Origin of the sequence: Gracilimonas amylolytica, assembly GCF_002911695.1 — a bacterium.
Taxonomy (GTDB): domain Bacteria; phylum Bacteroidota; class Rhodothermia; order Balneolales; family Balneolaceae; genus Gracilimonas; species Gracilimonas amylolytica.
In genome coordinates this window covers 1-57,671 of record NZ_PQBS01000020.1, presented here as the reverse complement: position 1 = coordinate 57,671, position 57,671 = coordinate 1, and the positions used below count along the sequence as shown (strand labels likewise).

At 44.3% G+C, this 57,671-nt stretch carries 47 protein-coding genes and 1 pseudogene (1 of these 48 running past the window's edge); 21 read left to right on the top strand and 27 right to left on the bottom strand.

Going from position 1 to position 57,671, the window contains the following annotated elements; translation table 11 throughout:
* Positions 1-365, bottom strand: partial view of an IS1595 family transposase gene (locus tag C3B73_RS05835; RefSeq protein ID WP_103663931.1) — the 5' portion only. Its footprint begins 289 nt before the window's first position; the window shows 365 of its 654 coding nt (coding positions 1-365); the start codon lies at positions 363-365; its stop codon lies beyond the left edge, outside the window.
* Between the two features lie 22 nt (positions 366-387).
* Positions 388-762 carry a hypothetical protein gene (locus tag C3B73_RS05830; protein WP_198597290.1) on the bottom strand — a complete coding sequence of 125 codons (375 nt, stop codon included), beginning with the start codon at positions 760-762 and terminating at the stop codon, positions 388-390.
* Between the two features lie 224 nt (positions 763-986).
* Here C3B73_RS05830 and C3B73_RS05825 point away from each other — a divergent pair, with 224 nt between their 5' ends.
* Positions 987-2,168, top strand: coding sequence for an aspartate aminotransferase family protein (locus tag C3B73_RS05825; RefSeq protein WP_103664676.1), 1,182 nt, complete (start codon positions 987-989; stop codon positions 2,166-2,168).
* 16 nt (positions 2,169-2,184) lie between these two features.
* Here C3B73_RS05825 and C3B73_RS05820 read toward each other — a convergent pair whose 3' ends face one another.
* Positions 2,185-3,351 (bottom strand): anhydro-N-acetylmuramic acid kinase, encoded by a 1,167-nt coding sequence (locus C3B73_RS05820; protein ID WP_103664675.1) that lies wholly within the window; start codon positions 3,349-3,351, stop codon positions 2,185-2,187.
* Positions 3,352-3,389: 38 nt separating this feature from the next.
* On the opposite strand from C3B73_RS05820, the gene C3B73_RS05815 reads away from it, so the two are divergent.
* The 3 genes and pseudogenes from C3B73_RS05815 to C3B73_RS14220 form a co-directional block, all read left to right on the top strand.
* Positions 3,390-3,635: a hypothetical protein gene (locus tag C3B73_RS05815; RefSeq protein WP_103664674.1), complete on the top strand. Its 246-nt coding sequence runs from the start codon at positions 3,390-3,392 to the stop codon at positions 3,633-3,635.
* 113 nt (positions 3,636-3,748) lie between these two features.
* Positions 3,749-5,428 carry a pyridoxal-phosphate dependent enzyme gene (locus C3B73_RS05810; RefSeq protein ID WP_232803032.1) on the top strand — a complete coding sequence of 560 codons (1,680 nt, stop codon included), beginning with the start codon at positions 3,749-3,751 and terminating at the stop codon, positions 5,426-5,428.
* 170 nt (positions 5,429-5,598) lie between these two features.
* Positions 5,599-5,880 (top strand): annotated as a pseudogene (locus tag C3B73_RS14220) (four helix bundle protein); the annotation flags it as partial.
* Between the two features lie 101 nt (positions 5,881-5,981).
* On the opposite strand, the gene C3B73_RS05800 reads toward C3B73_RS14220, so the two are convergent.
* The 4 genes from C3B73_RS05800 to lysC are packed head-to-tail and all read right to left on the bottom strand — an operon-like array spanning position 5,982 to position 9,663.
* Positions 5,982-6,728 (bottom strand): 2,3,4,5-tetrahydropyridine-2,6-dicarboxylate N-succinyltransferase, encoded by a 747-nt coding sequence (locus C3B73_RS05800; RefSeq protein WP_103664672.1) that lies wholly within the window; start codon positions 6,726-6,728, stop codon positions 5,982-5,984.
* Positions 6,729-6,762: 34 nt separating this feature from the next.
* The gene (gene dapA, locus C3B73_RS05795) at positions 6,763-7,647 is read right to left on the bottom strand and encodes a 4-hydroxy-tetrahydrodipicolinate synthase (protein WP_103664671.1); all 885 of its coding nucleotides are present in this window, start codon (positions 7,645-7,647) and stop codon (positions 6,763-6,765) included.
* A 2-nt stretch (positions 7,648-7,649) separates the two neighbouring features.
* Positions 7,650-8,324: a dihydrodipicolinate reductase C-terminal domain-containing protein gene (locus C3B73_RS05790; RefSeq protein WP_103664670.1), complete on the bottom strand. Its 675-nt coding sequence runs from the start codon at positions 8,322-8,324 to the stop codon at positions 7,650-7,652.
* A gap of 10 nt (positions 8,325-8,334) precedes the next feature.
* Positions 8,335-9,663, bottom strand: a complete 1,329-nt coding sequence (lysC, locus tag C3B73_RS05785; protein ID WP_103664681.1) for a lysine-sensitive aspartokinase 3 — start codon at positions 9,661-9,663, stop codon at positions 8,335-8,337.
* Positions 9,664-9,851: 188 nt separating this feature from the next.
* Here lysC and C3B73_RS05780 point away from each other — a divergent pair, with 188 nt between their 5' ends.
* The 7 genes from C3B73_RS05780 to C3B73_RS05750 all read left to right on the top strand — a co-directional run bounded on the left by C3B73_RS05780 (position 9,852) and on the right by C3B73_RS05750 (position 21,739).
* A complete protein-coding gene (locus C3B73_RS05780; protein WP_103664669.1) occupies positions 9,852-11,102 on the top strand; it encodes a DUF819 family protein in 1,251 nt (416 codons plus the stop codon).
* A 123-nt stretch (positions 11,103-11,225) separates the two neighbouring features.
* Entirely contained in the window at positions 11,226-12,395 is a 1,170-nt protein-coding gene (locus C3B73_RS05775; RefSeq protein WP_103664668.1) for a serine hydrolase, read from the top strand.
* The gene (locus C3B73_RS05770) at positions 12,388-12,870 is read left to right on the top strand and encodes a hypothetical protein (protein WP_103664667.1); all 483 of its coding nucleotides are present in this window, start codon (positions 12,388-12,390) and stop codon (positions 12,868-12,870) included. Before C3B73_RS05775 ends, C3B73_RS05770 begins: the two co-directional genes overlap by 8 nt.
* Complete coding sequence (locus tag C3B73_RS05765; RefSeq protein ID WP_103664666.1) at positions 12,870-13,580, top strand: SAM-dependent methyltransferase; 711 nt, start codon at positions 12,870-12,872, stop codon at positions 13,578-13,580. The genes C3B73_RS05770 and C3B73_RS05765 overlap by 1 nt, the downstream gene beginning before the upstream one ends.
* Before the next feature lie 330 nt (positions 13,581-13,910).
* Positions 13,911-16,940, top strand: a complete 3,030-nt coding sequence (locus C3B73_RS05760; protein WP_232803030.1) for a SusC/RagA family TonB-linked outer membrane protein — start codon at positions 13,911-13,913, stop codon at positions 16,938-16,940.
* Positions 16,941-16,958: 18 nt separating this feature from the next.
* The gene (locus tag C3B73_RS05755) at positions 16,959-18,356 is read left to right on the top strand and encodes a RagB/SusD family nutrient uptake outer membrane protein (RefSeq protein WP_103664664.1); all 1,398 of its coding nucleotides are present in this window, start codon (positions 16,959-16,961) and stop codon (positions 18,354-18,356) included.
* A 173-nt stretch (positions 18,357-18,529) separates the two neighbouring features.
* On the top strand, positions 18,530-21,739 hold the full coding sequence (locus C3B73_RS05750) for a WD40/YVTN/BNR-like repeat-containing protein (RefSeq protein WP_103664663.1): 3,210 nt from the start codon (positions 18,530-18,532) through the stop codon (positions 21,737-21,739).
* Positions 21,740-21,821: 82 nt separating this feature from the next.
* Here C3B73_RS05750 and C3B73_RS05745 read toward each other — a convergent pair whose 3' ends face one another.
* The 8 genes from C3B73_RS05745 to C3B73_RS05710 form a co-directional block, all read right to left on the bottom strand.
* Positions 21,822-22,202 carry an ankyrin repeat domain-containing protein gene (locus C3B73_RS05745; protein ID WP_103664662.1) on the bottom strand — a complete coding sequence of 127 codons (381 nt, stop codon included), beginning with the start codon at positions 22,200-22,202 and terminating at the stop codon, positions 21,822-21,824.
* Between the two features lie 276 nt (positions 22,203-22,478).
* Positions 22,479-23,537 (bottom strand): PA0069 family radical SAM protein, encoded by a 1,059-nt coding sequence (locus C3B73_RS05740; protein WP_103664661.1) that lies wholly within the window; start codon positions 23,535-23,537, stop codon positions 22,479-22,481.
* Between the two features lie 108 nt (positions 23,538-23,645).
* Positions 23,646-24,440, bottom strand: coding sequence for a hypothetical protein (locus C3B73_RS05735; protein WP_232803028.1), 795 nt, complete (start codon positions 24,438-24,440; stop codon positions 23,646-23,648).
* Positions 24,441-24,505: 65 nt separating this feature from the next.
* The gene (locus C3B73_RS05730; protein ID WP_103664660.1) at positions 24,506-26,158 is read right to left on the bottom strand and encodes an amidohydrolase; all 1,653 of its coding nucleotides are present in this window, start codon (positions 26,156-26,158) and stop codon (positions 24,506-24,508) included.
* Positions 26,159-26,298: 140 nt separating this feature from the next.
* A complete protein-coding gene (locus C3B73_RS05725) occupies positions 26,299-26,742 on the bottom strand; it encodes an NUDIX domain-containing protein (RefSeq protein WP_103664659.1) in 444 nt (147 codons plus the stop codon).
* A 9-nt stretch (positions 26,743-26,751) separates the two neighbouring features.
* Positions 26,752-28,401: a CTP synthase gene (locus C3B73_RS05720; protein WP_103664658.1), complete on the bottom strand. Its 1,650-nt coding sequence runs from the start codon at positions 28,399-28,401 to the stop codon at positions 26,752-26,754.
* Between the two features lie 72 nt (positions 28,402-28,473).
* Positions 28,474-29,271: a glycerophosphodiester phosphodiesterase gene (locus C3B73_RS05715; protein ID WP_103664679.1), complete on the bottom strand. Its 798-nt coding sequence runs from the start codon at positions 29,269-29,271 to the stop codon at positions 28,474-28,476.
* 122 nt (positions 29,272-29,393) lie between these two features.
* Positions 29,394-29,741: a hypothetical protein gene (locus C3B73_RS05710; protein WP_103664657.1), complete on the bottom strand. Its 348-nt coding sequence runs from the start codon at positions 29,739-29,741 to the stop codon at positions 29,394-29,396.
* Between the two features lie 91 nt (positions 29,742-29,832).
* Between C3B73_RS05710 and rlmB the strand changes: the two genes are divergently transcribed.
* Positions 29,833-30,576 carry a 23S rRNA (guanosine(2251)-2'-O)-methyltransferase RlmB gene (rlmB, locus tag C3B73_RS05705; RefSeq protein ID WP_103664656.1) on the top strand — a complete coding sequence of 248 codons (744 nt, stop codon included), beginning with the start codon at positions 29,833-29,835 and terminating at the stop codon, positions 30,574-30,576.
* A gap of 9 nt (positions 30,577-30,585) precedes the next feature.
* Here rlmB and C3B73_RS05700 read toward each other — a convergent pair whose 3' ends face one another.
* Positions 30,586-31,704 (bottom strand): exo-beta-N-acetylmuramidase NamZ family protein, encoded by a 1,119-nt coding sequence (locus C3B73_RS05700; RefSeq protein WP_232803026.1) that lies wholly within the window; start codon positions 31,702-31,704, stop codon positions 30,586-30,588.
* 180 nt (positions 31,705-31,884) lie between these two features.
* Positions 31,885-32,316: a nucleoside-diphosphate kinase gene (gene ndk / locus C3B73_RS05695; protein ID WP_103664654.1), complete on the bottom strand. Its 432-nt coding sequence runs from the start codon at positions 32,314-32,316 to the stop codon at positions 31,885-31,887.
* Positions 32,317-32,452: 136 nt separating this feature from the next.
* Here ndk and C3B73_RS05690 point away from each other — a divergent pair, with 136 nt between their 5' ends.
* The 3 genes from C3B73_RS05690 (at position 32,453) to C3B73_RS05680 (ending at position 36,918) form a co-directional block, all read left to right on the top strand.
* Positions 32,453-34,297 (top strand): adenylate/guanylate cyclase domain-containing protein, encoded by a 1,845-nt coding sequence (locus tag C3B73_RS05690; protein ID WP_103664653.1) that lies wholly within the window; start codon positions 32,453-32,455, stop codon positions 34,295-34,297.
* Between the two features lie 151 nt (positions 34,298-34,448).
* Positions 34,449-34,892: a methylglyoxal synthase gene (locus C3B73_RS05685; RefSeq protein WP_198597292.1), complete on the top strand. Its 444-nt coding sequence runs from the start codon at positions 34,449-34,451 to the stop codon at positions 34,890-34,892.
* Positions 34,882-36,918 (top strand): thioredoxin domain-containing protein, encoded by a 2,037-nt coding sequence (locus C3B73_RS05680; protein WP_103664651.1) that lies wholly within the window; start codon positions 34,882-34,884, stop codon positions 36,916-36,918. Before C3B73_RS05685 ends, C3B73_RS05680 begins: the two co-directional genes overlap by 11 nt.
* A 62-nt stretch (positions 36,919-36,980) precedes the next feature.
* Here C3B73_RS05680 and C3B73_RS05675 read toward each other — a convergent pair whose 3' ends face one another.
* Both C3B73_RS05675 and mnmA read right to left on the bottom strand, forming a co-directional pair.
* Positions 36,981-37,739 carry a hypothetical protein gene (locus tag C3B73_RS05675; RefSeq protein ID WP_103664650.1) on the bottom strand — a complete coding sequence of 253 codons (759 nt, stop codon included), beginning with the start codon at positions 37,737-37,739 and terminating at the stop codon, positions 36,981-36,983.
* Positions 37,740-37,799: 60 nt separating this feature from the next.
* Complete coding sequence (gene mnmA / locus C3B73_RS05670) at positions 37,800-38,930, bottom strand: tRNA 2-thiouridine(34) synthase MnmA (protein WP_103664649.1); 1,131 nt, start codon at positions 38,928-38,930, stop codon at positions 37,800-37,802.
* Positions 38,931-39,086: 156 nt separating this feature from the next.
* Here mnmA and C3B73_RS05665 point away from each other — a divergent pair, with 156 nt between their 5' ends.
* Positions 39,087-39,629 (top strand): DsrE family protein, encoded by a 543-nt coding sequence (locus C3B73_RS05665; RefSeq protein ID WP_103664648.1) that lies wholly within the window; start codon positions 39,087-39,089, stop codon positions 39,627-39,629.
* Between the two features lie 11 nt (positions 39,630-39,640).
* Here the strand turns inward: C3B73_RS05665 and C3B73_RS05660 are convergent, their stop codons facing one another.
* Together C3B73_RS05660 and C3B73_RS05655 are read right to left on the bottom strand one after the other, a co-directional pair.
* The gene (locus tag C3B73_RS05660) at positions 39,641-40,141 is read right to left on the bottom strand and encodes an HNH endonuclease (RefSeq protein WP_103664647.1); all 501 of its coding nucleotides are present in this window, start codon (positions 40,139-40,141) and stop codon (positions 39,641-39,643) included.
* Between the two features lie 144 nt (positions 40,142-40,285).
* On the bottom strand, positions 40,286-41,413 hold the full coding sequence (locus C3B73_RS05655; protein ID WP_198597289.1) for a hypothetical protein: 1,128 nt from the start codon (positions 41,411-41,413) through the stop codon (positions 40,286-40,288).
* 268 nt (positions 41,414-41,681) lie between these two features.
* On the opposite strand from C3B73_RS05655, the gene C3B73_RS05650 reads away from it, so the two are divergent.
* Together C3B73_RS05650 and C3B73_RS05645 are read left to right on the top strand one after the other, a co-directional pair.
* Entirely contained in the window at positions 41,682-42,986 is a 1,305-nt protein-coding gene (locus C3B73_RS05650) for a Glu/Leu/Phe/Val family dehydrogenase (protein ID WP_198597288.1), read from the top strand.
* Positions 42,987-42,989: 3 nt separating this feature from the next.
* Positions 42,990-43,394 carry an ATP-binding protein gene (locus C3B73_RS05645; protein WP_103664646.1) on the top strand — a complete coding sequence of 135 codons (405 nt, stop codon included), beginning with the start codon at positions 42,990-42,992 and terminating at the stop codon, positions 43,392-43,394.
* Between the two features lie 23 nt (positions 43,395-43,417).
* Here the strand turns inward: C3B73_RS05645 and C3B73_RS05640 are convergent, their stop codons facing one another.
* From C3B73_RS05640 to dnaE, 5 genes are all read right to left on the bottom strand, one after another.
* Entirely contained in the window at positions 43,418-44,740 is a 1,323-nt protein-coding gene (locus C3B73_RS05640; RefSeq protein ID WP_232803023.1) for a TolC family protein, read from the bottom strand.
* 26 nt (positions 44,741-44,766) lie between these two features.
* Positions 44,767-47,871, bottom strand: coding sequence for an efflux RND transporter permease subunit (locus C3B73_RS05635; RefSeq protein ID WP_103664644.1), 3,105 nt, complete (start codon positions 47,869-47,871; stop codon positions 44,767-44,769).
* A complete protein-coding gene (locus C3B73_RS05630) occupies positions 47,868-48,947 on the bottom strand; it encodes an efflux RND transporter periplasmic adaptor subunit (RefSeq protein WP_103664643.1) in 1,080 nt (359 codons plus the stop codon). The genes C3B73_RS05635 and C3B73_RS05630 overlap by 4 nt, the downstream gene beginning before the upstream one ends.
* 159 nt (positions 48,948-49,106) lie before the next feature.
* Positions 49,107-49,433, bottom strand: coding sequence for a thioredoxin (trxA, locus tag C3B73_RS05625; protein ID WP_103664642.1), 327 nt, complete (start codon positions 49,431-49,433; stop codon positions 49,107-49,109).
* A 165-nt stretch (positions 49,434-49,598) separates the two neighbouring features.
* The gene (dnaE, locus tag C3B73_RS05620) at positions 49,599-53,816 is read right to left on the bottom strand and encodes a DNA polymerase III subunit alpha (protein ID WP_103664641.1); all 4,218 of its coding nucleotides are present in this window, start codon (positions 53,814-53,816) and stop codon (positions 49,599-49,601) included.
* A 189-nt stretch (positions 53,817-54,005) separates the two neighbouring features.
* On the opposite strand from dnaE, the gene C3B73_RS05615 reads away from it, so the two are divergent.
* Positions 54,006-54,725: a hypothetical protein gene (locus C3B73_RS05615; RefSeq protein WP_232803021.1), complete on the top strand. Its 720-nt coding sequence runs from the start codon at positions 54,006-54,008 to the stop codon at positions 54,723-54,725.
* A 15-nt stretch (positions 54,726-54,740) separates the two neighbouring features.
* On the opposite strand, the gene C3B73_RS05610 is transcribed toward C3B73_RS05615, so the two are convergent.
* Entirely contained in the window at positions 54,741-55,010 is a 270-nt protein-coding gene (locus C3B73_RS05610; RefSeq protein WP_103664639.1) for an acylphosphatase, read from the bottom strand.
* A gap of 93 nt (positions 55,011-55,103) precedes the next feature.
* Here C3B73_RS05610 and C3B73_RS05605 point away from each other — a divergent pair, with 93 nt between their 5' ends.
* Together C3B73_RS05605 and C3B73_RS05600 are read left to right on the top strand one after the other, a co-directional pair.
* The gene (locus tag C3B73_RS05605; protein ID WP_103664638.1) at positions 55,104-56,036 is read left to right on the top strand and encodes a hydrogen peroxide-inducible genes activator; all 933 of its coding nucleotides are present in this window, start codon (positions 55,104-55,106) and stop codon (positions 56,034-56,036) included.
* Positions 56,037-56,606: 570 nt separating this feature from the next.
* Positions 56,607-57,638: an IS110 family RNA-guided transposase gene (locus tag C3B73_RS05600; protein WP_103664590.1), complete on the top strand. Its 1,032-nt coding sequence runs from the start codon at positions 56,607-56,609 to the stop codon at positions 57,636-57,638.
* Positions 57,639-57,671: the final 33 nt, after the last annotated feature.

The window sequence follows — 57,671 nt, the reverse complement described above, 5'->3', positions numbered from 1 at the left end:
GGCTGCACATTCTGTTGAATAATTGGTAGCAAGGTTTCTGTTTTAGCATTCGGAATAATAGCCGTGTACACTTTACCTCCACGCTTAAGTAATCCAAATACAGCTACTTTGCCGGTAGATCCACGGCCACGCTTACCTTTACGCTTGCCTCCAAAATAGCTTTCATCGGCTTCCACTTCCCCAGATAATTCATAACTGGGTAGTTTACTTGCAATGAGTTGACGTAGTCTCATAAAAAACCGTATAGCGGTGTTAGCTTGAACACCAATCAATTCCGAGGCTGCACGGGCCGTAGTACCTGCTACAAAATGTTCTATCAGCCGGCTTTGTTGGTGTGGGGTTAATCGACTTTTGCGTTCATACATAGTAACTAATTTAGCACCTTATTCAAGTCTTAGCTACTTCAGCCCCTTTAATTTTGTGCCTCAGCTTTCTGAATGCGATCTGACTTAATAATTTGTTATTACCATTTCTATTCATCATATCAACCATTCTCCGAGCCATAAATGATTTTGTGAGTCTCAATTTCTTGGCTAAGTCTTCTCCCTTTACAATGGCATGAAAATGATTAGTCATGATTACATATCCATAAACTATTACCTTACGCTCCGCTTGCAGAAAGGTCAAACTTTCAAAAACGATATGAGCTAATTCAGGCTTCGAAAGCAAAGGCAATCCATCTTTTATTGTACTTGTGATGAAGTATGGATAATGTTCTTCGTATATTTTGTACCGGCTTCGTCCCATAATTCTCTCTTTCATTTTTTTTATAGTTAGAGCAATTTGAGGACCATTCCTTACAGAATTAATTTATGAACCGTAATTACCCTCTTCGAACCAGTGGTTCGGACAGGCATTCCCAACCGGCGGTTGGGAACGAGAATCCTCATGCGATGATTCTGAAGTACTCGTTCCGAACGGCCCGTTCGGAATGCATGACGGAACCTCCGGTTCCATTTCTTTAACCACCCATATATATACTAACAATGAACAAAGCGCAGCAACTCGAAAAGCAATATCACTTTCAGGTCTATAACCGACTTCCGGTCACTCTATCACATGGTAAGGGGGCCCTCGTCTGGGATACCGATGGAAACGAATACCTGGATGCGTTTGGCGGACTGGCCGTGAATAACCTGGGACATTGCCACCCCAGGATCGTAGCGGCTATTAAGGAGCAGTCAGAGAAGCTACTGCATGCCTCCAATTTCTTTTATAACGAGCCGCAAAGCCTCCTGGCTGAAAAACTGGCTAAGGTATCAGGCTTGGATCGGGTATTTTTCTGCAATAGCGGTGTGGAAGCCATGGAAGCAGCAATAAAACTGGCTCGCAAGTGGGGTAAGAAACATGGCAAATCCGGAAACCTAATCACGCTGAGTGAAGGTTTCCACGGTCGTTCCCTGGCAACCATTACTATGGGCATGCCGGGATATACCGAAGGTTATGATCCCCTTCCTGAAGGATTTGAGCAAGTGCCCTTCAACGATTTTGAAGCCCTGAAAGCCACAGCAAATGAAGATACCATTGCTATTGCCTTTGAGACCATTCAGGGGTCCGGAGGGGTGAATGTGATCGATGCGGAATTCATGCGTAAAACACGAGCTTTGTGTGACGATCTCAATATTCTGATGATCATTGATGAGGTTCAGAGCGGTGTTGGTCGCACCGGTAAATTTTATGGCTATCAGCACTTTGATGTAACTCCGGATGTGGTCGCAACGGCCAAAGCCCTGGCCGGAGGGGTCCCCATAGGTGCCATTTTAGCAAAGGAGGAAGTGGCTTCAGCATTCGGTTTTGGTGATCACGGTACCACTTTCGGAGGGAACCCTTTTGCAACGCACGTGGCATGCGCTGCCCTTGATGCCATCGAGGAGGAAAACATTCTGGAACAAGCAGCAGAAAAGGGCTTATTCATGATGGAACTGCTTGAGGAAAGACTGAAGGAGTTTGCCGAAGTCAAGGATATACGCGGCAAAGGACTGATGATCGGGGTGGAACTGGATCGCCCGGCCCGCCCCGTGGTTGATAAGATGTTTGAATATCAGGTGTTAGGCAATGCCGCTCATGGCACTGTGGTGCGGTTTTTACCACCATTGGTGATCACCAAGCAGCAGATCGAGAGGGTCGTGGAAGTCCTTGTAATGGCTTTAGAGCAAACCTCAAAGTAAGACTCCTAAGGCAGCACTACCAAGGTAAACTGATCTTACCAAAATGAATGTTTTGTTCCGTAACTCCGGGAATGACAGATCCTTTTCCGGCTATAAGATCATTGGCAAAATAGGCCATCATAGCAGCTTCCTTGGCATCAGGGGGAATTCCTAATTCGTCGAAGTTTTTGAATTCGCCTTTTGTTAATCGCTCCCTCAATTCTTTCAATAGGGTTCTATTGTGAACACCGCCTCCGCTAACATAACATTCAAACGGTTCATCCTTTATGATCTCATCCACCACTCTTGAGATACTTTGGGCTGTCAATGAGGTCAGTGTGGTAACCAGATCTTTTCCTGAGCATTCAATTCCATACCCCTGCATCAGTTCCTCAATATACTTAAGCCGATACTCTTCCTGCCCGGTCGACTTAGGCAACGGCTTCCTGAAATACGGTTCCAGCAAAATATAGCGAACCAGTTCCGAATGCACCTTCCCGGAAGCAGCCACTTTTCCGTCTTCGTCAAAAGGCTGGTCAAAGTACTTTTCCATGGCTTCATTTATGAGCGTATTTGCCGGACCGGTATCCCCTGATACAACTTCTTTTCCACTTTCCCTGGAAGGCAACCAGGTGATGTTGGCAATCCCTCCAAGGTTTATAAATAGTCGATGTCGGGTTTTGTGCCTGAAGACAGCTTCATCAAAAATACCCGCCAACGGAGCTCCCTCTCCTCCGGCTGCGATATGTTTTTGCCTGAAATCCGAGATCGTGATAATGCCCGTTTTCTGAGCTATATGATCCCCATCAACGATCTGCATGGTAGCGTTTAAATCGGTCTTGGTTTGAGCCGGGGCATGATAGACCGTTTGCCCGTGGCTCGCGATCAGGTCAACTTCTTCCAATGGAACCGTCCAGTCCATTAACGCTTTTCTAACGGCTTCTGCATAATAAATCGCTAGCTCTGTATGTAGAAGGGTTAGCTCTCGGGTATTTGTAACCTCACGCGACTGTATGCCTGATAAACGCTCCCTTAACACCCCTGAATATGGAATAGAACGGAACTGCTTCACCTTTATATCATTCGCATCACATACACAAAGTGCGATATCGAGTCCATCCAGTGACGTACCCGACATCAGGCCTACGATCATTCGCTTCGGTTTTGATGAAATTTCACTCAGTTTTGTGATGTATTTATTCATAGTTTCAGGTCTAACTTTTAAGTAAGAACCTACTAAAAATGAGCGAACCTACCGAAGACGAAATCAAAGCATTTGTAGAAGATGTCGAGTTTTTGATCAACACCCTGAAGGAAAGTTTTGAGTCTACCGATGCGCAGTTTTTCATAGACGAGCAAAATGAGATCCTGTATGTGAAACTGGAAGGACTGAATGATTATTCAGAAGAAGAGATCGAAGAAATTGCTTCTCCCATTCTTTCTGAACTTGACCTCGATTTTGAGGAGATCATACTGCTTCCATTGTGATCTGAATCCTTAAAAAAGCGCTTTTTTCCTATTTTTTTGATACATTTGACCCCTAATAACAGAGCAAATCCACAACCCACTTGTTAATGAAAGCGACCAATTCCGGATATACTATGAGCTGCATTATGTGCGGCAAGATCAACGATGAGAAAAAAACGAGTACCTACTGTACGGAATGTGGAGGCGTTCTTGAGATCGAGTACAAAGAAGCGCGGAAAGAAATTCAGTACCCGCTTGAAGATATCAAACCGGATCCGCTCAAGAACCATTTTACCGCTTTAAAAAAGCTTGAGCGTCTTTCAGAGAAGTATGATGCTGAGTTGTACGGAAAACTTGAGTTTGAACACCCGACCGGATGCTTTAAAGATCGTGGCAGTTATATAGAGGTTCAGAAAGCTCTCGAATTAGGAGCTGATGCTATTTGCCTTGCTTCCACAGGAAATATGGCTGCCTCGGTTGCTGCCTATGCCTGCTATTTTAAGATACCCTGCTTTGTGTTTGTTCCGGAAAAAACTCCTGAGGTCAAACTGGCACAAGCTACCATTTATGATGCCACTATCATCAAGATAAAAGGTGATTTCATGGTGTGTGAAAAGCTTTGCCGTGAGTTTGCCAAATCAGGAAACTATTACCTGGCCGGTGATTATGTATTTCGTCAGGAAGGACAAAAATCATTCTCCTACGAATTATATGAGCAGGGAATGACCGACTTCGATTACGTTTTTGTACCGATTGGCGCCGGGACGAATTTTGCTGCGATCTATAAGGGATACAAAGAACTTAAAGCTTCCGGTCTAATTGAAAAGATCCCCCACTTTGTAGCGGTTCAACCCGAACAGAGCTCACCGGTAGTGGAAGGTATCTTCAAAAAGGATAAGATCGTCAAAGATCACGTCAACACAATGGCGGATGCGGTAGCTGTCGCAGACCCCCTTGACTTCCACAAAGTATTTCGTGGGATCGAAGAAACGGATGGGCTGGCTTTTACTGCTACCGAAAATGAACTGCTTGAATCTATGAAGGAAATGACGGTCGAAGAAGGTTACTTCACCGAACCCGCTTGTGCTATTCCGTTGGCTACCTTCAAGAATAATCTGGATACCTTTAAAGGCAAAAAATGCCTGTTTGTATTGACCGGAACCGGTTTGAAGAGTGCCCATATTGTGGCGAAATACTCCCTTTCCTCACCGGTCCTACCTCCGAATCTGAACAGGATCCAGCAGTACATCGAATCCGGCTTCACGGATATGCAGAAGAACAGTTGGGGGCAGACCCGAAACAACGGTTTTGAGAACGTGAACATGGATGAAGGACATACCAAGCTGTATGATGAATACGTCCATAACATCAATCGCAAAGGTAAAACACTGAAGGAAGAAGAGATAAAGGTATTAAGATCTCTTGTTTACAATGAGGACACCAACCTTACGCACCCTGTGGAAGTTCTCGATTACAAATTGACCATGCGTAAACATGGATTGGTCAGTGCTGCCGTCAAACTTAAAATTCAGGATAAAGACGAGGTTATCTCCTTGGATCAGGGTGTAGGTCCCATTGATGCTATACTAACCGCTATCAAAGCTGAAACTGATGCCTTCCTGCCACTTGATGTGATCAATCATGAAGTGGAGATCCTGAGCCCGGATACAGATTCCCTGGTGGTTGTGACTCTGACTCTCGAAAAAGAAGGCCACAAGTTTACCTCCAAGGGCGCCTCTCCAGATACCCTGGAAGCCGTTATTCAAGCATTTGTGAAAGGACTTGCCGTAGCAAATAAAGCCTTGGCTGTATAGGGAATATGGAGATAAGTGGTTAGGCCATACTCTTGTTTTAAGTATCTAAAACTACACGCTTAACTATTATGGATGATATATTTATTTCAGTGAATGAATCTGGTCAGGGATATTCAGCTGATAAAGACTTTACCACTTTAACGGCTTGATTAAAGTGTAGAGAAGTTAAATTATTCTTCTATAAGGATGTTCTTCCAAATTTACCTTCTGAAGAAAAATTCAATTTGGACATACAAATTCGAAAAGCATCTGTAAGTACAACTGCAAACATAGCAGAAGGTTATGGCCGATTCCATTTTCAGGAAGGAATTCAATATTACAGAATATCTCGAGGATCCCTTTATGAACTAAAGGATCATCTAATATCATGCTATGATTTTAACTACGTGGGTAGAGAAGTTTTGGATAAGGGTTTGCCGCTAATTGAAGAAGCAAAAAAACTGGTGAACTGATTTATCAATTACCAAAAGAGACAAAAGAAAAACTATAAAAAGTAATTCAATTGCTCCCCCAATTTCTATTTAATTCACCATATCCCTTATTCCTTATCCACTCACCTCAAAGCATTCTCTAATTCGAGCGAGGCATTACTGCCTTCATCTCTGTACTTCACGATGATGGGACATGCCATACTCAAGCCATTTTCTTTGGCCCATTCATTGTTAACAGGACGGGTTCCGGGAATCACCACAGCATTTTCAGGGATATCCGCACCTCTTTCCAGCATTTTCTCATTAACAATATCATAAACCGGTACGGCTTTAGATAAGGTCACACCCGGTGCGATCACTGCTCCTTTTTTGACCAGAATTCCTTCCACAACCACCGATCCGGCTCCAATAAAACAGTCGTCTTCTATGATCACCGGATTCATGCCTACCGGTTCAAGAACACCACCGATCTGAACACCGGCTGAAAGGTGTACATTCTTACCGATCTGCGCACAAGAACCTACAAGTGCATGACTATCCACCATAGAGCCTTCATCCACATAAGCCCCAACATTAATGTACGCAGGCGGCATGATGATCACACTTGGAGCAACATAAGCCCCTCTTCGAACAGAAGAACCACCGGGAACTAGTCTTACACCATCCTCAGGGGCAAAATAGCGCGGCGGCAGGTTGTGCTTATCCACAAAGCCTTCGTAAATACCTTCATAAGAGGTGTTTTCACCATTTTTAAAGGACTCAAGAATTGCCTCTTTAACCTCAACATTCGCTTCCCAGCCGTTTTCTGTGTTATTCGCGGCTCTGAGCGTACCTTCTTCCAGTTTATCTAAAACTTCTTCGTAATTCATAGATCTGTCTTATTCTGTATTCAATTAATAGTCGTTATTGTTTGGCAAGCCAGTTTGCGATCTTCTGATCGGCTTTAAGGAGCTCCTGCTCTACGGATTCAGAGATATCACCGAGTGAAAGTGGTAACCTGACCGTGTCATTTTCGATCCATCCCTTTCGGTTGAGCAATACTTTAGCCGGCACCGGATTTGGGGCTTTGAATAATACATCGGTGGCATTTTTCCATAGTGGGAAAAGATCATCGGTTTTACCCTGAAGGCATCGTTCCGTGTATTTGTGAGTGGCTTCAGGCCAAACATTGGATGCCACTGAAACAAGACCCACACCCCCTTCTTTAGAAAAAGCCGGGGTCAGTCCGTCATCTCCGCTGTAAAACTCAACCTTAGGGGCTTGACGTCTAAATTCCTTAAACTCCTCAACGCTTCCGCTTGCCTCCTTCACTCCCATCAGGTGATCGAATTCCTCACTCAAACGTGCCGGCACACTTGGATGCATTTTGACCCCGGTCCGAGATGGAACGTTGTACAACATGCAGGGAATCTCAGTCTCGCCCATCAGTTCACTGAACCATTCAAATTGTCCTTCTGCTCCGGGTTTCGCATAAAGTGGTGTTACCAGCAGCAAAGCATCCGGTTCGATCTCGTTGCAAAAATGAATGAAATCGGCCTGAGCCGGAAGATCGAATCCTCCTACCCCAACCATCATAGGTACATTCAGATCCAGACCTTTGGTGAACGTAACGACTTCACGTTTTTCTTCCTCGTTCAGGTTTAAGCCTTCACCGGTACTACCCAGTACCAGCACACCATTTCCGGCCAATTCCTGTTTTTTCAGCAGGGTTTCAAAACTGTCAAAATCAATACTCCCGTCTGTATTCATCGGGGTGACCATTGCGGTCCATAGTGGAAATGTTTTCATAGTTACTGTTCCTCCATTACTTGATCAACTAACTGACCAAAGGTACAAATTCCTGTTTCGATACTCGAATTATTGATCAACTGCTTTGCGGCCCAGATCGCCCCTTCAGCAAACAAAGACCGATCGAGTGCTTTGTGTTTTAGTGTGATCTCCTCTGTTGCCGTCTTCAGCGTTAATTCATGGATTCCCTTCACATCACCTTCACGGGCTGACGTCACCTCGGCTTCACGGTTCAACCAATCTTTCCAGGATAATGCAGTTCCACTGGGTGCATCCTTTTTATGAATATGATGCACTTCATGAATATGAAACTCCGGGTCTTTAAGAATTTCTGAACCGGCAGATATAACTTCAATACTTTTTCGGATCAGGTTCATGCCTAAACTGAAATTTGAGGCGATCACCCACTTGGAATGATGAGCTTTTACCTTGCTATTCAGGTCTTCGGGCCAATCGTATCCGGTACTTCCCCATGCAGCCGGCACTCCGGATTCGATCACTGTGTCAATGACTTCAGGCACTGAATCGCCGGGCACAAAGATGATGACCGCATCCGATTTCTTTAGTTTTTCAACGGTTGGGGGATTTCCCTCATCAAAGGCCTCTCCAAGGTCATTTCCAAGAAGTTCAACCACTCGCCCGCCTGTTTTTCCGGTTCCTATTACTGAGATCTTCATGGTTACTGTTTTATTCGGTTATAAATTTCTCGTGCAGCATTTTTACGATCTGTTCGGATTCATCATGATCTACCAGAAAACACAAATTATTTGAACTTGCTCCATGACAGATCAAACGAATATTATAAGATTCCAGTGCAGTAAACAATGGTCCACCCAGGCCGGAAGTTTTCTGCATCTCATTTCCAATTAGCGCAATGAGAGCCAGCTCTTTTTCAACTGAGACCTCTGCAAACTCCCGTAACTCATCCAGAACCTGATCAGTCAATTCCACCTTATTGGCCGCATTGACCGCGGTATCTAACGTGAGAGCCACACTTACCTCTGATGTACTAACCAGATCAACGGATATCTTATGCTCGGCCAGTACTTTAAATAATTGGGCCAGAAAACCATGCTGATGAAGCATCTGCAAACTATTTACCGTAAGTAACGTTTGGTCTTTTCTCAAAGAGATTGCCCGAATCACCGGTTTATTCTTAGTCTCTTTAACAATCAGGGTTCCGGGCTCATCCGGCTCACTGCTTGAGGCCACCCTTACGTTAACCCCTCCCCTGATGGCGGGCTTCAGGGTTGCAGGATGAAGCACCTTTCCTCCAAATACAGAAAGCTCGGCTGCCTCATTAAATGATATTTCATGAATAGGGAAAGCACCGGGCACGATCCGTGGATCTGTAGTGTACACTCCGGCTACATCTGTCCATATCTCAAGGGTATCAGCTTTTACGGCTTCAGCAAAAAGGGAAGCTGAAAAATCGCTCCCACCACGCCCTAAGGTGGTCGTATTTCCGAATATATCGGATCCAATAAAACCCTGTGTAAGATAGATCTTTTTTGGATCGATCCATTTTTTAGCCTTTTTGGCGATCACCTCACGATCCGGTTCCGCATTCCCAAAGGTCGAGTCCGTTTTGATCACTTCACGGGCATCCAGCCATTCAGCCTGCACCCCATTTTCTTTTAAAACTTCCACAAACAACTTAGTGGACATCAACTCGCCAAATGCGTACAACCGATCCTTCCAGCGTTTATCACGCCCAACAAAATCGAGGTGTTCCCTAAGTTCAGAGAGTTGACCGTAGAATTCCTTTTCAAGTTTCTCTTTTTCAGAGCATTCCTTGATGATATTGAGATGCCTTTCTTCAATTCTCTTCAGGATCTCTTCCCTGGATGTAGAATCAAGAGTGGATTCAGAAAGATCCACAAGGTCGTTGGTGGTGCCAGAGGTTGCACTGATCACGATCAGCCGCCGGTCGCTATCAGACGCCACAATTCTCGCGCTGCGTTGCATGGCCTGGTAGGTGCCAACGCTTGTACCTCCAAATTTAGATACGATCATCTGTGAATAGTTTATCATATTTGAGTTAAGTGAGGGGATGAAAATAAGCACACTTAAGACCAATCCCTTATAGAAAAGCTCTATTTAAATGTTTTTAATGACTTTTTTTCAATCAAAACGACTGTGATGGATTCCTCAGTTTTTTGTATCCTCTTTCGTTAATAAAACGTGAATCTTACAAAAGCAGCATGGAATCAACACCACTTATTACCAGTGATGCCGTAACCTTTGGACTCCTGATGGCTATTTTAGCCGGGATCTTCATTACCTCTCACAGTGACAGCCCTAAATGGAAAAAGTTTTACCGGTTTATTCCTTCGCTGCTACTGTGTTATTTCATCCCTTCACTGCTAACCACCTTTGGTATCGTATCAGAGGCCGATTCCAATCTCTACTATGTTGCCTCACGCTATTTACTCCCTGCAAGTTTGGTGTTGCTGACTCTTAGTATCGACCTGAAAGGAATTCTCAACCTGGGACCAAAAGCCGTGATCATGTTCCTTGCCGGAACGTTCAGCATTATGCTCGGAGGACCGATCGCAATTTTGATCGTAGGAACCATTAATCCTGAGATCATTGGGGGAACAGGTCCTGAAGAAGTCTGGAGAGGTCTCGCAACCATTGCCGGTAGCTGGATCGGGGGGGGTGCCAATCAGACCGCCATGCTCGAGATATATGAACCCAGCACCGATCTGTTTGGTGCCATGGTGACTGTTGATATCATTGTGGCTAATATCTGGATGGCATTCCTGCTCTATGGTGCAGGCATCTCGGATCGGGTGGATACCTGGTTCAAAGCCGATTCCTCTGCCATCGACGAATTAAAACACAAGATCGCCGATTATCAGGCAAGTATTGCCCGTGTTCCCACTTTGGTTGATTTTACCAAGATCATTGCCGTCGCTTTCTCCCTGGTTGCCTTAGGTCACCTGGCAGGCGACACCATTGCACCCTGGATCACAGAAAATGCTCCCACTCTCTCCCAATTAAGTCTAAACTCCTCATTCTTCTGGATCATTGTAGTTGCCACAACCGGTGGGTTGATCCTTTCCTTTACGAAGGTGCGAAATCTTGAAGGAGCGGGTGCTTCAAAAATGGGCAGCCTGTTTCTCTACATTCTTGTGATGACCATCGGGATGAAGATGAACATCGCCTCCATGCTCGATGCCCCCGGTTATTTTGTGATCGGTGCGGTTTGGATCATCATTCACGTGATCATTTTACTGCTGGTTGGAAAGCTCATCAAAGCCCCGTTCTTCTTCGTGGCCGTTGGAAGTCAGGCCAACGTGGGCGGTGCGGCTTCAGCTCCTATAGTTGCCTCTGCCTTCCATTCCGCCCTGGCCCCCGTGGGCGTTCTGCTGGCGGTACTGGGTTACGCACTCGGAACCTATGGAGCCTGGTTAAGTGCTGAAATGATGAGGATCGTATCTGGTTTTTGATCCGAGAACCGAGTGGGTTCAACAATAGAGCTCATAGGATTTTACCATTAACAAATCGGGATAAGCTCTTTTCTTATTTGTATATTTGGGCTGATTTTAATCTCAGTTCCAAATTTATACTTTTTGAAGAGAGCACTTAAGTTTCTATTCGTCTTTTTAGCGGCAGCTGCCTTTGTCTTTGCGATGGTCATCGGGTTAAACTATTCCGGTTTCAAAACACTGTTTCAGAATGAAGAAGGCATGGCTGAAGGCAGTGAATACATTGAAAGCACTTATTCCCTTAAAGGACTAGCTGAGTTTGTTGGTGAACACCCTGAATGGGTTTCGATCACTTCTTACAATGTCAATAACCCTGATTCCGGCATTTTTTATCAAACAGATATACCCAGGACCCTTGGGGCAACAGCCAACCTCTTTTTACTGATAGAATACGAACGGCAGGTGGTTGAAGGTTTACTTGATCCGGCCGAGGAGATCACCCTGAAGGAGATCAAAAAGTTTGCATTACCGGAAATCAGTGAGAACAATCACAATCAGCTCATCGAAGAATTTGAAGAAGGTACCGCGCCGCTTGATGACGTGGTCAAAGCCATGCTTGAAAACAGTGACCTGGTATCAGCCGATTATATCTGGTTCAAACTTGGGGAAGACAACATTCGGGCATTAATGGATTCCTTGAACGTAAATGATTCCCTTTTGCCTTTACCATACAGTGGCATGTACACAAGGATCAATCCATCGCTTAATGATACCTCGGAATTAAAAACTATGTCATTTGACCGGTTTGCAGAAGAAGTGATAGGGATCGCAGAGCAATTAAATTCTGATCCGAATTTCAATCAAACGGTCAAAGATCAATTTGACGATGATAGGCTGTCTCTTAGCTTTATGCAGGAACGTGACGCCCTGGCTTATTTCCCTCAGGCTACAACACGTGAGCTGACCGACCTGATGCTGCGCCTCTGGAATGAAGAGGTGCTCACCGAAGAAATTTCACAAAGAGTTAAGGACAAACTCAGATGGCCCATGGGGTCTGAGCCCATTGCACGCAGTTTTGAAGACTACGGGGCTATTTATGATAACCGGATGGGGCTTTTGGTGGGAATCGATTTCGGAACTTCCACCTACGACGGACACACTTCGGTTCAAGCCGTTTTCTTTGATCGACTGCCGGTTGGCTTTTGGGTTCACATGTCGGCCAATTATATGCAGGAAGATTATCAGCAGCGTTTGATCTGGGATCCTGCCCTTTATGAAACCACACAAAAAGCTATCGCACCCGACCATGAGTAACTACCGATTTTTATACGCCTACTGGCTCATTCCCGCTTACCTGCTTTTCCTTGTATTTCAGCAGGGTATGGTTTACAAGGGCTCCATCGATACCTATGAACATGGAGAATCCTACCTCGCAGAGATCACAGATTTTGAGATCAAACAAATTGCAGCTCAGAGTAACGGATATGTGGATATCAGGTTTGAAGTGGATGGAGAAGTCATCGAGAGAAAGTTATCCCTCTCAGTCCAAATGGCTCAGGAACTGATGGAGTCTTCCTCGGTTCCGATACGTTATCAAAAAGGAGCCTTTCAGGAGATCGTCCTATTCCCCACATATGAGATCCAAAAAAGCACCTCCTTATTTAACATGAGTGTAGCCGGTTTTGGATTGATCGTGACTATAATTGCAGGTTTTATGCTGAACCGATTTGTAAAACGTCGATCAGCAGACGCCCATGCTGATGAATTTGAAATTGAACGGGTAGATTAATGTCAGGAACTATATATCTCATTCCAACCACACTTGGTAAAACGCCTGAAAATAATACACTTCCTGAGCACACTTTGAACATCATCCGAAAGCTGGATGTTTTGATGGTGGAAAATATCCGTTCAGCCTCCGCCTTTCTGCAATGGGTGGGAGATACGGTTCCTGAGTATGAGATCGATTTCTATCCACTCAACAAAAATACCCCCAATCAGGAAATACACTCATTTTTGCGCCCCATACTTGACGGCCGGGATGCAGGGGTTTTATCAGAAGCCGGGGCACCGGGGGTGGCAGATCCTGGAGCCAGACTTGTAAAACTGGCTCATCAGTATCAGATCAAGGTTATTCCACTTGTAGGGCCTTCTTCCATACTTCTCGCACTCATGGCCTCTGGATTCAATGGTCAGGAGTTTGCTTTTCACGGATACCTCCCTATGGACCAAAAGAAACGCCGTTTCATGATCAAGCAGCTGGATGGAGAGTCAAGGCGACATGATCGCACACAGATATTCATGGAGGCTCCCTATCGAAATAACGAAATGTTGAAAGACATTTTACAAATTGCTTCCCCTACCACAAGTCTTTGTACAGCAACTGATATCACCTTACCTACTGAAGATATAAGAACCGGATATATCAGTGAATGGAACTCACGGCCGTTACCCAATCTGCATAAACGTCCCACTATTTTTCTGCTGTACGGGAAATAGCAGGTTTACGCACTCAGGCAAATATTAATTTATTGTGAAGGAACCACGCTCTTTTACAAAATTTTACTATTGGCCGCAGATTTAATATATCTATTAAATAATTATTAATAGTGACTTAACAGTCTATTTACATACAATGTAAATAAATTGAATCCGATTGAACTTATCCTTCTGATTAATTAGCCTAAGAGCGATTATTAAATCATCTTAATGTTTGCAAAGTATTTGCTCGCATTAATGTAACAAGTCAAAGCTCTTACTCTCCTATTCAATACCATTAAAATAGAATGGGCTTTGACCTAAAATCACTAACCATAAGGAAGGACTAATATGACCTATAGATACAAATTAGGTGCAGGGTTAAATGCACCCACTTCAAAGAACACAGTCCGAAAGATGAGGAGCAGAGGCCGGCAATTGCTATGCCTGTTACTCCTTATGTTTGGGATAAGTACCCTGGGTTATGCTCAGGTGACTGTAAACGGAACCGTAACCTCAGCACAGGATGGTAACCCGCTTCCGGGTGTAAACGTTCTGGAAAAAGGAACATTAAACGGAACCAGTACTGATGCAGATGGTAATTATGAAATTACGGTGCCAAACACCGATGCCGTTCTGGTTTTCAGCTACATCAGCTTTATGAAACAGGAAGTGGTAGTTGGTGACAGAACCACTATTGATATCCAACTTTCAGAGGATGTTCAGCTTTTAGAGGACGTAGTTGTTGTGGGTTATGGTGAACAAGACCGTAAAACATTAACAAGTGCGGTTTCTTCTATCAGCGCTGAAGAACTACAAAACACTCCCTCAGCCAGTACTGACCAACTTATGCAGGGTCGTGCAGCCGGAGTTCAGATCAGTACAAACTCTGGGACTCCCGGTGGCGGTATCTTTGTTAAGATCCGTGGTACCTCATCTATTTCAGGTGGAAGTGACCCACTTTATGTGGTAGATGGTATTCCAATTCAGACAGGAAACTATGGACTTGGACTAGGCGGTGAAACGACCAGTGCCCTGGCCGATATCGATCCTTCTGACATTGAATCCATCGAGATCCTTAAAGATGCCTCGGCTACTGCCATTTATGGAGCCCGTGCAGCTAATGGTGTGGTTTTGATCACAACCAAGCGTGGTAGTTTTTCTGAGCCAAGAGTAAATGTAAATATTTATCGCGGTTACGAAGAACCAGTAAACATGCCTGATCTGGTTTCAGGTCCGGAATATGAAATGCTTATGAATGAGGCCGCTGTTAACAATGGTGAAGCAGCGCCTTATGCTAACCCTCAAAGTGCAATTGACACTGACTGGGCAGATCAGGTTTTCAGAACCGGAATTGTTCAGAACTATGATGTAACCGTAAGCGGTGGAAATGAAAACGTTAAATACTCCGTTTCTGGCTCCAACTATGATCAGGATGGTGTGGTTAAGCCTGCTACCTTCACAAGAAGCAGTGCCCGACTGAACCTCGATATACTGGCTTCTGAAAAGTTAACTTTCGGAACCAGCTCAACCTATTCATTCTCAAATCGTAACAGAGCTCGTAATAACGATAATATTACCGGTGTTTTGGGTGGCGTTTATTTCTTACCAACTAACCTGCCTGTTTACGATACGAATGGAAACTACACCAAATTCAGTATTTTTGAGAATCCGGTTGCTGCTGCCAATGAGGTAGATTTTGACATGGATACCAACCGTATTATTGGTAATGTATTTGCCGATTACGAGTTTTTTCCGGGTCTGACTTTCAGAACCAGCTGGAGTCTTGACTACAACGAGATCAAGGAAGACCGTTACGACAACACACTTCTTAACAACGGTGCGGCTGTAAACGGTAGTGCCCTTTCAACAGTAGCAACCATCCGTAACTGGACAGCTGAAAACACTTTAAGCTATCTTTTCAATGTTGGAAACCATGACGTGAGTGCCTTACTTGGTACATCTGTTCAGGAATCTGAGTTTGAAAGAACCACAGCAGAAGGTGAGCAATTTCCAAGTGATGACTTCCGTCGCATTCAGGATGCTGCGGTACAATCCGCTTCTTCAACCGGAAGCAGCTGGGGTATTGCCTCATTCTTTGGACGTGTTAAGTATGAGTACGACAGCAAGTATCTGGCTACGGTAACTGTTCGTCATGACGGTTCGTCCCGTTTCGGTGCTAACAACAGATGGGGTACTTTCCCTTCTGTAGCTTTAGGCTGGGTTGTGTCTGAAGAGAATTTCTTTGACTTCGAAGACATTTCTGAACTGAAACTTAGAGCAAGTTATGGTATCACCGGTAACCAAAGTGGTATTAACGACTTCCAGTCACGCGGACTTTGGGGTGGTGAAAGCTACACTGACAGTCCCGGAACCAGCCCAAATCAGCTTGGTAACCCAAATCTAAAATGGGAAACGACCAAACAGCTTGATATCGGTGTTGATCTTGGATTATTCGATGATCGTTTGAACTTCGTATATGACTACTATTACAAGAAAACAGAAGATCTTCTTCTGGCCGTACCAGTACCATTCTCAACAGGATTTGAAGAGTTAGTTCAAAACTTCGGTGAAGTCGAGAACAAAGGGATGGAGTTCGGTATTATTGCTGATGTGATCCAAAAAGAAGATCTGAATTGGAATCTGAGTTTCAATATATCAGGAAACAGAAATAAGATCCTTAAGCTTGCCGCTCCTTTCAATGTTTATAACCGTGATATTTACCGGTATCAGGAAGGTTACCCTATGTATTCCTTCTATTTCCATGAGCAGACCGGTGTAGACCCTCAAACGGGAGCGCCTATCTTTACGGATGTTGATGGTGACGGAACCTTTAACCCTAACGTTGACCGTAAAATTGTAGGGGATGCAAACCCTGACTTCTTCGGTGGTTTCACAAACAAAGTGAACTACAAAAACTTTGATTTTTCCGTCTTCTTCCAATACAGTTATGGAAACGATCAGTTGAACTGGAACCGATTCTTCCAGGAGCACGGTGGAACCAGAAACACCGGTTACCTGAGCTCTCAGCTCGACCGCTGGCAACAGCCCGGTGACGTTACCATGGTACCTCGTATGACCAGTGCCAACTACGCCGGAAATCTCCGCCCTTCACGTTTTGTTGAAGATGGATCCTACATGAGACTCAAAAATGCCACCATCGGATATACTATTCCGGTAGAAATTCTCAACAAAGTTGGTGTGGGAATTTCGAGAGCACGCATTTATCTGAGCGGACAAAACCTCCTCACTTTCACAAATTACACTGGACTTGATCCTGAGGTTACAGCTACCGCTTCTACAGCACTTACACGTGGTATAGAATTCTACACCATGCCGCAAGCCCGCTCTATTCTCGGTGGAATTGACATCTCATTTTAATTGAAAAATTTTATACCTATGAAAAACCTTAGAAACATATTACTCTTAACACTGCTGGTAGCGGTCGGGTGCGATGTTCTCGATCAGGAACCGCAGACAGCTATTTCGGATGAAACGGCTATCCGGGATCTGAAAAGTGCTGAAGCAGCACTGAACGGACTGTATAGTCAACTGCAATCGACGTCATATTATGGAAGTAATTTTCAGATCATTGCAGATGTAACCTCTGATGTATCACAAAGTATTGGTACATGGGATTTCTACCGGGAAATGGATACTTACGTAACCTCTGCCGGTAACCTTGAAAACCGAAACCTATGGGCTCAGGCCTACGCAACGGTAAATCACGCTAACAACCTGATCGCTGATGTTCCAACCATCGACGAGATACCTCAGGCAGCGAAGGATCGTATTTTAGGTGAAGCTTATTTCATAAGAGCACTTGCCTTCTTTGATCTGACCAGAACTTTTGGTGGGGTTGATGGTGTTTACGGTGAGTTGGGGGTTCCCCTCGTTACGACACCATCACGAGAGATCAATGAAAACAGCTTCCCAAGCAGAGCTTCTATTGCTGATTCCTATCAGCAGGTTCAGGACGACTTAACTGCAGCAGAAGGCCTATTATCCGGCTTCAACTCTCCAAACAGAGTCTCTGAAGCGGCCGTTAAAGCTCTTCAGTCACGATTAGGTCTGTATATCGAAGATTTCGCCATGGCTGAATCCTATGCCACGGAAGTGATCGATAATTACAACTTCGACTTGGTTGAGGAATTCCAAAGCATCTTCAGAGATGAAAATACGGAAGAAGCGATCTTCGAGCTTGCCTATAATACAACCGATGGTAACGACATCCGATTCTGGTATTTTCCATCCAGTGCCGGTGGCCGTGGAGACATAGCTCTTCATGATGAAATGGTAGCTTTAGCAACTTCTCGTGCTGACGATGAACGCGGTGACCTAATCGGATTTGATGGTAATGTGGGGGCTTACTACCCTACCAAATATGCCAAAGCTGGTGGTGATGACAATATTCAGGTGCTTCGCCTCGCTGAAATGTATCTGAATCGAGCCGAAGCCCGTGTTCGCAAGACCCCTTCCGATATTCCGGGAGCTCTTACTGACCTCAATGAGATCAGAAACCGTGCCGGTTTAGCCGACACTACAGGAACCGGAGTTGATACAGAAGCTGAAGTTCTTGATGCTATCGAACTGGAACGAGGTATCGAGTTCATAATGGAAGGTCACCGATGGTTCAACCTGACAAGAACCGATGAAGCTTTGAACACTTTATCCGGAATTGACCGTTTGAACGGTGACCCTGTGTCTTTAACCGATGCCGGACGACAAGTATTTCCAATTCCATCACGGGATATGGATTCCAATGAAAACATGGTGCAGAATTCAGCCTATAACTAAGCTTTAGGCAATTCTAACTTAAAAGCCCCGGTCTGATATCGGGGCTTTTTTTAAACCTAATATTTTGATGTAAAACCTATTCAGGTTCACATCTTTTTACGCTGCTCCCATTTTATTTTTTATACATTGGGCTACATGCGTTTAGCATAAATCTTCAATAAAATTAGTTATCTATGATACCGAATAATTTACAAATCAAACTCAGTGCCTGCATACTTGCTTGTGTAGCCGCTCTGTTCGTCTGGGGCATTACGCCTGCTCAGGCGCAGATCTTTGGCCATGGTCAGGATATTGAAAATCCCGACTATGAACACACACTGATGCAGGAATTAGAATACAGAAATATTGGACCATTCCGTGGTGGTCGTTCCGTAGCCGTTGCCGGCCATGCCGACCAGCCTCATACTTATTACGGTGGCTTTACCGGTGGTGGTGTTTATAAAACCACCGATGGCGGTAACAACTGGTATAACGTATCCGACGGATATTTTAAGACCGGATCAGTTGGTGCTATTCAGGTTGCCCCATCCAACTATAACGTTATCTATGCCGGTATGGGAGAAACCTGTATCAGGGGTAACATTTCTGCGGGTGACGGTATGTATCGTTCCACAGATGGTGGAAAGACCTGGGAGCACATTGGTTTAGGTGATTCTCATTTTATTGGAGAGATCGTGGTACATCCTGATAACGAAGACGTTGTCTGGGTTGCTGTTTTAGGTCATGCTTTCGGTATGGAAGGAAACACTGAACGCGGTGTATTCAAAACCACTGATGGCGGTAAGACCTGGGATAAAGTACTTTACCACAACGAAAAAACCGGTGCGGTTGATATTGAGATCGATCCAAATAACCCACGCATCCTTTATGCTTCAATGTGGGAAGCTTACCGTAACGCATGGGAAATGTCGAGTGGCGGTGAAGGCAGCGGCCTTTACAAAAGTGTTGATAGTGGTGAAACCTGGGAAAACATCTCCCAAAGACCGGGACTACCTAAAGGCATAAAAGGTAAGATCGGAGTAGCTATCTCTCCTCTTAACTCAGACCGAGTCTGGTCTATCATCGAATCAGACAATGGTGGTTTATTCCGTTCTGATGACGGGGGCAAAACATGGAGCAGAACCACCGCTGACCGTAACCTGCGCCAGCGTGCCTGGTACTACACTCATGTTGTAGCCGGTACCAATAGTGAAGATGAAGTTTATGTACTAAACGTAGGTTTCCACAAGTCAATTGACGGTGGTAAATCGTTTGAGCGACTAAGCACTCCACACGGAGATCACCACGACCTATGGATCTCACCAAATGACGGTGACCGTATGGTTGTGGCCGATGACGGTGGTGCTCAGGTCAGTTATAATGGTGGGCAAAGCTGGTCTTCTTATCACAAATATGCCACTGCTCAGTTTTATCAGGTTATTACCGATAACCAATTCCCTTACAGAATATATGGTGCCCAGCAGGATAACAGTACCGTTGGTATTTTGAGCCGTTCATCCGGATCCGGTATCACAGAAAGAGAATGGGCTCCGGTTGCCGGTGGTGAGAGTGGCTACATAGCTCCTGACCCCGAAGATCCAAACGTAACTTACGGTGGTAGCTACGGTGGTTACTTTAACAAATTCAATGACTTTACCGATCAAAGTGATCGTATTGATGTATGGCCGGATAACCCAATGGGTGCCGGTGCTGAAGATCTGAAGTACAGATTCCAATGGACCTTCCCGATCTACATCTCCCCTCACGACCCAGACGTATTGTATGCGACATCGCAGCACGTACACCGTTCAACAGACGAAGGCATGAGCTGGGAAACGATCAGTGATGACCTTACCAGAAATGACAAATCCAAACAGGGTGAATCAGGTGGTCCGATCACTAAAGATGACACCAGTGTCGAATACTATAATACCATCTTTACGTTTGCAGAATCAAAAGTACAGCCAGGTGTTTTATGGTCAGGTGCTGATGATGGCTTGATACACGTTAGCCGTGATAATGGTGAAAGCTGGACTGAGGTTACTCCTGATGGAATGCCTGAAGCCATGGCCAGTATCATCGATCCATCTCCACATGATGCAGGTACAGCCTATTTAGCGGCAACCCGGTATAAGTTTGATGACTTCTCACCAATGCTGTACAAAACCACTAACTATGGTAGAAGCTGGACAAAGATCACGAATGGAATTCCTGAAGGAGATTTCACACGTGTCATCCGTGAAGATCCAAACAAAAAAGGACTTCTCTATGCCGGAACAGAAACCGGTGTGTATGTATCCTTCAACGATGGAGCCAAATGGCAACCACTGCAGCTTAACCTGCCTGCTGTACCAATCACCGATCTGACGGTTCACGAAAGAGATAAAGACCTCGTTATTGCAACTCAGGGTCGTTCTTTCTGGATCCTTGATGATCTGACTGTACTACATCAGTTAAGCGACGAAGTGAAAAACTCAGATTACTATCTGTATAAACCTGAAACCACCTATCTGTTCGGTCGCCACACTGAACCGGATCCGGGTGAAACCTTAGGTGAAAATCCTAAAACCGGTGTCGTTGTGTATTATAATTTAAATAGCACGCCTGAATCAGAAGTTCAGCTTCAGTTCCTTGAAGATAATGGAACCGTGATCAGAACTTTCTCCAATAAAGAAAGACTCAACGGAACCCCTGTCAAGAAATCTGAGAATTTCTACGAAGAAGAGCACAATGTTCCTGGTGATGTATTGACCACTAAGATGGGCAATAACAGTTTTGAATGGGACCTGAGATACCCTGGTGCTACTAACCTGAATGGGACTCAGATCCTGTGGTCAGGTAACACATCAGGACCAAGAGCGATCCCTGGCAACTACGAAGTTCGCCTTATCGTTGATGGTGAAACGGTGGGTACTCAGAACTTTGAGCTCACTAAAGATCCACGTATCGAAACTACCCAGGAAGATTTCCAGGCTCAGTTCGATCTGCATCAAACCATTATTGCCAAATTGGATACCACTCACAAAACGATCAACCGGATCAGAGATGTACGGTCACAGATCAATGATGTGAAATCCGATTACTCCGGTAATACTGAAATTCAGGAACGAGCCGATGCCATGCTGAAAGTGCTTGAAGAAGTAGAAAATGAACTTATGCAAACAAAAGCTGAGTCCTATCAGGATGTACTTAACTTCCCTATCAAGCTTAACAACAAGCTTGCATCACTTGCCAGCACCGTTGCCACCGGCGACGGCCGACCTACACAACAGCAATATGAGGTGTATGTTGATCTTGCTGAAAAAGTAGATGTTCAACTGGAGAAAGTAGCCCCGATATTTGACGGTGAACTGCCAAACCTCATTCAGGAAATTGAGCAAAGAACCATTCCTATCGAAAACTGATAGCGAAAGTACTATTTAAAAGAAAAGCCGTGATAGATATCTATCACGGCTTTTTTTATGTGTTTAAGTTTCTTTGGTGATCTTAGTGAGCACCCGCAGAATTTAATAATTCAACTACATTATCATGATGATGGGTTATCGCCTGATCTTTGGCTGACCAGCCTCTGTCATCATGTACATCCACATCACTGCTGTGTTCTATCAAATATTGTACAATTTCCGAATGACCATTCGTCGAAGCCCAATACAAAGCCGACGTTCCCCGGTTGTCTCTGTGATCAACCTCTGCCCCACTTTCAACTAATAATTTTACTATATCCATATGACCATGTTTTGCAGCTTTCAACAGGGCCGTGCGTTCATGGTTATCTTTGGTGTCAACATTTACTCCCTCACTTAAAAGATTGGAGATTTTTTCGATGTCGCCGGCTTCTGCGGCTTCAAGAAATGCTTCATTATTCATGACGTATCCTCCTCAACTGAGTATTTAGATTGGCACCTGAATTGTACTTTTCAGGTGTTCAAATGTCAAATTAGAAATACGACCTCAAAATGAAGATTGAATGAATCAGAAATAATATGACCACAAAAAAACCCGATATCAGCAGGTTTTGAGGACCAAGAATAAAAAAGCTACTTTCTAAATTCTTGTAATGCGATATCGGGCTCATCTAACGCTTATTAGACGTTTATTTTTATCAATTAGTTTCACTTTAAACGAAATCTAATATTCGGTTTGCTAAAATAACTGAAGCTGCTCTCCCGTGTCTCGCATAAAATGATCGGTCGATAGATCTAAATTTCTCTTATTCAAACCCAGCCTTTTAACCTGAACGTAAAATAAATCACGAATTTGTGAGGCATAAGAACCTTTTCCTTTCATACGCTCTCCCCATTTACTGTTATTTAATTTACCTCCTCTGATATCCAGGATCTTATTCAAAACTTTATCTTTTCTTTCAGGATAATGCTGTTCCAGCCACTCGGCAAACAATGTCTTCACATTGTGTGGCAAACGAACGATACTATAACCGGCAAATTCAGCACCGGCTTCCTTTGCCATTTCCAATATGTCTGCTACCTCATGATCCGTCATTCCCGGAATGATGGGGGCAACATTCACACCTACCGGTATCCCTGCTTCTGATAATTTCCGGATGGCCTCGAATCTGCGGGTTGCCCGTGAAGTTCTTGGCTCCATCACTCCGGTCAGTTCGTTATCCAGGCTGGTAATTGAAATAGTGACAGACACACAATCATACTTACTAAGTTTTTTAAGAATGTCGATATCCCTTGTAACCAAATGATTTTTGGTGATCAGTCCTACAGGGTTTCGAAATTCAGCCATAACTTTCAGACACTCTCTGGTAATTTTCAGTTTTCTCTCTATCGGTTGATAGATGTCTGTTACCCCACTCATAGCTATCACCTGTGGCTCCCAATTCTCGGCTCTTAATTCCTTTCTAAGAATGGAGGCTGCATCATATTTGACCATGATCTTACTTTCAAAATCCAGTCCGGACGAGAATCCAAGATACTCATGATAAGGTCTCGCATAACAATAGATACATCCGTGCTCACAACCCCTGTAAGGATTGATGCTGGCGTTGAAGCCAATATCAGGACTTTTATTAAAGGTGATCAGCGTCTTAGAACCGTCTCGAATCATTTGAGTTTTTGGAGCCGGTTTCTCCCCGGTTTCCTCATCGAGGTCATAATCCACATAATTACCTTCAAAACGGTTTACCGGATTATCTGAAGTACCTCGACCTCTTATAGGGTTTTTAGAAATATCCATAATCAATTGCACATGTTTTACACATATGATATCGGATATTCATGTAAAATAAAAGCCCCATCAGGTTTGATGAGGCTATGCATTGAAATGGTATTTATAGCGTCCTTTTCAGGAAGTACACATTATATTATTTAAGTTCTCATCCCAGCATGATTTAGCACCTTCGTTATAATTCGGTGAGATGATGAAACCGGTATTTGTTTCCGTATTAAAGCTGATGATGGACGTGTTATTTTCTGAGGCATCAAAAAATGTGACTGATTTTATGGTACCATCAAAATCGTAGGTGATGTAATCTCCAAGATTATCATTTTTATCACTCTCTACATCGAGCCGTATTGAAACTTCATTCTCCGTTCTTTCCCACTCGATCGTTGAAACTTCACTCTGTGTACTCAGGTCAAAATAGGTCCAGGTACCTGAGTTGCCTTCCCTATCTGAGGTCCCGGTAAAAAATAGAACGTCTTCAATACCCAAGGATGAATTGGTTACATAAAAATTCCAATTCACCTTATCAGAATTATCAATAGAGGCCGTTAGCATGACTCCAAAGTTTTGCCCATTGGCGGCTGTCACATAGTTCCATTCCCATTCGGCATCACCGGTTGATTCTACAGTCGCATTTTGTGCAGCAGATACCAATGCCTTCGGAATTGCAAGATTGGCCTCCAGTATAATCTTGGCAACACCTACAGCTATTAAAGCTGTGTTAAAATTTGATTCAGCCATTTTTGCCGGAGCCTTGTTAGACACTGATTCCATTTCAGACATATCAACCGTCATGGTTTCAGTAGATGGCAGCTCCGGTGGTATATCATTACCACTGTTTGATGTATTACAGGAGTAAAGAAATAATGTCACCGACAGTAACAGACATGATAAATAAGAATTTCTGTGCTTCATGATCTTAAATATAATTTTGAGTTCAGTTAATTAAAGAACTCAAAGAAGCATTTGTTCCAAATTTATCAATCAGAATTACCGTACACTTTATCTCCGGCTACCCATGTTTCAAGAACTTTTGTTTGCCAGATTTCAATGGCCGGAACCTCGAAAAAGTCTCTGTCTATGATGATGAAATCAGCCCACTTTCCGGGTTCCAGGCTTCCTAAAACATCTTCCTGATGGGCTGCAAAAGCAGCATCAAGGGTAAAGGACCTTAGAGTTTCTTCGCGACTCAACCGTTCTTCCGGATACCAGCCGTTTGGCGGATTGCCTTCGTGATCCTGACGCGTTACCGATGAGTAAAGGCCAAAGAATGGATTCACATGCTCAACCGGGAAATCAGATCCATTGGCAATTACGGTACCCTGATCCAAAAATTTCTGCCAGGCATAACCACCTTTAATTCGTTCAGATCCTACCCTGTCTTCAGCCATATTCATATCACTTGTGGCATGAGTAGCTTGCATAGATGCTATGAGATCAAGTTCCTTAAAACGTGGTATATCTTCAAGTGAAACGATCTGTGCATGTTCAATTCTGTGACGTAATCCCTGATCACCAAATTCATCAATAGCTTGCTCAAAGGCATTCAAGACCACATCATTGGCTCGGTCACCGATCGCGTGAATATTGGTTTGATATCCATTGGAGACCGATTTATCCACCATTTCATTGAGCTCATCCTGCTCATAAAATAACAACCCCCTGTTACCCGGGTCATCAGAATAAGGCTCCTTCATGGCAGCACCACGGCTACCCAGGGCTCCATCTGCAGATATCTTCACACTTCTGAGAGCTAAACGGTCATTTGCATACGATTTGATCGGTCCATTCTTTGAAAGCTCATCGAAATCATTTCCGGTTCCGCCGATCATCGCATAGATCCTTGTGATCATATTTCCTTCATCAGCGAATTTTTTATACAGCTCCCAGGTTTGAGCGGGAATCCCTGCATCATGAACCGATGTGATCCCTTCGCTCGCCATTTTTTCCAATGCTTTTTCAAGAGCTAATCTTCTTTCTTCTGCTGTTGGAGCTGGTATATGCTGGGTAACATAGCTTTCGGCGGCATCAATAAACACTCCGGTTGCCTTTCCGGTTCTGTCACGGATAACTTTACCACCTTGAGGGTCCGGCGTGTCCTGACTGATGTTAGCCATTTCCATAGCTTTGGTATTTCCCCAGCCTGCATGCCCATCAACCCGGGTCAACCATACCGGACGGTCAGGTACGACCTTATCAAGATCAGCTGCTGTAGGAAATTCATTTTCAGGCCATAGAGTTTGATTCCAACCACGACCCTGTATCCATTCCAGTTCAGGATTTGCCTCGGCATAGGCTTTAATTGAATCCAGCGTAGCTTCAAGGGTTTCTATACCCGCTACGTTGATATTCAGCTCCTGAAATCCAAGTCCCATTACATGAGCATGAGCATCGATCAGACCGGGCAGTATGGTTTTACCCTGAACATCGATCACTTCACCCATCTCGGAAAGTTCTTCACCCCCCACTTGCCTGACTTTACCATCTTCTATGATCATCTTCTGAAAACTGATCAGAGAATCATTGTATATCGTGTATCCATTGGCATTTACAAAGGTCTTAACATCTGCGTCGTTTGTACAGGCTGAAAATAAAGCAGCCACAGTAAAAACGGTGAATAGTAAATTTTTCATACTCATAGGTTGATTTGAATTTTATTGAATATAAGGTTTGAGCAGTTATATGATAAATTTAAGCCCCATTAAATATGATCTATTATCACATTTTACACTTTCAATGTATCAAGAGTTGTTAAACTGACACATAAGTTAGATCAACTAGGATCTAAAACTTCCCAAAGTTCTGAGGCTATAAACTGAGGAACTACATTTATTGAAGCTAACTCCTCCCGATCAAAGAATTTAAGATCTTTGATGATCTGATCATTTTCATCGATCTCCGGATCTTTCCCAACTTTCAGCTTCCCACCAATTCTGCTTACCAAATAATAGAATTCCACGGCGTGAATATCGTTTTGGATCAATTCATTCGTATATAAAAGATCCTTAACAACGACATCCAGTCCGGTTTCTTCATTGAATTCCCGTTTGAGAGCCTCAGCAGTAGACTCCCCAAATTGAACCTTTCCACCCGGTGGAATCCATATCCAATCATCGGTAACAGGAGAGTATAGATGTACGAGCAGAATTTTCCCATCTTCGATCAGAATACCACAAGAACGGACCCTGATCTCACCCGAATATCTGCTCTTATCCATCGTAAAAAATTATCCGGCTACTTCTTTTGTCTTTAGAGAGGTATAAAGGTCAGAGGTTTTGGCATTCTGCAGACTGGCTTTCACAAAGTCTACAAACAGATGATGGGGATTATTGACCGTACTCTTTAATTCAGGATGAAACTGTACGCCTACAAACCATGGGTGCTCAGGAATTTCAACGATCTCTACAAGGTCACGTTCAGGATTCATTCCGGCGAGCTTCATGCCATTTTCAGTGAGTTTATATCGAAGGTTGTTGTTTACCTCGTACCTGTGGCGGTGACGCTCCTCAATTACTTCCTGCCCGTACGCCTTAAACGCATTGGAATTTTTATCAAGCTTGCAGGTGTATTTACCAAGCCTCATGGTTCCACCCATGTTCTCAATATCTTTCTGATCCTGCATGATGTCGATGATCGGGTATTCCGTGTCTTCATTAAATTCAGAACTGTTGGCATCTTCCCAGCCACAAACATTTCGGGCATATTCAATGACCGCGCACTGCATACCTAAACAAATTCCAAAAAATGGAATGTTGTTAATCCGTGCATGATTGACCGCAGCTAGTTTACCTTCAATACCGCGGCCTCCAAATCCAGGCGCTACAAGAATTCCGGCTACATCCTTAAGTTTATCTGCAACATTATCCATGCTCAGTTCTTCAGACTGAACCCAGCGGATCTTCACCTTGCAATCGTTTACAGCTCCGGCATGAATAAAGGCTTCCACAATGGATTTATATGAATCGTGATGCTCAACATACTTTCCTACCAACGCGATCTCGATCTGCCCGGATGGATTACAAACAGCTTCAACAAAACCGAGCCAGTTATCAAGATTGGCTTCCTTAGTTTCAAGCTTTAGTTTTTCAATGACTCGTTTATCGAGACCTTCCTTCTGCATCAGCAGTGGGACTTCATAAATACTGGAGGCATCGATGGATTCGATCACATCCTCAAGATCCACGTTGCAGAATTGTGCCACTTTCCGGCGAATAGTTTCATCCAAAGGATGTTCCGTTCTGCAAACCAGAATATCGGGTTGCAGTCCACTCTCGGACAGTGTTTTTACGGAGTGCTGTGTTGGTTTGGTTTTCAGCTCCCCGGCGGCAGCCAAATATGGAACCAAAGTCAGGTGAATGGATAGCGTGTTATTTCGTCCAACGTTGTACCTAAGCTGCCGCACAGCCTCAATATAAGGCAGGCTCTCAATATCCCCCACAGTTCCACCGATCTCTACGATCACAACGTCGTAATCACCGGACTGACCCAATTTTAGTACGTGAGACTGAATCTCGTCGGTAATGTGCGGAATTACCTGAACCGTTTTACCCAGATAAGCACCCTGTCGTTCTTTTGTGATCACATCATAATAGATGCGCCCGGTAGTTACGTTGTTTTCCTGAGTGGTCTGAATATCCAGGAATCGCTCGTAGTGTCCCAGGTCAAGGTCTGTTTCTGCCCCATCGTCAGTTACATAAACTTCACCATGCTCGTAGGGATTCATGGTACCCGGATCAACATTGATGTATGGATCCAGTTTTTGGATGGTTACTTTGAGTCCCTGTGCGACAAGTAAACGCCCCAGAGATGCACAGATTATTCCTTTACCTAACGAAGACGTAACCCCTCCGGTTACAAAAATATATTTAGTGGACATGCGGGATGTGAGTATAGTTGATGGATGTAAAATATAGGGGGTTCCCTACCCTCATTCAATGCAAAACGGGAATTAACTCCCCTTACTTTTCCACATGTTATCCACAAGCTGCCTTAATACGTCCGGTTTATCGCTGAAAATTCCACTTACACCCCGGTTGATCATTTTTTTCATTCGTCGCTCACTGTTCACGGTATATACGAAAACAGGAATTTCAGCCTCTGAAGTCTGTTCAGCCCACTTTTTTGAAAATTGCCGATAACTGCAGTTGAAGGCATCCACCCTATATTCTTCCACTAACTGTGCAGGTCGTTTGTTCTTAGATTGTTGCTTCTCATATAGCAAAGCGACAGCGATATTCACATCCAATTCCTTTAAATGGGTTACCGCCCGGTAATCAAAACTTGAGAACAGAACATATTCCTGCATGTCGTACTTTTTCACCAGCTCCAGAGCCTTTTCTTCAATGCCCCCTTTGAGTCTGTCAGTTACCGCTTCTGTTTTTATTTCAATATTGAGCGCTATCTTGCCTTTGGCATATTGCAACACTTCTTCCAACGAAGGAATCTGTTCATTTGAATGCTCTGCACCAAACCACGAACCGGCATCCAGTCTGGATAATTCATCGAAGGTGTAGTCTTCTACCTTTCCTTTACCATTTGTTGTACGTTCCAGGGTTTCATCATGGATCACAACCGGAACACCATCTTTACTAAGAAGGATATCGAGTTCGATCATTTCAGCCCCCATGTCGTAAGCGGCTTTAAACGCACCCATGGTATTTTCAGGGTAGTAGGCACTTGCTCCCCGATGGGCAATAACTACAAAGTGATCATGGTTGCTGTTGTATAGTGATACAGGAAGAGACATTTTATTCACCTGAGCGTTCACTGAATTTGGAGAGGAGATAAATGTCAGCAGGATGAAACTCAGAAATAACGGCCAAGAAGATCTCCATGTTACAGCAATACTTGATAAACTAAGGGGCACTTTTAATTCTGATGATTTATAACTCGTTTGATCGCTTTTTGAAGCAAGGAATCGAAGGTACCTGCATAAACTATCGTTCTGTGAAGCATAAATAAACCGCTCATTAATGCGATAGAGCTAAACACCGTCATAAGGGTAGCTACCCATACGGGTTGGATACTTCCAACCAAAGAAAGCGCTACCACAGCACTACCCAAAAAGATCTGCAGCAACGAGGATACAAAGTAAAGTCCATCAATAGAATGAACTTTATCCATGAATACTGAAATACGTGAACTTTGGTTTGATTTTATTTGATCCTGGAGATCTTTGCTAACGGTAGGATTTTTAAATTCTTCTTCTTCAAACATAACCTTTATCTTTCTTGCTAACTTATTAACCCATAACTAATCTTAGTCCTGCATTCATTATAATGAAAGTAGAATGGATTTAAAATAATTTATGCCAAATACTGACAACTTTTTCATATACGGACGCAATCCGGTCGAGGAAACCTTAAAGGAAAGGCCGCACGAGGTCGATAAGATATTTGTAAAAAATAGTATCAAACCTTCTACGTATCAGGATATCACAGAGCTTGCAAATGAAAATGAAGTTCCCCTGGTAAAAGTTCCCGGTGCCAAGATCTATGGTCTTGTTGGCAAAGTGAACGATCAGGGGTTTGTGGCTCAGATCAGCGCCGCAAAATACACCCGGTTTTACGATTGGGCAGAGACTCTCATACTTTCCGAAAATCCTGCCGTACTATTGCTCCATGGTATAGAAGATCCGCACAATTTTGGAGCCATTCTCCGGTCTGCAGCAGCGGCTGGAATTGATGCAGTTATTATCCCCATGCAAAATCAAGCCCCCGTCAATGCCACGGTTTTCAAGACTTCAGCCGGAACTGCGGGGCGTATACCCATTATCCGGGTTCATAACATCAATCAGGGGCTTAAAGACCTTAAGGCCACGGGATTTCAGGTGATCGGTCTGGACGGGAATGCCAAAAAAGACCTTTGGGAAGCAGACCTGAACCAACCCATTGCATTCATGATCGGGAATGAGGGCGAAGGTATTGCACCCGAAAATCTGAAGCGGTGTGATTCTCTTGTTAAGATACCCATGGAAAATGACGTGGAATCTTTGAACGCCTCAGTAAGTGCCGCATTGGTTTCGTATGAATGGAAAAGACGTCGGGGTTAATACGCTGACTCAATAAAGTAAGTAGGGCTCCCTTTTTAGCCTGAATTGCTGAACATCTTCATCCCAATCCGGTATTGTTTCTCCATTTTCCACAATGGATCTAAGGTCGATACCAAACAGTTTGTTAGCAAAATCGGTGATCTCAAAATTTTCAGTACGATCTTTCGCGTACATAAGGAGATCGATTCCTAACTGCAGTGGATCTGTTTCCTTATATCCATAGGGAAAACTGATCTTGATGCCCGTTGAGGCTTCACCTACCAGTTTTGGGTCTGCCGCTTTTCCGGGAATTGAACGTGGGGTAAATGCAATACTATCGATGTGCACCCCATGCTTTTCTTCGATCATATTGATCTCAGCTTCTACAAATTCAAAGCCTGGGGCTCCGATAGTCAGGAACGGGTCATCTGTCCCCCTTCCTTCGGAGAGATTGGTTCCTTCAAAGATCACCGTACCTGCATAAGCAAAGGCATGATCAAACGATGGAAGATTTGGAGACGGAGCGATCCACGGCAGTCCTGTTTCCGGCCATATCATATCCCGCTTCCACCCATTGGTTCTAATAACCCTAAAGTTCAGGTTTTTTTCCACATCGATCCATTTCTCACCAACTGCCATGCCGGCGAGTTCCCCCATGGTAAGCCCGTACACAACAGGCATTGGATAGTACCCTACAAAAGATCTGTACTCATCCTGCAAGGTCCACCCGGCTATATAATCACCACCCAATGGGTTGGGGCGATCAAGTATCCAAACCTCCTTACCATTTTCGGAAGCTGCCTCTAGTACCAGCCCCATGGTGGCACTGTAAGTGTAAAACCGAACTCCCATATCCGGCAGATCAAAAAGAAGCAGATCGATATCATTCAGCATCCCGGGAGTTGGTTTTTTGGAGTCTCCATATAATGAATAGACCGGTAATCCGGTTGACTGATCCACTCCATCTTCAATAACCTCTCCTGCCCCGGCCTCACCCCTGAAACCATGCTCAGCTGCATATAAAGCTCTCACATCAACACCAAGACTCATCAAGGTATCCAGCATATGGATCCCATCCACTCTTGACGTTGGATTCATGATCAATCCCACTTTACGGCCTTTTAATTCTTCAAGATGGCTGTCTAACAATACCTCTGCCCCAGTTTTAACCTCAGTGTGATTCTGACTTTTTGAGGTTGAACAACTAAACAATAGTGGGACACATAGCAGAAAAATAAACGAATATCTCATGCTCATTTTTTGATTGATATAAAAAAGCCTCGCTTAAAATAATTAAACGAGGCTTAAGGTTTTATAAAAACGTCAGGATTAGGCCTGATTTGCCACAACTTCAGATTCTGCGAAGAAATAAGCCGCTTCGATCTTTCCGTTTTCAACTGAGTCAGAGCCGTGAATAATGTTCTCGCCAACGCTGTCAGCAAAATCAGCACGAATGGTTCCTTTATCCGCTTCAGCAGGATTGGTTGCACCAATCAGGGTTCTGAAATCAGCTATTGCGTTTTCCTTTTCCAGGATCATTGGCACACAAGCTCCGCTGCTCATGAACTCACACAGCTCATCATAAAATGGTCTTTCTTTATGAACCGCATAAAATCCACCGGCTGTGTCTTTGGTTAAACGTGTCATTTTCATCGCCAGGATCTTAAATCCGGCTTCTTGAATTCTTTTGGTAACCTCTCCGATCAAACCTTTTTTTACGCAGTCAGGTTTTAGAATAGTCAGTGTTCTTTCTTTAGCCATTATTATTGTGTCTTATATTTTTGTAACATTTAGTGATAGAGATACTCTATTTCTTACTCGTTAAGATACGGGTTCATACATCAAGTTTCGAACTTTTAGTACTTTTTGGGTTAAGTTATCCTGTTACCATTTATCCATGAAAGAAGGACGTCAATTACATCGTTGGGTTTTTGATCTGGCTGCCAGCCCGGCCAAATTATGGCCCTATGTATCTGACACCAACAGGATCTTCAGAATATTAGGGGCTCCACCGGTAAAAGAACTTTCCTTCTCAAGAAATACACCGAAAGGATTTCTGGAACTTTCGCATACCATACTGGGATCGCAGGTTACCTGGCAGGAAGAACCATTTGCGTGGGAAACGCCCTTTCGTTTCAAGGTTACACGAAACTACAAGATCGGATTTCTCCGTCATTTAAACATTTTCACTGAGTGCCTTGAAACGGATCATGGTACCCGATTGATCGTTAAGGTCACTGTGGACCCAACCAACGCGTTACTTTATTACCCGATCAAGCTGTATGTAAATTATGTATTGAGAAACAAACTGGGAGATTATCTTGCAGTGATAGACAATGCTGTGAGTCAGGATCTGCACCCCTACGAGCTGAACGAGCCCAAACCTTTGATTCGGGGAGCCGAAAAGAAGATCGAACAGCTCTCTAAAGAATTGATCGAAAAGACGAAACGAAAACGCATTGTACGTCACCTGATCGAGCTGATCAGAAAAGCTGAAGACGAGGACCTGGAACGTATTCACCCCTATAGTTTAGCCGAATACTGGGGTGAAAAGAAATATTCGGTTCTGAATGTATTCCTGCATGCCACCAACCTGGACCTGCTTGATTTCAGCTGGGACATTTGCTGCCCACGATGTAAAAGCCCAAAAAACAGCTTCAGGAAATTGCAGGACACCCGGGTGCATCTTTACTGTGATGATTGTGATGACGATTACACCATGGACTTCAACAAGAATACCCATTTGGTATTCAGGCCTCACCCCCTCATCAGAAGCATTCCTGACAAAAAATATTGCCTTGGCGGACCCGGTGTTAAGCCTCACCGCGTGATACAACAAAGTCTTGCCATCGGGGATGAACGCTATCCTGAACTTCTGCTTGAAGAGGGCACTTACCTTTTCAGAACCCTGAATCATGAAGGTAATTTGGTATTTCACGTCCGTGAAGAAGGCACTGACAATGTAAATGTGTACGTCACAGATGAAGAGTTACGCGGGCAAAGCATTACCATCTCAAGATCACCGAATCTTGGTATTTTCAATCACTCTTCTCAGCCAATGGTTTGTTTTATCGACAAGCTGAACTGGAAGGAAGAAGCTATTTATGCCACCGAGGTTTGTTCCAACGTCGACTTCAATTCCCTGTTTCCCAAAGAGACCCTAAAGGAAACTTCAAAGGTTAAGGCATCTGAAGTTACCATGTTATTCACCGATCTCATGAACTCCACCGAGTTATACGTTAAGGAAGGTGATGAAACGGCTATAGGCCGTGTTATGGGACACTTTCGGGTCATTCAACAGATCATAGCAGAAGAACGTGGCGGTATTGTAAAAACGATCGGTGATTCAGTTATGGCTGTTTTCTGGGAGCCGGTCTCAGCCTTAAAGGCTGTTCAGCGCATTCAGCAGATATTCAGTAATTCATCGGCTGTGGGTAATGCTTTCAAGATCAAAGCCGGGGTTCATTTTGGGGATTGCACAGCTGTTAACCTGAATGGCCACGTCGATTATTTTGGAACGACCGTAAATATTGCTTCCCGTTTGGTAGGAGCTGCATCAGAGAAAGAGATTATGCTTTCAGAGGCCTTGTACGAACATCCTGATATCAAGCTCTATATTGAAAAAAATTCCAAGGCCTTTTTCGTCAAAGAAAGCTCCAAAGAACTCAAAGGATTCACCGACGAGGAATTCAAGGTTAAACAGATCCGGCTGGAACCCCCTCCCATGCGCCTGGTTATTTAAGATGGTTATCCTACAAGTTCGACCAAAAGCTACCGGACATTCGTTTTTAAAATTGCCCTTACCTTCGCATCTTTGGGGATAACTCTCACTCAAAGAAATCATAATGTCTGCGAAGAAAATGCATCCTTCCATTGCTGACACCGTTCAGCCGATGAAACCCAAGAAAAACATTGCCCTCATCGCTCACGACCATCGTAAAATGGATCTACTGGATTGGGCAGAATACAATAGCGAAATTCTCAGTGAACACAACCTGTTTGGAACCGGAACAACCGGCAAGCTGGTGTCAGAGAAAACGGACCTGCCTGTTTATCGTTTTAAAAGCGGTCCCCTTGGTGGAGACTTACAGATCGGAACAGCCATCGTTCAGAATGAGATCGACATGATGATCTTTTTCTGGGATCCTCTTCAGGCACAACCCCATGATGTGGATGTCAAAGCCCTTCAGCGAATCAGTATAGTGTACAATATTCCCATGGCCTGTAACCGGTCCTCAGCAGATTTTCTGATCACTTCTCCCCTCATGAAAACAAAATATGACCGGTTCATCGTAGATTACAGCCAACGTTTCAAAAAAGATTTTGATGCCGAATAAGTTAGCCAAAGAAAAAAGTCCTTACCTGCAACAACATGTCGATAACCCTGTGGATTGGTACCCGTGGGGTGAAGAAGCTTTTAAAAAGGCCAAAAATGACAACAAACCGGTATTTCTCTCCATAGGTTATGCCACCTGCCATTGGTGCCATGTGATGGCGCACGAAAGTTTTGAGGATCCCGAGATCGCGAAAATGATGAATGAGGCATTCGTCAATATCAAAGTAGACCGCGAGGAACGTCCCGATATCGACAATATGTATATGACTGTGTGCCAGATGCTGACCGGGCAGGGTGGCTGGCCTCTCACCATTATCATGACACCTGACAAAGAACCTTTTTTTGCCGGCACATACATACCGAAGGAAGCAAGATTTAACCGGATCGGTTTAAGGCAACTCATACCGGGAGTGGTCGGCATGTGGAAGAACGAGCCCAAACGTGTCAGCAAAGCAACGGACAAAATAAAAGAAGGCTTTCAGCGATCTCAACAGTTCGAAAATGGTCAATTCCCCGGAACCGAAGCAACTGATTTTGCTGCTGAACAACTCGCTAAAAGTTTTGACACCACGCACGGTGGTTTTGGCTCAGCTCCTAAGTTCCCAAGCCCCCATAACCTGATGTTTCTTCTACGCCAATGGAAAATCAGTGGAGACCAACGGTTTTTAGATATGGTCACTGAAACACTTACAGCCATGCGATTGGGCGGGATCTGGGATCATATTGGCTATGGCTTTCATCGCTACTCAACCGACCGGGAATGGCTGCTTCCTCATTTTGAGAAAATGCTTTATGATCAGGCTTTGCTGCTTATGGCATATTCTGAGGCCTGGCAGGCAACCGGAGATCCCCTGTTCAAACAAACCGTTTACGAGATCATAGACTATGTGAACCGGAAACTCAGGCATCCTGAAGGCGGCTTTTATTCAGCGGAGGATGCTGACAGCGAAGGCGAAGAAGGCAAGTTTTACGTCTGGACATTTTCTGAATTAAAAAACATTCTCGAAGAAGATGAGCTTGAGTTCTTCACAGATCATTTCCAAATCAAGGAAGAAGGTAATTTTGAAGATGAGGCCACTAAAAAACTAACCGGGGCCAACATCCCCCATCTGCAGCAGGCTCTTTCAGAAAATGAATCAAAAGTATTTCAAGTCATCAGAAAAAAGCTTTTTGAAAAAAGAGAAGGTCGGGTACACCCCTTACTGGATGATAAGATACTAACTGACTGGAATAGCCTGATGATCGCCGCTTTGGCAAAAGCCGGTTTTATATTTGATGACGAAGACCTGATCAGCTCTGCAGAGCAAGGGATCCACTTTATCAATCAACAACTGGTTGAATCTGATGCCTTACTGCACCGATACAAAGATGGAGAAGCCGGTATTGAGGCAATGGCTGATGATTATGCCTTCTTGATCTGGGCACTGATCGAATGTTATCAGGCTACATTTGAGCCGAGATATCTTGAGCAGGCCCTCCACTGGAACAAGGTTTTTTCAGACATTTTCTGGGATGAAGAGAACGGCGGATATTTTTTCAGCATGCAACAGGATGATCAGATATATGGACCGCAAAAACAGTTGTACGACGGGGCCGTCCCATCCTCAAATTCGGTGGCTCTAAATAATTTGATCCGTCTAAGTCGCCTCACCAGCAAAACAGAACTGGAAGACAAGGCTCAAAAACTGGGTGAAGCCTTCTCTGCTGAACTGATAAGATCGGGTTCCAGCATCACGCACAGTATGCAAGCCATTCAATTCCTGAATACTGATTCCAGAGAGATCACTCTCGTTTCTTCTAAAAATGATACAGAGCTTTTTAACACCCTCTTCAGAGAATCTTATGCCCCGTTTAACGTCATTCATTTCAAGCATCAGGATAATGCTTCGAAGTTAGGACAAGTGGCCCCTTATACCGACTCCCAGACCGTTAGAGAAACAGAGAATGCACTCTATGTCTGCACTAATTTTACCTGCGATCAACCTGTGTTTGATCCTGATGAGATGAAGAAAACATTGAGCTCATAAAAAAAGCTCTCCTCATTTGAGGAGAGCTTTCATAAAATTGATTGCCTGAGTCAGTTATCTGATCAACGTTCCATCATTATTTTGAAAACGTAATCTTTAAAGCTCATCAGGGTTACTCCGGCCGGGATCTCAACCATTGCTTTAGCAACAGAAGAAGGGTTCACGTTATTAACTTTCATAATGGTTGTTCGTTCTCCCCCTTCTACCGCTTCGATCAGCAGTGGAAAATTCTTTCCCTTGAATACGACATCCTGTGCCACTCCATTGATCTCAGAATCTATACTTTCGGGCATGTTATTCCATCTTTCAGCCAGCATACCCCAGTTTATATTGATGTCGGGTGCCAGCCAAATTGAGAGGTGTTTGCCCGGATTTTCTGAATCAGTGACGATCATCTCTGCAGCTTCATAGCCAAGTATGGTTTGTGTTCGGTCAGAAAAGCTGTAATCCGGTTTGGGTGTGTTATCCGGCTCAGAAGCGCCTCCACTCCAGCTGCTCAGCATTTCAACCAATCCTTCGATCTCAACCTTGGTCACCTGAAGTGCCTGATCCTTACCGGTCATGATCACAAAATCTTTCATGTCGTTTCTGATGAGCAGGCCATCGGTTGACATCTGATCCATAACAGCAAAGTCATCTTCTCCTTTAAGCATAATTCGGTTCGGAGTGGCGTATAAATTAATCTGACTGACTTCAATTTTTCCATCTTCCTCAGAAAAGACATCCATGGTGATCTGCCCTTCGAACTGGGCATAAGCCGAACCGGAAAAAAGGGCCAACACAAAAAGAAGCCCAAGTAGTGAAAATCGTTTAGTAAACATATATGGTTTTTTAGATTTATAGTCGGTTGTTAAACGTATGCGTACTGCATTTGTTACATGTCAGGCCGGAATAAGATCTTCCATCCCAACACTTACCTTTTTGATCCAGCCACCGGCCAGCACATCATCTCCTTCATAACAGACAATGGCCTGTCCCGGAGTGATCGCTTCACGTCCTGCCGGAAAATGTACCTTCATTTCAGTATCACTGAGCTGAGTTAAATGACCGATCGCACCGTCATCATTATATCGAATGGCTCCTGTGATCTCCATGTCATCCTCAGGGATCTTGTCGTACTTCACCAGGTTCATTTCACCTGCGATCAGGGTTGAACTGACCAGGTCTTCTTTTTCACCAATGGTGATGGTATTTGTGATCGGGTCAATATGAGTCACATATACCGGTTTTCCCATAGCCAGATCGAGTCCTCTTCGCTGACCAATGGTATAGAAGGGATATCCTTCATGCTCACCTACCACATTACCTTTTTGATCAACAAATTTACCACCTGATACTTTCTCCTCCAGGCCATCCACCCGGTCTTTTAAAAATCTTCGGTAGTCATCATCAGGTACAAAACAGATCTCATAGGAATCAGGTTTGTTGGCAACATTCAGCAATCCATGGTCTTCGGCGATCTGACGGATTTCTGTTTTTGGGTATTCTCCCAGAGGAAAGATCGTTCTTGCCAGGTGTTTTTGATCAACCCCCCATAAAGCATAAGACTGATCCTTTTTGGGATCATGTCCGCGGGAGATCACATGCCGGCCATTTTCTTCTCTGACTTTGGCATAGTGTCCGGTCGCAATGAAATCACAACCGAGGTTATCAGCTCGCTTCAGCAAGGCTGCCCATTTGATATGCGTATTACAAAGCACGCAAGGGTTAGGAGTTCTTCCTCCCATGTAATCATCCACAAAACGATCGATCACCCAGTCACCAAATTCTTCGCGGATATCAACAATGAAATGCTTGAAACCATGATTTACAGCAATATGCCGTGCATCATTCATAGATTCCACGGTACAACAGCCGGTTTCTTTCCCGGAGTTACCGCCACTTCGGTGGTAATCCCAGGTTTTCATCGTAATTCCGATAACTTCGTAGCCCTGCTCCTGCAGCATTACAGCGGCAACTGATGAATCCACCCCACCACTCATGGCTACTAATACTCTTCCTTTTTTACTCATAGTACTCTTTTTGAAAACTTTTTATGGCATAAGCCAAATTGAAAGATAAGGTTTTTTTAGGTGAAGGACGATGACCGATAATTGTTAATGGCTATTTGCTTCATAGACTCTTATATATCCGGCTCAACCCAAAAACCTGATAAACATAACTGCCTTATGCTGAAGAAATTGCTGCTCACTTTCACTGTATTGATCCTACCATTTATCAGTGAAGTCTCTGCTCAGGATACAAATTTTCCAATCATCAAAAATTACGGGGGTATATTTGAGATCCCGAACTCGGTGAACCCAAATGCCGATCAGGAATACAAGATTGTGGTGGACCTTAAAACCCTGCAAAGAGATAAATCCAGTATCAATCCGGGACTTAATAATGTAGCACGAATGATCAACCTGCATGCTTTGGGAGGTGTTAAACATGAAAACCTTAAAGTCAGTGTAGCCATTCACGGTGGGGCAACCGATGTCACCTTAACAGATGAGGCCTATCAGAAACGATATGAGATGGATAATCCCAACCTACCTCTTCTAACTGAACTGAAAGAAGCCGGTGTAGAACTGTACGTTTGTGGGCAGTCACTCATCGCCCGACAATATGCTTTTGATGAGATCCACGAGCATATAACATTTGGGTTATCCATGTTAACCGTTGTGACGACCCACGTTCACGACGGATACGTGCCACTCGTCTTTGACTAACACACATTAGATCAGGTCATGTAAAGATATGGTTTCCATGGTTCCTGAACACCGCCATTGGAATCCCGAAAAAAGGTAATGGGTACCGGTCGGTACGGTTTACTCATCAGTTCCATCTTTGCCTCTTTAGGCGTTCTGTTCCCTTTTTTAACGTTACAGCGATCACATGCCGTCGTCAGGTTCTCCCATGAATCTCTGCCTCCACGGCTCTTTGGCATGATGTGATCTATTGTGAGATCCGATTTCTTCCCACAGTACTGGCAGGTATAATCATCGCGGCGCATCACATTCCTTCTGGAAAGAACGATCTTACTGTAAGGCACACGGATGTAGTTCCGTAACCTTATCACCGAAGGAAACTGAAAGGATCTCCGGGTAGTTCTCAGTTCTTTTTCAGGATCATCGTGAAGCAGTTCTGCTTTTTCTAAAAAGATCAGCTTCATGGATCGCTGAACCGAGCAGACACTCAAAGGTTGATAATCCTGATTTAAGACCAAAACATTCGCGTTCATAGTGCATCCGGTTTAATTCCTGTTGATGATATTTCAGATGTTAACTCTTTCATGGAGAATGCAGTGTATGAAAACAAAAAAGGCGCCCCGATCAATTAAACTTTTGTTCGGGACGCCTTAGTATGTAATATTTGGCTTTAAATATCAATAGCCGATGAATTGCAGTAATTCTCTCCTCACATCATTATTGATTGATACCGCCAGAATGATCGATACAGCCAATCCGATAAGGGCATAACTCAGATCCTTAAAGGCCATGATAAATACCTTACTCAGTGGTCGCCCCATTTCCTTGTTGTCCATGATACTGATACCCAGTTCACGTCCGGCCAGCAATCCAAGGAATACCCAGGTAGTACTCATTGGCACGGTACTCACTGTAAGTTTGTACACGAGCAAGATAGCATACACGAAGTCAATGATGGTAGCAGACCTGATATCCGTTACCCTGGATTTTTCAGTCACGATCTCCTGGATCTTATCCCCTCTCAGGTAAAACAGTAGTCCTAAGCCAAAAAAGATAAAAAGTGAGAAACCGAGAAACTGGGTAACATCCAGTGACCGCGGCAGATATACGGCTATGTTTGCGGCATCCTGCATCACCCAAACGGCCCATAGGGTACCGGATATGATCCATTGCAAAGGCAACCAGTATTTCTTAGGCTCTCCGTTGAATTTTTTCTCAACTGTTTTGGTAACCACCAGCCATACAACAAGTCCGGTGATCAAAGCCAGACCGTACCCTGACAAACTTTTACCCAGTACTGAGGTGATCCCCTCGGCAGAGCTGGCAAACGCACTTAAAAGTAGAAAGGTAGTTGAAACCGGCATTCTCATGCGGGTCAGTATCAACAGGAAGATCGGAGCGGCAACCTGAAGGAAGCTAAAATTAGTGGGCGCTTCGGAGAATCCTTTTGAAGTCAATCTATGATAGGTAACATCCCCATCATAGATGACCCAACTTGCAGTTACTGTGACAAGAAAAATACCGCCGATCCAAAGCCATAAAACCCACCATTTTTTGTCCATGTTGGAGGCTAAAAATGTACCTATAGTCTGGATACTGTCGTTTGCAATAGCTGAGTAGCCTGCAAAAAAGAAGCCGACCCACATGGCCAGTTCCGCATATGGGAATGCGACACCGGCGATAAAAAAGAATACACCGATGAGGCCTATAAAGACTCTCTCTTGACGGATAACGTCATAAAATCCGGTTGGAATAAATTGTTCGATTGGGCTTGAACCGTTGTTGTTTTTAGATGAATCTGACATTTACTCTGTTATGTGTGCTGATTTGGGCACAAGTGTAAAAAGTAAATGTTAAGCTAGTATTACGATACACCGTATCGCCCGATACTTAACAATTAGATAACATCAACCCTCCCGGAAATTTTACCCGTGGCGGTTCATGTGTTCTTCATTGTTAAATTTTAAAATTGCAGGATATTTCTATAAAAAAAGCGATAGTTTTAGGTTTTACTATTATATTTGGAACCGCTTTTTTGAGCTAAAATCACAACATTTTTATTTCCACATTTCAATGTCTAAAAAAGACTCTATCTCCAGCGGCTATTATAAAGAACCAACTCCCCATATGACCCCCGACTCCCCATTTGCTTCCATGATGGAGCGATTTCGTTTTGCAGCAGAGATCCTTGATCTGGATGAAGGCATTTTCAAATATCTGTCAAGTCCCGAGAAAGTCATTATGGTTTCTATTCCGGTTACCATGGACGACGGCCGCATTGAAGTTTTTGATGGTTATCGTGTTATTCACAACAGTATTCTCGGTCCATCAAAAGGAGGAATCAGGTATTCTGATGATGTAACCATCGATGAAGTGAAAGCTTTGGCTGCATGGATGACATGGAAATGTGCGGTGGTAAATGTGCCTTTTGGAGGTGCAAAAGGTGGTGTAAGGGTCAACCCAAAAGAACTTTCCCAAAGTGAACTCGAAAGACTTACCCGCCGGTATACTGCAAATATGCTCGATGTATTTGGCCCCGACCGTGATATCCCGGCTCCTGATATGAATACCAATGAACAGGTGATGGCATGGATCATGGATACCTACAGCATGAAGCAAAAGAAAACAGAAACGGCTGTAGTAACCGGTAAACCAATCATCCTGGGTGGTTCCAAAGGTCGTAAAGAAGCCACCGGTCGCGGTGTGGTTACCTGTACACTGGCAGCTCTCGGTAAGCTCAAAATATCACCAAGCAATACTTCCGTTGTGGTACAGGGTTTCGGTAATGTGGGATCCGTATCGGCACAGCTCATGTATGAACAAGGTGCTAAGATCATTGCTATAAGTGATATTTCAGGGGGATATTACAACAAAGATGGGATCGATATCCCGGAAGCCCTCAACTATTCCATGACACACAACTTCTCATTAGAAGGTTTTGACGGAGCAGAAAGGATCACAAACAAGGAATTGCTTGAACTGGAATGTGATGTATTAATCCCTGCTGCCAAAGAGGATCAGATCAATAAAGAAAATGCACCAAATATTAAAGCCCGTATCATAGCTGAGGGCGCTAACGGCCCGGTAACGGCAAATGCCGATAAGATCCTCGAAGAAAACGGGATTATGGTTGTCCCGGATATCCTCGCGAATGCCGGTGGAGTTACTGTCTCCTACTTTGAGTGGGTGCAGGACAGGCACGGTTATTTCTGGACTGAAGAACGGGTGAACCGACGCCTGAACCGCATGATGCGTGAAGCTTTCGACAACTTGTTTATGGTAAGTGAAAAGTATAGTATTACGCTCAGACAGGCGGCGTATGTATATGCTATCGACCGGGTAGCTACGACGCTGAAATTGCGTGGCATTTATGCATAATCAATGAAGTTACTACACAAACTTACACTTAGATCCGAATACGAAGAAGTTGAGAAGCTCGAAGGATTGCTGAATAAGCTACAGAAAGAGCTGGGGTTTGACGATGAGCTCTATGCCCGCCTGATGTTAGCTGTCAGTGAAGCGGCAACCAACGCTATTGTACATGGCAACAAACTGGACGGATCCAAGAAAGCGGTGATCGAAGCATATCATGACGGGACGAAACTCACTTTTGTTACAACGGATGAAGGTGAGGGTTTTGAACCGGATTCCCTTCCCGACCCGATAGCCGAAGAAAATCTTTTCAACACCAGTGGTCGCGGCGTCTTTTTGATGAAAGAGTATGCCGATGAGGTTCTCTTTGAAGACAACGGACGTAAACTCACCTTATCCTTTGATCTTGACTGACCGATCTGATTCAGTCTGTACTATTAATTCTTTTGAAGCAGGCGTCCGCTCAGCCTGAGCAACTCTGTTTCAGCTGATTTTGCCGCTATCTCTGCCTCGATCAATCGGTTCTCGGCATTCAGTAAACTTTGCTGTGCTTCTCTCAATTCAATGGAGTTGATGGTACCCAACTCAAATCGTTCTAAGGCAATACTCACGGTTTCCTTGTTGATCTCAAGGTTTTCCTGCTCCAGATCAATAAGATCCAGGGCATCTGTGTATTGGGCATACACTCTGCTTAGCTGAGCGGTGATCTGAAGACGAAGGTCCTGTTTAGACAGCTCCTGATTTTTGAGCCTGATCTGAGCATTCTGCATGCGCCGGTTTTTATTGAAACCATCAAACAAATTGATGGAAGCACTCACGCCATAGCGCCAGCCCTTACTTTCTGAAAATTCTGAAAAACCTGAACTTGCTTCCGTTTTGGAATATCCATAGCCGGCATTAACATCAACATTTGGCAACCAGTCACCACGTACTTCCCGAACTTCAGCTTTAGCGATCCTTTCATTGATGCGTGCGATCTTAAGCTCTTGATTTTGCTCCAGCGATTCATTCAGCAGTTCCGTATAAGACAACCTCTCAGCCAGTTTGATCTCAGATTGAACCGAAAAATCGATGCTCACTGAATCTCCTAAAACGGATGTAAGAATTACTTTAAGCTGATTCAGGTTCGTGTTGGTTCTGATCAATGCCGTTCGGTCTGTGTTATAATCTGCCCGGGCCAGCAATAACTCATATTCAGAACCGGATCCCAGGTCTCGTTTAGTTTCTGCAATGCGAATACGTTCTTCAGATATCTCAACCGTATTTTCAAGTACTTCGGCTGCCTTCTGCTGTCCGGCTATTTCATAGTATCCGGTAATGATATCAGCCAGAACATTTTCTACCTGAAGTTGAGCCTGAGCCTCACTGACCTCCATTTCATTTGAAAGACGGTCGAGAGTGGCAAACATGGTGAGACCGTCAAAAATTCTCCATGTGGCATTGACCCCATAATCATATACGGTTGTAACGGCATTCTGATCATTACGATCTGCAATATTCGGATTTCCGTACACAGTGATATTATCCTGCACTCTTTCATTGATGGAACCGTCGGCCGATATCACTGGCAGGAAACCGGCATTTCCAATACTGTTGTTATTCTCCGAGATCTGAACCTGATTTTCAAGAATTTGAATTGAGAAATTATTCTCTAATCCTATTTTAACGGCATCTTCAAGTTCCAAAATTACCTGCGCGTGTACAGGCACGGTTAACCCGGCCACTGCCAATAAAATCAGGCAAAAGTTTTTCATACTCATTTTTGAATTCATTTTTGTTACTGATCTCATACCTGGGCCGTTTCCATATTATCAATCTTTTTCAATTTATCATCAGCTATGGCACCCTTTTCTGATCGCTCTGCTGAGATATAACTGTACAGTGCAGGAATCACGTAGAGAGTCAGAATACTCGCAAAGATCAATCCACCGATGATCGCTATACCCATAGACTTACGGCTTTCTGCACCGGCTCCCAATGCCAGGGCTATCGGAAGGATTCCCAGAACTGTAGAAAAACTGGTCATCAGAATTGGTCTGAACCTGGCAACCGCTGCATCCTTGATCGCCTCGAGGTTTGATAACCCCTGTACCTGCCTTTGATTGGCAAATTCAACAATAAGAATACCGTTCTTGGTCACCAATCCGATCAGCATGATCATGCCTATCTGACTGAAAATATTCAGAGTTTGATTGAAGTACCACAAGGTCAGTAGCGCACCGGTCAAAGCCAGGGGTACAGTAAACATGATCACCAGGGGATCACGGAAACTTTCGAATTGTGCAGAAAGTACCAGATAAACAAGCACCAGAGCCAGTAGAAATACGTAGATCAGGCTTGAGGAACTCTCCACAAAATCTCGTGAAGGTCCTGATAAAGACGTTGTATAGGACGCATCCAGCACTTCATCGGCAATAGCATCCATGGCTTCAATACCGTCTCCGATCGTTCTTCCGGGAGCAAGACTCGCAGATACTGTAGCTGATGCATACCTGTTAAACCGATATAACTGAGGGGGACTGCTTGTTTCCGTAAGGGTTACGAGGTTATCCATTTGTATAATATCACCCTCATCATTTCTTACGTAGAGTGACCTTAGATCAATAGGCGCATTTCTGTCTTCACGAGACATTTGTCCTATCACCTGATATTGTTTTCCGTTCTTAAGGAAAAATCCAAACCGTTGGCCACTGTATGCCAGTTGCAGGGTCTCTGCGATATCACGGGTAGAAACACCCAGTGCCTGTGCCCTGTCGCGATCGATTCTGATCTCAACTTCAGGCTTACTGAACTTCAGGTTCACATCCACAAAAGCAAAGGTCGGATCCTGACTTGCTTTCTCCATGAACTCAGGGATCACTTCCTTGAGCTTGTCGATGGTATTGGCCTGCAGCACATACTGCACAGGCTGCCCGGCTCGTCGGCCACCAATACTTTGCTCCTGTGCTACAAACGTTCGGGCACCGCTCATATCCTGTATCTTGGTAGATAGTTCATTGTAGATCTGCTGTTGCGATCTTTCTCGTTCAGAGGCATCCGACAGGATCAAACGTCCAAAGCCGGAATTTACAGACCCTGATGAACCGAAACCGGGTGAAGTCACAGTGATCAGACCTTCGGTTTCAGGAACTTCATCAAGGAGAAAATCCGTCAGTTGGTTCATGTAATTATCCATGTAATCGAAAGTAGCTCCCTCAGGCGCAGTAGCATTGATGATCAAACGCCCACGATCCTCAAGCGGAGCCAGTTCCTGCTGAAGATTGTTAAAGAACACCCAGATCCCACCAATACATAATACAGTGATCACAAAAGCTATCCAGCGTTTAGCCATGAATGATTCCAGACTTGATTTGTAAACCTCATTCAACCTGATGAAAAATGGCTCTGTTTTCTTATAAAACCAGCTATGCTTAGCATCCGATTTCAGGAATTTTGTTGAAAGCATAGGTGTCAGGGTCAAAGCCACGAATGATGAAATAATGATAGCCCCGGCCATCACCACACCAAATTCGAGGAACAAACGTCCTGTTAAACCACCGAGGAACAGGATCGGTGTAAATACCGAAACCAATGCCAGTGAGGTGGCTACTACTGCAAAGAAGATCTCCTGTGAACCCAGTATCCCTGCCTCTATCACATCCATACCGTTTTCGATCTTGGCATAGATATTCTCCAATACCACAATGGCATCATCCACTACCAGTCCAATTGCCAGTACAATAGCCAGAAGCGTCAATACATTGATCGAAAATCCGGCAATGTACATCACGAAAAAGGCCCCGATCAAGGCAATGGGGATCACAATAATTGGAATAACCGTGGTACGGAAGTCTCTGAGAAATAGAAATATGATCAGGACCACCAAGCCTAACGCAAGGAAAATGGTCTGCTGAACTTCATCAATGGAGGCTCGCACATATTCAGTGGTATCAAATCCAACGGCGGTTTGAATATCTTCCGGAAGGTCCTGTTTGATCTGCTCTACCCTTTCATAAAATTCATCGGCGATCTCGATCTGATTCGCGCCGGTCTGAGGAACGATAACTACCCCAACCATGGGCACTCCATTTCTTTTCAGGATGGTACGCTCGTTGGCGGCACCCAGTTCAGCCTGTCCAATATCCCTGAACCTGACAACATTTCCATCAGATTCTGCAATGATCAGGTTATTGAACTCCTCCGGCTCATACAACCTTCCCTGTGTCCTAACCGTGAGTTCCGTCATTTCTCCCTCAATACGGCCTGAAGGTAACTCTACATTTTCTCTTTGCAGGGCACGTTGTACATCCAGTGGGGTGAGCCGATAGGCTGCCAGCCTCAATGGATCTAACCATAAGCGCATGGAGTATTCTTTTTCTCCCCAGATCTGAACACTGCTCACTCCGGGAATGGTTTGAACACGCTCCTTAAAATCATTGAAGGCTACATCAGAGAGATCCAGCAAACTTCGTTTATCACTCCTTACATTCAAAAACACAATGGGACTTGAATCCGCATCAGCCTTCGAGACTACGGGTGGATCGGCATCGGGCGGCAGGTTTCTGACAGCCCGAGAAACTCTTGATTGCACATCATTGGCCGCATCATTCAGGTCAATTTCCAACTCAAACTCTACGGTAATAGTACTGCGACCCTCACGGCTTGTAGAAGTGATGGTCCTGATACCGGCGATCCCGTTGATCTCTTCCTCCAGTGGCTCGGTGATCTGAGACTCAATAACCTCGGCATTTGCCCCGGTATAAGAGGTACTTACTGTAACGATAGGGGGTTCGGTGGCCGGGTATTCCCTGATTCCCAGAAACGTAAAGGCCACAACTCCGAGGATCAAAATGACCAGCGACATTACGGTAGCTAAAACCGGTCGCCGGATACTTAATGACGATAAACTCATAGTTCACCCTCCTCATATTTATCAACCTGATCTACACTTACCGGCATGCCTGTTCTAACCTGAAGCAAACCGGTCGTTAAAACAGTATCTCCCGGGGCCAGGCCATTAAGTACCTGTATATCACTTTCCGTTCTGATGCCGGTTGTCACTTGCTGTTCCGCAACTTTCCCATCTTTCAGAACAAAGACTTTTTGTCCCTGTAATTCCGGTATCACGGCTATAGTGGGAATCATCAGGGCGCTTTCAATCTCTTCCAAAATTAATTCGATGTTGGCAAAAGCACCTGGCAGCAGTTTACTATCTTTATTATCGGCACGAGCCCTGATCCGGATCGTTCTGGTTTGGGTTTCAATACGAGGCTCAATAGCATAGATCTCAGCTTCAAAATCCTCATCCTGCCCCTGTACATTAAACAATGCCCGGTCTCCTACTTCCACCACGCCGGCATATCGTTCAGGTACTGAAAATTCAACTTTGATGGGGTTGATGGATTGCAAGTTGGCGATATTCGTGGTCGGACTGATGTAACTTCCGTTACTTACATACCTTAACCCTACCACACCGTTGAAAGGAGCCTTGATCTCTGTTTTTTCGATCTGAGCTTTGATCAGTTCAGATTCTGCACGCAGAATATTTAATTCGTTTAGTGTAGCATCGTATTCTTCCTGACTGATACCGCCACGCTCGAGTAACTGCTTTTGACGTTGCTCACGTACTTCAGCCAGGCTTATACGGTATTCCGATTGTTCAAGGCGTGCCTGTAGCTCATTATCGTTGATCTTGATGAGCGTTTCACCGGCACGAACCGGGGTTCCTTCTTCAAGTTTCAGCTCTACGATCTTACCGGAGATCTCACTTCTCAGATCAATGGCTTCATTTGCAATGAGTGTACCCGTTGTGAAGATCTTGTTCTCAAAAACCTGAGGCTCAACTACATGAACATCCACCGAAAGCGGGCTTCCCCCAGAGTTTTGTCCCGAAGAATTTCCCTCACCGGCCGACTGTTCCGTTAATTTTGGATAAGCCAGCAAGGCAAGTACTACCAAAACTCCAGTAATTATTAATACTCGTTTCATGTGTCAGAATCTGTTCTAAAATTTTTAAGGGTTACTCAAAGATAACTACTATATAGCACTGAGAATTCTCGGTTTGTGCAAAGCCTTGTAAAAGTGCATAAAAAAAGCGGTGATTTGTTTCCAAATACCGCTTTTAAAACTAATGATTTTACCTACAGATCAGGCAACCTGTGCCTCAAGTTGCTTGGTCAGGTGAGATTTTGGGACAGCCCCTACGATCTGATCCACTACTTCACCGTCTTTAAAGATTAGCAGAGAAGGAATACTTCTGATCCCATATTTAACAGAAACTTCCGGATTACTGTCAACATCTACTTTTCCGATCTTGGCTTTGCCTTCATATTCCTCAGCCATTTCTTCAACGATCGGTCCGATCATTCTGCAAGGTCCACACCATTCAGCCCAAAAATCTACAAGTACGGGTTTATCAGAGTTCAATACCTCTTCTTCGAAATTTGAGTCTGTAAATTCTATTGGTTTAGCCATTTTGCTGTTATTTGTTATTTATTGGTTTTCTTTCAGTTTCTGAACAAATATCGGAATAAATCATTCAAGTTATCACATTCTTTTAAGTTATTGGGTCCATAGCAGACCTTTATACTGCATCAAACCGATATGTAAAAACAACTTTTCTAACCTGAATTGGTTCCATTAATTTCCGTGTACAAGCTGAACGGCTTCCTCACCCAGTACTTCCCGTAATCCTCTGAGTAACTCGTCGTTCGGTTCAACCACAAAGTTCCTCACATTCATACGGATCGGGGCATTAGCCTCTTCGCTGTGGATCTGTAAACGCACCTGCGAACTGCCTTTATTCAACGAAAACAGGGTCTCAACTCGCTTCAGATCATTTTTATCAATATCAGAGGTTTTCAGGTCGATCTTGATATTCAGCTGCTCCTGATATTTTTCGCGCAGATTTTCTACCCGTTCAAAGCTGTTGGCGATCACTTTCGGTTCACCCCCTCGTTTATCCACCACGCCATCCACGTACAGCACATTGTCTGTTTGCAGGAGATTTGCATATTGATCATAGGTTTTGCTAAAGGCGATCACTTCTGAGGAGCTGTTCAGGTCTTCCATCTGAAGGAATGCAAAGGGTCGGCCTTTTTTATCGGTTACCCGTTTGATACCCGTAATAATGGCAATGAATTTGATATTACCACGGTCAGAAATCCGGTGCATGACCTCATCACTCAGGTCCTGCCTTCCAAATAACCGGATCTCTTCCTTAAAACGGCTCAGTGGGTGGCCACTCAGATACAGTCCGATCAGATCACGTTCCTTATTCAACCGTTCGATCTGTGACCACGGCACGATCTCCCGCAATTTTGGTTCCTGTGAACCGGGGCCTCCGCTGTCTCCTCCAAATAAATTTCCCTGATTCAGGCGGATCTCCTCCTGCTTACGTACCGCATAGGATAAGATATCTTCTATGGATTCATGCAGCTGTGCACGATTATTGTTCAGTGAGTCAAATGCACCGCCTATGATCAAGCTTTCAAAGGTTTTTCGGTTGCAAACTCTAAGATCCACCCTTGTGGCAAAATCAAAGATAGAAGTGAAATCACCGTTTTCCTCACGTTCTTCCACAATATGCTGAATAGCTGAAGATCCAACTCCCTTGATCGCCGACATCCCATACTGAACCCTTCCCTCTTTGGCCCGGAATTTACCACGGGCTGTGTTGATATTTGGCGGGTCGACCGGAATATTCATCCGCTGACACTCTTCAATAAAGGAAGCGATCTTTTTGACATCGCTCATGTTGTGCGTCATCACTGCCGCCATGTACTCAGCCGGGTAATTGGCTTTGAAATACATGGTGTGATAAGCCACTACCGAATATGCCGCAGAGTGAGATTTGTTAAACCCGTAACCGGCAAACATCGCCATTTTGTCAAATACTGCTTTGGCTGTGGCTTCATCATAACCTTTCTCTACAGCCTGACTCACGAACTTCTTCTCTTCCGGTGGCAGCAATTCGGGTTTCTTTTTACCCATGATCCGGCGAAGCACATCCGCTTCACCCAATGAGTAACCACCCATACGCTGAGCCACTTTCATGATCTGCTCCTGATAGATCATGATACCGAAGGTCGGTTCCAGAATATCTTTCAGGTCATCGTGATCGTACTCAACCTTTTCGCGGCCGTGCTTTCGCTCAATATAATCCGGAATGAACTGCATAGGTCCCGGCCGGTACAGGGCATTCATCGCGATAAGATCGTTGATACCCGTGGGTTTCAGGTTACGTAAGTGTTTACGCATCCCTTCACTCTCAAACTGAAACGTACCTAAGGTGCCCCCCTGTTGGTAGAGCTTGTACGTTTTATCATCATTCAGGGGAATATCATCCAGATTGTATTCCTTACCGTAATTTTCTTCCACATACCCGATAGCGGTTTTCAAAATAGACAGGGTTTTTAACCCGAGGAAGTCCATTTTAAGCATACCGGCATCTTCGATCACACTGCCGTCAAACTGGGTAACATACAGGTCAGCATCTTTTGCAGTGCTTACCGGAATAAATTCGGTGAGTTTATCGGGGGCAATGATGACACCGGCGGCATGTATTCCGGTGTTTCGTACAGACCCTTCCAGAACATGCGCCATTCTCAGGGTTTCAGCCTCCAGGCCTTCACCATCTTTTATATCCCGCAACTCTTTGACCTCTGAAAAGGCATCATCCAGCGAGGTACCGGGTTTTTCCGGAACCAATTTGGCCAGTCGATCTGCATCAGAAAGAGGAAGATCAAGCACCCGGGCGACATCACGAACCGAAGATCGGGCAGCCATCGAACCAAAGGTGATGATATGAGCCACCTGATCCTTGCCATATTTATCTACCACGTATTCGATCACACGCTGGCGGCCGTCATCATCAAAATCGATATCAATATCAGGCATCGATACACGCTCGGGATTCAGAAAACGCTCAAAAAGCAGATCATACTTTAGGGGATCGATATTGGTAATACCCGTACAATAGGCCACGACCGAACCGGCCGCTGAACCACGACCCGGTCCAACATAAACGCCCATGTCTTTGGCGGCTGCAATAAAATCCTGAACGATCAGAAAGTATCCGGCAAATCCCATCTCCCTGATGATCCCCAGCTCAAGCTCTATGCGCTCAGTAACTTCCTCATCAATTTCCTCATACCTTGGTTTTGCACCTTCATAAGTAAGATGTTTCAAATAGTCGTCCTCCGTCTCGAACCCTTCCGGAAGTTCAAACCGGGGCAGCTGAATCTCCCGTTCCAGCTTGATCGGTTCAACTTTGTCGACAATCTCCTGAGTGCTTGCTACAGCCTGAGGCATGTCCACAAACAATTCTTTCATTTGGTCCTGAGTCTTGAAATAAAACTCATCATTGGGGAAGCCATACCTGAACCCACGCCCCTTGCCCTTGGGCGTGCTCATAAGCTCTCCATCATCAATACAGATCAGGGCATCGTGTGCTTTAGCGTCTTCTTCATTCAGGTAAAAAACATTATTGGAAGCAACCAGCTTCACGCCGTATTTCTCAGAAAAGGACTTAAAGACCTCGTTGACTCTCTTCTCCTCCTCCAGCCCATGATTCAGCACTTCGAGATAGAAATCATCTCCGAAAGTATCCACCCACCACTGCAATTCTTCTTCTGCAAACTCTTGTCCTTTGTTCAGGATCAGATCGGCCAGCCAGCCTCTGATTCCCCCACTCAGGCAAATGAGATCTTCCGAATATTTGGCAATGGTCTCTTTATCCACCCGGGGATATTTGTAGTAGTAGCCCTCAGTGAAACCCACCGAACTGATCTTGGAAAGATTCTTATAGCCGTTCTGATTTTTGGCAAAGATCGGGATCTGATACCGGCGATCGCGATTATCACGCGTAAATTTTTTCTGAAGGCGATCCTCAACCACATATAACTCACACCCAATGATCGGCTTTATGCCTTCGGCATGGGCCGCAGATGCAAATGCAAAGGCCCCATACATATTACCGAGATCGGTAAGTCCAACAGCCGTCATCCCCTCTTGTTTGGCCTTAGCCACCAGGTCTTTGATACCAGCCGTAGCCTGAAGAACTGAAAATTTTGAATGATTATGCAGGTGGGTAAAGGTGGCCTGCTCTATGACCTCGCTACCAGTTGTCTCTTCTGAGCTTCCACTTTTTTTTTGAGCCTCAAGCTGCTCATCGGATTGCTTGGTCTTGAACCGGGACGGGGATACGAGATCGATGTATTCATCCCGTTTCATGTAACTCTGTGCCGATTCATACAGTCTGGCATCCATCGGGAAATTGATGTTGGTAGCTCCGATACGAACCATTTCAAGGAAACACCGGGCTGTAGCTTCCACATCGGCAGCCGCATCGTGCGCATCCTCGAAACCTTCATCAAACAGGGCATGGTGTAACTCCCCCAGAGAAGGCCACTTATAATTACCTCCACGACCACCCTCTATCTTAGCGACATCCGTGCCGTCGATCTTGGTATCGATCTTGGGTTTATCCAGAATGGCTGAAGAGATCTTCTTACGAAGATACTCCGCCCCCATGATCTTCTCATCAAAGCTTACGTTATGCCCGATCAGAAAATAGGCACGATCGATATCCTTGGAAAATTCCTTGAGAACAAAATCAAGCTCCACTCCTTCATCATGTGCCCGTTCCGTTGAGATCCCATGAATTTTTTCGGAGTTAAATGGAATTGTGAACCCCTCGGGCTTTACAATATAATTTCCGCTGTTGATCAGTTTTCCGGTATGATCATGCAGCTGCCAGGCAAGCTGAACCAGTCTTGGCCAGTTATCCAGATCAGAAATGGGAGCCGAAAAATCCTGAGGTAACCCGGTGGTCTCGGTATCAAAAATCAGATACATATAGATGCTTTCATTGAGTAGAACTTCGAATGTTGAATATACTATTCATTCCCCTACAAGTCGAAGTTAATTGCACACTAGTTTTCCACATTTTGATAATTGGCAAAATCGAAAAACGTGTTTTTCATCCCTTGATGTTTCATTACATTGATGGCTGAAGACAAAGGTGATCACCAAAAATTCAGACTTATGAGCGTTTCTTTCACAAAGCCAATACAAATAGTTACCGTATTAATCCCCCTGCTGATACTTACGCCCTCATTGATCTTTGCTCAATCAACGGCCGGGTCGAATGCCCATGTTGATATCTGGAACAGTGAGACCCCTGTCGTTCAAAGCAGTAATGAGGAAGTACGCGGCGATCAGTGGTACCGCGATGATTGGACCCCCGGTCGTGTGATCTTGAGAGATAACAGCATCACGGAAATTCACGACATCAACTACAATACCTACGAAGATAAGATCATTTTCAGAGATGGAAACACGCTTAAAGCCTATGACCCTGCTCAGGTACGGGGCTTCCAGTTTGTGGATGAAAATGGGAATAAAACGCAAGAATTCGTGACCGGAATTTCTGATAGGCAGCATGGCATAAACCCATACAATCTACTCCGTGTTATTTACAACGGAGACACTAAATTTCTTGCCCAACATGAAACCAATTTTGTAAGAAACAGCGGGCGTGATATTGTCTCAAATCGTCCGTATAGCGAATACGATGATTCCATGACCTACTTCCTGCTTAAGGATGGTAAGCTGACCAAAACCCGCCTGAGAAAACGCAATATCCTTCGGGAAATCGGAGATCAAAGAAAGGCCCTTAATGATTTTATAAGATCAAGCGATCTCCGACTTCGTTCTGAAGAAGATGTAGCCACTCTTTTGACCTATTACGACCAGATCAACTGATATTCGGAATCGTTATTACAGGATCACTTCAAACGACCGGTGATCCTGAGTATTTTCAATTTCAGAAACCTCAATGTCTTGAACATAGCTTGAGATCGGTCCTTTTTTGCACCGGCTGATGAGTTCCTTCACATGTTCTTCAGTTCCCTGAAATACAGCTTCTACCCTGCCATCCGGTAAATTCTTGACCCATCCCGTGATCCCTAATTTATCTGCATTTTTCCGGGTGAAATGTCTGAAGCCCACGCCCTGAACCCGTCCGGTTATGTAAATGTGTTTTTTCACTGAACGCTTATTTTTTACAATTTAAATTCTATTTTACTTTTCTATTTAATACAAAGGAATCATTACCTTTAGAGTTCACCAATTTCCGGAAAGATGACCTTAACACAACTATCATACATCGTTGCCGTCGATAAATATCGGCACTTTGCCACAGCTGCACAAAAGATCTATATCACTCAGCCTACGCTCAGTATGCAAATCCAAAAACTGGAGGATGAACTCGGTGTTTTGATCTTCGATCGTTCAAAATCTCCGGTTGTACCTACAGCCATGGGTGAGCAGATCATTGAAGAGGCTAAAGTCATTTTGAGCGGAGCCAAACATATTGAGGATATGGTTGCGGTTCAGGGGGAAACACTGAAAGGTACTTTCCGGATCGGGATCATTCCAACTATTGCTCCCTATCTGGTTCCATTATTCCTGAAACCATTCATGGAAAAACACCCCGAAGTTGAGCTCATTTTTGAGGAAGCACTGACCTCAGAGGTACTGAAGGGACTAAATGAGGATTACTTTGACGTAGGGATCATCGCCACCCCAACCGATCAGAATATTTTCGAAAAAGACCTGTTCCTTGAACCATTCATGGGTTATGTGAGCATAGACCACGAACTGGCCAAAAAGGACAAGATCACCATCGATGACCTTTATCAGGAAGATCTGTGGTTATTGAATGAGGGACATTGTTTCCGGGATCAGACCATCAAACTCTGCAAGAAGAATAACGAGAAGCTGAACAAGTCTCCGATCATATTTGAAAGCGGTAACCTCGAAACTTTGAAACGGTTGGTTGAGCAGGATTTTGGTGTGACCCTTATGCCTTACCTGGCTTTGAATGATATTGACAAACGGTGTGCCAACGGTGTGATCAAAAACTTCAAAGACCCCATCCCTTCCCGGAAGATCCGATTGGTTTACAGCCGCGAATTCCTGAAAAAGAATTTGATCGAAGCATTTGCCGAGGTGATCAAAGATTCTATCCCGGAAGACCTCCGGGATCAGGAAGAGAAATTGGTTATTGAGTAAGATTGGTGAATATTTTTCATTCTGTTAACAAGACCAAAGCGGAATTATAATCTAAAGGGTTTAGCTTCTAAATTATCATAAACCCATTTATTACTCTCTCGTCTTCTATTAATTGATTCCGATGTGCCACGAACTGTCACCCTCTCTTCTTAGTTTGTGGTATGTAAGGATAAAAATAAGACGAAAAGTATTGTCTTTGCGAGGCGCTTGTATTCCTGAACGTAAGTTTCCGGAATATGGCGACGAAGTCATCTCTCTAAAACAATATCCCAAATAACTCAGGGAGATCGCCACGTCGAAAAGCCAAGTAATCGACTTCAAACCCGGTTGCCTCCTCTTTTAGACTTCTTAGGAAATATTTTGTTGGTTAGCTACTAACAAAATAAAGCTACCGAACCATGGCAGGCAATCTCTTGCGCTCCTCCGGGTAAAACCCTTATTGCGAATCAAAGCCTGTCATGGCAGGTAGTTATCTAAACCCATATAGTATGGAAAGTATACCTTTTTAAAAGAGGCGGGAAGATAACTACTCGGCAGCTATTCAATCTTAATTAAAATAGGTAAATAGCTATGGAAATTACAATTAAATGGCGCTTTATCGTAGGTATTGACATTTCTAAACACACCCTGGATATCTCTTTATTTGATCGCCAAACCGGCGATAGAAATATGTTGCAGGTGCCTAACACTCAGGAAGGGTTCCACAACTTAGCCGAGTGGATGGAAGATCACGAAGTAACTCAATCACAGACGATACTTATTAGTGAACACACCGGACGCTATGGGGAGCACTTGTTACGATGGAGTACACGGACTGGTTGGCCTCATGCGGTGGTAAAGACAACGGCCCTGGAAAAAGTTAGCTGGGAACATCACCGTAAAACGGATGAATTTGACGCCAGCCAACTGGCAGAATATGGAGCTCGATTTAATGACCGATTACAGCTGGCAGAGGCTCCAAAACCCACGCAAGCACAATTAAAACGGCTTCAGGCCGAAAGACGGAAGATGGTGGATCGACGAGCAGCCCTCAAGAGTAAGCTTGGCGAGGCTGAGTTTCATGATGCGGACATGAGCCAATTAACCAAGATGTGGAACCAACAGGTAGAACTTCTCACCCAGCATATCGAGCAGCTGGAATACACCATGGATGAGCTGATCCGTCAGGACCCAATTCTGTGCAGGCGCCATCAAACCTTGCGAACAGCTCCCGGTATCGGTCCGGTCATTGCACGATTTTGGTTGTGCATGTTTGCTGGGAAAGACCAACTCAATCCCCGGAAAATATCTTCTCGATTTGGCTTTGCCCCACACGGGCGAAGCTCCGGAAGCTCGGTCAAAAGCCCGGATCGATCCACCGGGTACGGAAACTCCGAATTGCGGCGATTAATGCATCAGGCAGCCCGCAGTGTAGCCAACCACAAACCACACTATCACCAATATTACGAGAAGAAAATTAATGAAGGCAAGCATGAATTAGTTGCTATCAACAACATCATCAATAAACTGATTCGTCTGTACTGTGCCATGTGGAATAACCGGGCAGAATATGATCCAAAACACATTCAGAAAATGATCAAGAAATACAAAAAATCAGCCTAATCCACTTGATTTAGTCATAGTATTCGCAATGAC

Coding starts and splice junctions, on each gene's coding strand:
- C3B73_RS05745 (WP_103664662.1), bottom strand. CDS start 22,202: ATGAATAATGAAGCATTTCTTGAAGCCGCAGAAGCCGGCGACATCGAA.
- C3B73_RS05660 (WP_103664647.1), bottom strand. CDS start 40,141: ATGAACGCGAATGTTTTGGTCTTAAATCAGGATTATCAACCTTTGAGT.
- C3B73_RS05800 (WP_103664672.1), bottom strand. CDS start 6,728: ATGAATTACGAAGAAGTTTTAGATAAACTGGAAGAAGGTACGCTCAGA.
- C3B73_RS05655 (WP_198597289.1), bottom strand. CDS start 41,413: ATGTCAGATTCATCTAAAAACAACAACGGTTCAAGCCCAATCGAACAA.
- rlmB (WP_103664656.1), top strand. CDS start 29,833: ATGCCAAATACTGACAACTTTTTCATATACGGACGCAATCCGGTCGAG.
- C3B73_RS05690 (WP_103664653.1), top strand. CDS start 32,453: ATGAAAGAAGGACGTCAATTACATCGTTGGGTTTTTGATCTGGCTGCC.
- C3B73_RS05740 (WP_103664661.1), bottom strand. CDS start 23,537: ATGGATATTTCTAAAAACCCTATAAGAGGTCGAGGTACTTCAGATAAT.
- C3B73_RS05630 (WP_103664643.1), bottom strand. CDS start 48,947: ATGAAACGAGTATTAATAATTACTGGAGTTTTGGTAGTACTTGCCTTG.
- mnmA (WP_103664649.1), bottom strand. CDS start 38,930: ATGAGTAAAAAAGGAAGAGTATTAGTAGCCATGAGTGGTGGGGTGGAT.
- C3B73_RS05780 (WP_103664669.1), top strand. CDS start 9,852: ATGGAATCAACACCACTTATTACCAGTGATGCCGTAACCTTTGGACTC.
- dnaE (WP_103664641.1), bottom strand. CDS start 53,816: ATGTATCTGATTTTTGATACCGAGACCACCGGGTTACCTCAGGATTTT.
- C3B73_RS05820 (WP_103664675.1), bottom strand. CDS start 3,351: ATGAATAAATACATCACAAAACTGAGTGAAATTTCATCAAAACCGAAG.
- C3B73_RS05725 (WP_103664659.1), bottom strand. CDS start 26,742: ATGGATAAGAGCAGATATTCGGGTGAGATCAGGGTCCGTTCTTGTGGT.
- C3B73_RS05825 (WP_103664676.1), top strand. CDS start 987: ATGAACAAAGCGCAGCAACTCGAAAAGCAATATCACTTTCAGGTCTAT.
- C3B73_RS05735 (WP_232803028.1), bottom strand. CDS start 24,440: ATGAAGCACAGAAATTCTTATTTATCATGTCTGTTACTGTCGGTGACA.
- C3B73_RS05810 (WP_232803032.1), top strand. CDS start 3,749: ATGAGCTGCATTATGTGCGGCAAGATCAACGATGAGAAAAAAACGAGT.
- C3B73_RS05770 (WP_103664667.1), top strand. CDS start 12,388: ATGAGTAACTACCGATTTTTATACGCCTACTGGCTCATTCCCGCTTAC.
- C3B73_RS05635 (WP_103664644.1), bottom strand. CDS start 47,871: ATGAGTTTATCGTCATTAAGTATCCGGCGACCGGTTTTAGCTACCGTA.
- C3B73_RS05615 (WP_232803021.1), top strand. CDS start 54,006: ATGAGCGTTTCTTTCACAAAGCCAATACAAATAGTTACCGTATTAATC.
- C3B73_RS05815 (WP_103664674.1), top strand. CDS start 3,390: ATGAGCGAACCTACCGAAGACGAAATCAAAGCATTTGTAGAAGATGTC.
- ndk (WP_103664654.1), bottom strand. CDS start 32,316: ATGGCTAAAGAAAGAACACTGACTATTCTAAAACCTGACTGCGTAAAA.
- C3B73_RS05685 (WP_198597292.1), top strand. CDS start 34,449: ATGAAACCCAAGAAAAACATTGCCCTCATCGCTCACGACCATCGTAAA.
- C3B73_RS05600 (WP_103664590.1), top strand. CDS start 56,607: ATGGAAATTACAATTAAATGGCGCTTTATCGTAGGTATTGACATTTCT.
- C3B73_RS05755 (WP_103664664.1), top strand. CDS start 16,959: ATGAAAAACCTTAGAAACATATTACTCTTAACACTGCTGGTAGCGGTC.
- C3B73_RS05750 (WP_103664663.1), top strand. CDS start 18,530: ATGATACCGAATAATTTACAAATCAAACTCAGTGCCTGCATACTTGCT.
- C3B73_RS05710 (WP_103664657.1), bottom strand. CDS start 29,741: ATGTTTGAAGAAGAAGAATTTAAAAATCCTACCGTTAGCAAAGATCTC.
- C3B73_RS05680 (WP_103664651.1), top strand. CDS start 34,882: ATGCCGAATAAGTTAGCCAAAGAAAAAAGTCCTTACCTGCAACAACAT.
- C3B73_RS05675 (WP_103664650.1), bottom strand. CDS start 37,739: ATGTTTACTAAACGATTTTCACTACTTGGGCTTCTTTTTGTGTTGGCC.
- trxA (WP_103664642.1), bottom strand. CDS start 49,433: ATGGCTAAACCAATAGAATTTACAGACTCAAATTTCGAAGAAGAGGTA.
- dapA (WP_103664671.1), bottom strand. CDS start 7,647: ATGAAAACATTTCCACTATGGACCGCAATGGTCACCCCGATGAATACA.
- C3B73_RS05730 (WP_103664660.1), bottom strand. CDS start 26,158: ATGAAAAATTTACTATTCACCGTTTTTACTGTGGCTGCTTTATTTTCA.
- C3B73_RS05665 (WP_103664648.1), top strand. CDS start 39,087: ATGCTGAAGAAATTGCTGCTCACTTTCACTGTATTGATCCTACCATTT.
- C3B73_RS05760 (WP_232803030.1), top strand. CDS start 13,911: ATGACCTATAGATACAAATTAGGTGCAGGGTTAAATGCACCCACTTCA.
- C3B73_RS05765 (WP_103664666.1), top strand. CDS start 12,870: ATGTCAGGAACTATATATCTCATTCCAACCACACTTGGTAAAACGCCT.
- C3B73_RS05790 (WP_103664670.1), bottom strand. CDS start 8,324: ATGAAGATCTCAGTAATAGGAACCGGAAAAACAGGCGGGCGAGTGGTT.
- C3B73_RS05640 (WP_232803023.1), bottom strand. CDS start 44,740: ATGAGTATGAAAAACTTTTGCCTGATTTTATTGGCAGTGGCCGGGTTA.
- C3B73_RS05650 (WP_198597288.1), top strand. CDS start 41,682: ATGTCTAAAAAAGACTCTATCTCCAGCGGCTATTATAAAGAACCAACT.
- C3B73_RS05605 (WP_103664638.1), top strand. CDS start 55,104: ATGACCTTAACACAACTATCATACATCGTTGCCGTCGATAAATATCGG.
- C3B73_RS05720 (WP_103664658.1), bottom strand. CDS start 28,401: ATGTCCACTAAATATATTTTTGTAACCGGAGGGGTTACGTCTTCGTTA.
- lysC (WP_103664681.1), bottom strand. CDS start 9,663: ATGATCGTATCTAAATTTGGAGGTACAAGCGTTGGCACCTACCAGGCC.
- C3B73_RS05715 (WP_103664679.1), bottom strand. CDS start 29,271: ATGTCTCTTCCTGTATCACTATACAACAGCAACCATGATCACTTTGTA.
- C3B73_RS05645 (WP_103664646.1), top strand. CDS start 42,990: ATGAAGTTACTACACAAACTTACACTTAGATCCGAATACGAAGAAGTT.
- C3B73_RS05830 (WP_198597290.1), bottom strand. CDS start 762: ATGAAAGAGAGAATTATGGGACGAAGCCGGTACAAAATATACGAAGAA.